Annotated in this window: 51 protein-coding genes, 2 pseudogenes and 1 riboswitch (1 of these 54 only partly in view); of the genes and pseudogenes, 31 read left to right on the forward strand and 22 right to left on the reverse strand. The window is 56.8% G+C overall.

The genetic code is table 11. The features are described from left to right. Positions 1-257: 257 nt before the first annotated feature. From FQB27_RS10115 to FQB27_RS10130, 4 genes are all read right to left on the reverse strand, one after another. Entirely contained in the window at positions 258-899 is a 642-nt protein-coding gene (locus FQB27_RS10115) for an RloB family protein (protein WP_169560934.1), read from the reverse strand. Beyond that, entirely contained in the window at positions 892-2,208 is a 1,317-nt protein-coding gene (locus tag FQB27_RS10120) for an AAA family ATPase (RefSeq protein WP_169560935.1), read from the reverse strand. The genes FQB27_RS10115 and FQB27_RS10120 overlap by 8 nt, the downstream gene beginning before the upstream one ends. 141 nt (positions 2,209-2,349) lie before the next feature. Continuing rightward, on the reverse strand, positions 2,350-2,682 hold the full coding sequence (locus tag FQB27_RS10125) for a hypothetical protein (protein ID WP_169560936.1): 333 nt from the start codon (positions 2,680-2,682) through the stop codon (positions 2,350-2,352). Between the two features lie 305 nt (positions 2,683-2,987). Further along, positions 2,988-3,494 (reverse strand): DUF2938 domain-containing protein, encoded by a 507-nt coding sequence (locus tag FQB27_RS10130; RefSeq protein ID WP_240953478.1) that lies wholly within the window; start codon positions 3,492-3,494, stop codon positions 2,988-2,990. Between the two features lie 134 nt (positions 3,495-3,628). On the opposite strand from FQB27_RS10130, the gene FQB27_RS10135 reads away from it, so the two are divergent. Further along, entirely contained in the window at positions 3,629-4,291 is a 663-nt protein-coding gene (locus tag FQB27_RS10135; protein ID WP_169560938.1) for an ArsR/SmtB family transcription factor, read from the forward strand. Here FQB27_RS10135 and FQB27_RS10140 read toward each other — a convergent pair. The 4 genes and pseudogenes from FQB27_RS10140 to FQB27_RS10150 all read right to left on the reverse strand — a co-directional run bounded on the left by FQB27_RS10140 (position 4,288) and on the right by FQB27_RS10150 (position 7,102). Further along, positions 4,288-4,534 (reverse strand): annotated as a pseudogene (locus tag FQB27_RS10140) (hypothetical protein). The gene FQB27_RS10135 and the pseudogene FQB27_RS10140 sit on opposite strands and share 4 nt — an antisense overlap. Further along, positions 4,519-4,732 (reverse strand): annotated as a pseudogene (locus tag FQB27_RS16945) (transposase); the annotation flags it as partial. The pseudogenes FQB27_RS16945 and FQB27_RS10140, both read right to left, overlap by 16 nt. 597 nt (positions 4,733-5,329) lie before the next feature. Further along, positions 5,330-6,148, reverse strand: coding sequence for a polysaccharide deacetylase family protein (locus tag FQB27_RS10145; protein ID WP_169560940.1), 819 nt, complete (start codon positions 6,146-6,148; stop codon positions 5,330-5,332). A gap of 27 nt (positions 6,149-6,175) precedes the next feature. Next, positions 6,176-7,102 carry a fumarylacetoacetate hydrolase family protein gene (locus FQB27_RS10150; protein ID WP_169560941.1) on the reverse strand — a complete coding sequence of 309 codons (927 nt, stop codon included), beginning with the start codon at positions 7,100-7,102 and terminating at the stop codon, positions 6,176-6,178. Positions 7,103-7,380: 278 nt separating this feature from the next. Here FQB27_RS10150 and FQB27_RS10155 point away from each other — a divergent pair, with 278 nt between their 5' ends. The 7 genes from FQB27_RS10155 (at position 7,381) to FQB27_RS10185 (ending at position 14,699) form a co-directional block, all read left to right on the forward strand. Further along, complete coding sequence (locus FQB27_RS10155; protein WP_169560942.1) at positions 7,381-8,418, forward strand: C4-dicarboxylate TRAP transporter substrate-binding protein; 1,038 nt, start codon at positions 7,381-7,383, stop codon at positions 8,416-8,418. Further along, complete coding sequence (locus FQB27_RS10160; RefSeq protein WP_169560943.1) at positions 8,418-8,975, forward strand: TRAP transporter small permease; 558 nt, start codon at positions 8,418-8,420, stop codon at positions 8,973-8,975. Before FQB27_RS10155 ends, FQB27_RS10160 begins: the two co-directional genes overlap by 1 nt. Positions 8,976-9,009: 34 nt before the next feature. After that, positions 9,010-10,353, forward strand: a complete 1,344-nt coding sequence (locus tag FQB27_RS10165) for a TRAP transporter large permease (RefSeq protein WP_169560944.1) — start codon at positions 9,010-9,012, stop codon at positions 10,351-10,353. 16 nt (positions 10,354-10,369) lie between these two features. Further along, the gene (locus FQB27_RS10170) at positions 10,370-11,365 is read left to right on the forward strand and encodes a phosphotransferase family protein (RefSeq protein ID WP_169560945.1); all 996 of its coding nucleotides are present in this window, start codon (positions 10,370-10,372) and stop codon (positions 11,363-11,365) included. Then, on the forward strand, positions 11,358-12,662 hold the full coding sequence (gene eno, locus FQB27_RS10175; protein ID WP_169560946.1) for a phosphopyruvate hydratase: 1,305 nt from the start codon (positions 11,358-11,360) through the stop codon (positions 12,660-12,662). The genes FQB27_RS10170 and eno overlap by 8 nt, the downstream gene beginning before the upstream one ends. Before the next feature lie 6 nt (positions 12,663-12,668). Further along, positions 12,669-13,607: a 2-hydroxyacid dehydrogenase gene (locus FQB27_RS10180; RefSeq protein WP_169560947.1), complete on the forward strand. Its 939-nt coding sequence runs from the start codon at positions 12,669-12,671 to the stop codon at positions 13,605-13,607. A 66-nt stretch (positions 13,608-13,673) separates the two neighbouring features. Further along, positions 13,674-14,699 carry a LacI family DNA-binding transcriptional regulator gene (locus tag FQB27_RS10185; protein WP_206374542.1) on the forward strand — a complete coding sequence of 342 codons (1,026 nt, stop codon included), beginning with the start codon at positions 13,674-13,676 and terminating at the stop codon, positions 14,697-14,699. Between the two features lie 258 nt (positions 14,700-14,957). Here FQB27_RS10185 and FQB27_RS10190 read toward each other — a convergent pair whose 3' ends face one another. The 4 genes from FQB27_RS10190 to FQB27_RS10205 all read right to left on the reverse strand — a co-directional run bounded on the left by FQB27_RS10190 (position 14,958) and on the right by FQB27_RS10205 (position 21,992). Then, positions 14,958-15,533 carry an HIRAN domain-containing protein gene (locus FQB27_RS10190; protein ID WP_169560948.1) on the reverse strand — a complete coding sequence of 192 codons (576 nt, stop codon included), beginning with the start codon at positions 15,531-15,533 and terminating at the stop codon, positions 14,958-14,960. Positions 15,534-15,985: 452 nt separating this feature from the next. Next, positions 15,986-17,173 (reverse strand): glycosyltransferase family 9 protein, encoded by a 1,188-nt coding sequence (locus FQB27_RS10195; protein WP_169560949.1) that lies wholly within the window; start codon positions 17,171-17,173, stop codon positions 15,986-15,988. Position 17,174: 1 nt separating this feature from the next. Further along, positions 17,175-19,319, reverse strand: coding sequence for a tetratricopeptide repeat-containing sulfotransferase family protein (locus tag FQB27_RS10200; RefSeq protein ID WP_169560950.1), 2,145 nt, complete (start codon positions 19,317-19,319; stop codon positions 17,175-17,177). 177 nt (positions 19,320-19,496) lie between these two features. Next, positions 19,497-21,992 (reverse strand): autotransporter family protein, encoded by a 2,496-nt coding sequence (locus FQB27_RS10205; RefSeq protein ID WP_169560951.1) that lies wholly within the window; start codon positions 21,990-21,992, stop codon positions 19,497-19,499. Positions 21,993-22,464: 472 nt separating this feature from the next. Between FQB27_RS10205 and FQB27_RS10210 the strand changes: the two genes are divergently transcribed. Next, positions 22,465-22,974 carry a host attachment protein gene (locus FQB27_RS10210; RefSeq protein ID WP_169560952.1) on the forward strand — a complete coding sequence of 170 codons (510 nt, stop codon included), beginning with the start codon at positions 22,465-22,467 and terminating at the stop codon, positions 22,972-22,974. 118 nt (positions 22,975-23,092) lie between these two features. Here FQB27_RS10210 and FQB27_RS10215 read toward each other — a convergent pair whose 3' ends face one another. Next, positions 23,093-23,353 carry a hypothetical protein gene (locus FQB27_RS10215; RefSeq protein ID WP_169560953.1) on the reverse strand — a complete coding sequence of 87 codons (261 nt, stop codon included), beginning with the start codon at positions 23,351-23,353 and terminating at the stop codon, positions 23,093-23,095. Here FQB27_RS10215 and FQB27_RS10220 point away from each other — a divergent pair. Continuing rightward, positions 23,336-24,211 carry a TauD/TfdA dioxygenase family protein gene (locus FQB27_RS10220; RefSeq protein WP_169560954.1) on the forward strand — a complete coding sequence of 292 codons (876 nt, stop codon included), beginning with the start codon at positions 23,336-23,338 and terminating at the stop codon, positions 24,209-24,211. The two genes, FQB27_RS10215 and FQB27_RS10220, sit on opposite strands and share 18 nt — an antisense overlap. Before the next feature lie 91 nt (positions 24,212-24,302). Here the strand turns inward: FQB27_RS10220 and FQB27_RS10225 are convergent, their stop codons facing one another. Continuing rightward, a complete protein-coding gene (locus FQB27_RS10225) occupies positions 24,303-25,004 on the reverse strand; it encodes an FCD domain-containing protein (protein WP_169560955.1) in 702 nt (233 codons plus the stop codon). Between the two features lie 150 nt (positions 25,005-25,154). On the opposite strand from FQB27_RS10225, the gene FQB27_RS10230 reads away from it, so the two are divergent. The 17 genes from FQB27_RS10230 (at position 25,155) to FQB27_RS10310 (ending at position 40,273) form a co-directional block, all read left to right on the forward strand. Continuing rightward, the gene (locus FQB27_RS10230; protein ID WP_169560956.1) at positions 25,155-26,270 is read left to right on the forward strand and encodes a cupin domain-containing protein; all 1,116 of its coding nucleotides are present in this window, start codon (positions 25,155-25,157) and stop codon (positions 26,268-26,270) included. Between the two features lie 24 nt (positions 26,271-26,294). Beyond that, positions 26,295-27,215 carry a fumarylacetoacetate hydrolase family protein gene (locus FQB27_RS10235; RefSeq protein ID WP_169560957.1) on the forward strand — a complete coding sequence of 307 codons (921 nt, stop codon included), beginning with the start codon at positions 26,295-26,297 and terminating at the stop codon, positions 27,213-27,215. A gap of 55 nt (positions 27,216-27,270) precedes the next feature. Further along, positions 27,271-28,209: a carbon-nitrogen hydrolase family protein gene (locus tag FQB27_RS10240; RefSeq protein ID WP_169560958.1), complete on the forward strand. Its 939-nt coding sequence runs from the start codon at positions 27,271-27,273 to the stop codon at positions 28,207-28,209. 5 nt (positions 28,210-28,214) lie between these two features. Then, positions 28,215-28,862: a flavin reductase family protein gene (locus FQB27_RS10245; protein WP_169560959.1), complete on the forward strand. Its 648-nt coding sequence runs from the start codon at positions 28,215-28,217 to the stop codon at positions 28,860-28,862. Positions 28,863-28,879: 17 nt separating this feature from the next. After that, positions 28,880-29,854, forward strand: coding sequence for a TRAP transporter substrate-binding protein (locus tag FQB27_RS10250; RefSeq protein WP_169560960.1), 975 nt, complete (start codon positions 28,880-28,882; stop codon positions 29,852-29,854). A 40-nt stretch (positions 29,855-29,894) separates the two neighbouring features. Next, on the forward strand, positions 29,895-30,419 hold the full coding sequence (locus tag FQB27_RS10255; RefSeq protein WP_169560961.1) for a TRAP transporter small permease: 525 nt from the start codon (positions 29,895-29,897) through the stop codon (positions 30,417-30,419). Then, entirely contained in the window at positions 30,416-31,669 is a 1,254-nt protein-coding gene (locus tag FQB27_RS10260) for a TRAP transporter large permease (RefSeq protein WP_169560962.1), read from the forward strand. The genes FQB27_RS10255 and FQB27_RS10260 overlap by 4 nt, the downstream gene beginning before the upstream one ends. 344 nt (positions 31,670-32,013) lie before the next feature. After that, a complete protein-coding gene (locus FQB27_RS10265) occupies positions 32,014-33,060 on the forward strand; it encodes a LacI family DNA-binding transcriptional regulator (protein WP_169560963.1) in 1,047 nt (348 codons plus the stop codon). 14 nt (positions 33,061-33,074) lie between these two features. Beyond that, positions 33,075-34,088, forward strand: a complete 1,014-nt coding sequence (locus tag FQB27_RS10270; RefSeq protein ID WP_169560964.1) for an ABC transporter substrate-binding protein — start codon at positions 33,075-33,077, stop codon at positions 34,086-34,088. 85 nt (positions 34,089-34,173) lie between these two features. Further along, entirely contained in the window at positions 34,174-34,995 is an 822-nt protein-coding gene (locus FQB27_RS10275) for an ABC transporter permease (protein WP_169560965.1), read from the forward strand. 10 nt (positions 34,996-35,005) lie between these two features. Next, on the forward strand, positions 35,006-35,821 hold the full coding sequence (locus FQB27_RS10280) for an ABC transporter permease (protein WP_169561351.1): 816 nt from the start codon (positions 35,006-35,008) through the stop codon (positions 35,819-35,821). Between the two features lie 13 nt (positions 35,822-35,834). Beyond that, entirely contained in the window at positions 35,835-36,863 is a 1,029-nt protein-coding gene (locus FQB27_RS10285; protein WP_169560966.1) for an ABC transporter ATP-binding protein, read from the forward strand. Then, a complete protein-coding gene (locus FQB27_RS10290; protein WP_169560967.1) occupies positions 36,857-37,678 on the forward strand; it encodes a phosphodiesterase in 822 nt (273 codons plus the stop codon). Before FQB27_RS10285 ends, FQB27_RS10290 begins: the two co-directional genes overlap by 7 nt. 163 nt (positions 37,679-37,841) lie before the next feature. Further along, the gene (locus FQB27_RS10295) at positions 37,842-38,531 is read left to right on the forward strand and encodes a MotA/TolQ/ExbB proton channel family protein (RefSeq protein ID WP_169560968.1); all 690 of its coding nucleotides are present in this window, start codon (positions 37,842-37,844) and stop codon (positions 38,529-38,531) included. Further along, positions 38,518-38,940 carry an ExbD/TolR family protein gene (locus FQB27_RS10300; RefSeq protein ID WP_169560969.1) on the forward strand — a complete coding sequence of 141 codons (423 nt, stop codon included), beginning with the start codon at positions 38,518-38,520 and terminating at the stop codon, positions 38,938-38,940. Before FQB27_RS10295 ends, FQB27_RS10300 begins: the two co-directional genes overlap by 14 nt. A 37-nt stretch (positions 38,941-38,977) precedes the next feature. Then, complete coding sequence (locus FQB27_RS10305) at positions 38,978-39,367, forward strand: ExbD/TolR family protein (protein ID WP_169560970.1); 390 nt, start codon at positions 38,978-38,980, stop codon at positions 39,365-39,367. 9 nt (positions 39,368-39,376) lie between these two features. Beyond that, positions 39,377-40,273, forward strand: coding sequence for an energy transducer TonB (locus FQB27_RS10310; protein WP_169560971.1), 897 nt, complete (start codon positions 39,377-39,379; stop codon positions 40,271-40,273). Here the strand turns inward: FQB27_RS10310 and FQB27_RS10315 are convergent. From FQB27_RS10315 to FQB27_RS10330, 4 genes are all read right to left on the reverse strand, one after another. Next, positions 40,242-41,036: an ABC transporter ATP-binding protein gene (locus FQB27_RS10315; RefSeq protein ID WP_169560972.1), complete on the reverse strand. Its 795-nt coding sequence runs from the start codon at positions 41,034-41,036 to the stop codon at positions 40,242-40,244. The two genes, FQB27_RS10310 and FQB27_RS10315, sit on opposite strands and share 32 nt — an antisense overlap. After that, on the reverse strand, positions 41,033-42,049 hold the full coding sequence (locus FQB27_RS10320; RefSeq protein ID WP_169560973.1) for a FecCD family ABC transporter permease: 1,017 nt from the start codon (positions 42,047-42,049) through the stop codon (positions 41,033-41,035). The genes FQB27_RS10315 and FQB27_RS10320 overlap by 4 nt, the downstream gene beginning before the upstream one ends. Next, a complete protein-coding gene (locus FQB27_RS10325; RefSeq protein WP_169560974.1) occupies positions 42,046-42,903 on the reverse strand; it encodes an ABC transporter substrate-binding protein in 858 nt (285 codons plus the stop codon). The genes FQB27_RS10320 and FQB27_RS10325 overlap by 4 nt, the downstream gene beginning before the upstream one ends. A gap of 70 nt (positions 42,904-42,973) precedes the next feature. Beyond that, positions 42,974-44,905 (reverse strand): TonB-dependent receptor plug domain-containing protein, encoded by a 1,932-nt coding sequence (locus FQB27_RS10330; RefSeq protein WP_169560975.1) that lies wholly within the window; start codon positions 44,903-44,905, stop codon positions 42,974-42,976. 179 nt (positions 44,906-45,084) lie between these two features. Continuing rightward, positions 45,085-45,296: riboswitch (cobalamin riboswitch) on the reverse strand. A gap of 337 nt (positions 45,297-45,633) precedes the next feature. Between FQB27_RS10330 and FQB27_RS10335 the strand changes: the two genes are divergently transcribed. Further along, positions 45,634-47,121, forward strand: coding sequence for a DEAD/DEAH box helicase (locus tag FQB27_RS10335; RefSeq protein ID WP_169560976.1), 1,488 nt, complete (start codon positions 45,634-45,636; stop codon positions 47,119-47,121). Between the two features lie 51 nt (positions 47,122-47,172). Beyond that, the gene (locus FQB27_RS10340) at positions 47,173-47,382 is read left to right on the forward strand and encodes a cold-shock protein (protein WP_169560977.1); all 210 of its coding nucleotides are present in this window, start codon (positions 47,173-47,175) and stop codon (positions 47,380-47,382) included. Between the two features lie 102 nt (positions 47,383-47,484). On the opposite strand, the gene FQB27_RS10345 is transcribed toward FQB27_RS10340, so the two are convergent. Further along, positions 47,485-48,390 carry a transporter substrate-binding domain-containing protein gene (locus FQB27_RS10345; protein ID WP_169560978.1) on the reverse strand — a complete coding sequence of 302 codons (906 nt, stop codon included), beginning with the start codon at positions 48,388-48,390 and terminating at the stop codon, positions 47,485-47,487. A gap of 323 nt (positions 48,391-48,713) precedes the next feature. On the opposite strand from FQB27_RS10345, the gene FQB27_RS10350 reads away from it, so the two are divergent. Then, positions 48,714-49,847 carry an efflux RND transporter periplasmic adaptor subunit gene (locus tag FQB27_RS10350; RefSeq protein ID WP_169560979.1) on the forward strand — a complete coding sequence of 378 codons (1,134 nt, stop codon included), beginning with the start codon at positions 48,714-48,716 and terminating at the stop codon, positions 49,845-49,847. Positions 49,848-49,851: 4 nt separating this feature from the next. Further along, positions 49,852-53,043, forward strand: coding sequence for an efflux RND transporter permease subunit (locus FQB27_RS10355; protein ID WP_169560980.1), 3,192 nt, complete (start codon positions 49,852-49,854; stop codon positions 53,041-53,043). A 7-nt stretch (positions 53,044-53,050) separates the two neighbouring features. On the opposite strand, the gene FQB27_RS10360 is transcribed toward FQB27_RS10355, so the two are convergent. The 3 genes from FQB27_RS10360 to FQB27_RS10370 all read right to left on the reverse strand — a co-directional run. Next, entirely contained in the window at positions 53,051-54,307 is a 1,257-nt protein-coding gene (locus FQB27_RS10360) for an SAM-dependent methyltransferase (RefSeq protein ID WP_169560981.1), read from the reverse strand. 111 nt (positions 54,308-54,418) lie between these two features. Next, positions 54,419-55,801 (reverse strand): HlyD family type I secretion periplasmic adaptor subunit, encoded by a 1,383-nt coding sequence (locus tag FQB27_RS10365; protein WP_169560982.1) that lies wholly within the window; start codon positions 55,799-55,801, stop codon positions 54,419-54,421. Continuing rightward, positions 55,798-57,105, reverse strand: the 3' portion of a protein-coding gene (locus FQB27_RS10370) for a peptidase domain-containing ABC transporter (protein ID WP_169560983.1). 822 nt of this gene lie beyond the right edge of the window; the window shows 1,308 of its 2,130 coding nt (coding positions 823-2,130); its start codon lies beyond the right edge, outside the window — the gene reads right to left on this strand; the stop codon is at positions 55,798-55,800. The genes FQB27_RS10365 and FQB27_RS10370 overlap by 4 nt, the downstream gene beginning before the upstream one ends.

A 57,105-nucleotide genomic window follows, 5' to 3' on the forward strand; every position in this document is an offset into this window, starting at 1 on the left:
CTCGTCAGGCTCATAACCTGAAGGTCGTAGGTTCAAATCCTGCCCCCGCAACCAAACAACAACCCATCTAAGTCAATGGCTTAGGTGGGTTTTGTCGTTAACGGAGAAAAGTGTTTCGAAGTGTTTCTGGAAGCATGGTGGAAGCCGGTGAGCCGCTTTAATCTCATTTCACTTGCCTATAAATCAGGCTGTTATAGGGGCGCTCAAATAGGCAGGGCGGAGGAGTTGCAAATTCGCTGTTGTGTACCAGAAGCAGGCTAAGAAAAATTTTTGATTGCCTCTAATAAGGTAGGCATATTCGTATATGGGTTGATGTCAAATGGTTTGCATTTTGCTCCAGCGGTATCTAATCCCGATCTATTTATTTTAAGAGCTCTACTCTGTGCGAGGGGTATCATATCTTTGATTTTTTCAAATAAAATGGCTGAAGCCTTGTCATATTTTTCTCCGCAATGCTGTTCGACTTTGCTAAACAGTGTGCTGTTTTTCTTTAAGTCATCAAAAGAATGGTAGGCTGCTGATGAATCGATGAAATGGAGCAATATCCAGAATTCAAAACACACGTTGTTAAGTGCTATGTTTACGTTATTGCGGCATGCATTATCCCAAGCCTGCATATGTAAATCACGAGAATACCTGTTCGACGACTCTCGATCATAGACCACCCAAAACTCATCGCCATCGATTGATTTATCTGAGTTTTTAAAACTAATTGCAGCTTGAACCAGTTCTACTGGAGTATTCTTCCTGCAATTCATAACTTCAACAGAAGTTTTATTGTCAATCCGAAAATGCCGTATATACCCATTGATATACAGTGGCTCAGTTTTCTCCCCTTCACAAAAAACCCTAAGCTTTTTTTTAATCTGAGGAGCATTTCTTCTTCTATCCCTAGGCATCGTCAATGTTTCTCTTTAGATAACCACTCTTTATAGACATTTGGGTTATGGCTTCTCTGATTTTTACATATGAAAATGAAGGGAGAGCGCCGAAACGGCCATCTTTGTAGAAAGCCTCGAATGGGCTGTTCGGGCGAACCGAGTCCTTGTCGTAAGCGTCAAGGCTGGTGAGTATTGACGATCCATTTTCCTTTTGCACCAACCACAGTTGGTCTCTGCGCAACTTATTAGGGTCCATCAAGTTAGTATCGTGTGTTGTCACAATGATTTGTGCGTCGGTACTGTTTGCTAGCGGATCGTTGAATAATTCAAATATGAGTGAAACAATATTTGTGTGAAGGTGGCCATCGAGTTCATCAATAAAAATAGGTGTTCCGCTCGAAAGTGCCATAAGCAGCATTGGCAAAATTTCAAACAACTTAACTGTTCCGTCTGACATTTCCTCTTTTTCGAATTTAACGAGTTGCCCATTCTGAGCTTCATGCCAGAATTTATACGAAACACTGTTCTGTTCAATAATTACTCTCTTCAGAAAATCAGGCATGTCTGACGGCAAGCGAAGGCCTTCTGGAGAAGATTCTTCGGCTGTAATTTTCTTCACACCTGTATCCGCAAGACAAATCAAATCCGAAACTGTATTAAGGTGACCCTCCTGATCGTAAAAATTACTCAAATGTATATTCACTCCAGCATCAAGTGTAATAATTGATCTAAAGTATCGAACAATCTCACGAATGCTTTTTGGGGCTGATGCGTCGTTTCCTGCTCTCGAGATGTACGTGCTGTTTGGAAAAAAGGGGAAACGGCGATCACCTCCCTTATAACTGCCTCCAAATTTTATGGTTTCCCAAGTATCAAGCTTGTCACGCTTGAAAATCAACGCCCTTTGACGCTTCGGAAATGCGAATAGGCTTTCAGAAACTACGCGCTTATTTGTATAGGATACTGAGTATTCGTACCGAACACCTGAAGGTACGATGAACTCTATTTTAAACTCAATTTCCTTGGTATCAAAATGTGAGGACAGTTTGAAGGGTTCGTATGCCGGTATGCTGTCTTCTTCACTAAGCGATTTTGAGTTGGAAATCAGCCAGCTAAGTGCTTTAAAGGCTTTCAGTAAATTTGACTTCCCTGAAGCATTTGGTCCGTAAATAGCAGCCGACCGAAGAATAGAAAACCTTCCATTTTCAATATCGCTATAATTGCCTTGCAAACGTTTAGGGCCACCCTCAGCATTCATGCTAAATAGCTGCTCGTCTTGGAATGATCGAAAATTTGCAACGCTGAAATCTATAAGCACCTCATCCATCCTTTATTTTGGGCCATATTGTTTAAAATTAAACGAATTTAGCCAAAATTCATGATACATATGTTTATCTACACTGGATAACAATGGCATGCAAGTGAGACGCATAAAGCGACCAGCCGTGAATATTGGGTTAAATAGTCTTTAACCCCTCCGTATCGCCTCAGCAATCCGCAGCCACCTTTCCTCAATCCTCTTCGGATGGCTCTCCGGCGGTAGTGTGGCGCGATTAAGTCTCTTTCCTGTAGCCTTAGGCGGCATAATCAGCGCAGTTTTCTTTCCAGCACGTGCCTTGCTCTCCCAGAAGGTGGTGTGTTCGTCATTAATCAGGTTCGATATTGTTTGCCCGATCTGCGGGCCAAAATCTTCTCGGATTTCTTCATCGCTGAGGCCCAAAGCAGATGCCAAGGATGCGACAATTCCCATGAGTTGTTGGGTGCGAGTTTCGATATGCTGATCAAATAACACTTCTTTCACCTGTCCGGGGAGTAACCCGGAGCGGTACTCTGTGAGGTTCTTTTGCAGGCATTGTTCTGTAGCGCCCCAAAGAGGATGCGGCCTTTGCCGGGTGACATTCGCATCTGGCTCAGATTTAATGAGCCTACTGCCAAGACTCTCAACGCATCAATAGATGAAAATTAAATATCTTCTCGGGGAGCCAATTCAAAAAAGCCCTTGGCCGAGAAATCGCCGAGGGCTTTTTTCCTGTCCGGCCCCTTTCAGACACAAAAAATGGGCGCCCTTTTAGGCGCCCGTCGTCGTTCTTCCTTCTTCCGCCAACCTTAAGCGGCAGACCCGACCGGGATCAGGATGGACACCGCCAGTGTCGCCGCATAAAGCCCGACCCCAAAGGACGTATGCGCCATCAGGCTTCGGACCCGCGCCGTGTTTGGCGCCGGCGTTTTCGATGCAGCAATACCGAAACCAAATCCCGGCTGCATGACAAGGAACGGTGCCGCCACGGTCACAACGCCAAAGGCAATGGCCGGTACCACCGTTGGCTGATAAGACCATTCAACCCCCATCAGGGCCAGCAGGCCCGCCGCAAAGGCAATCCCGATCCCGTAATGGGCGATCCAGCCAATGGCCCGCTCCCCTGCTATGAGTTCAGCGGTGCCGATCCCTGCGTGGAAAAACCGCCCGCGCGGAAAATGGCCAATCCACCGGCCAACCATCGCCCAATCCAGGGACGGGATATGGAATACCTGTTTCAGGAACACTGCCCACATATCCATGATCAGGGTCGCGCCGATGCCGATTGATACCGCCCGCACCCAGAAATCCATCATGTCGTTCAACTACTCTATCCTTTCCAAACAAACCGGGACCGAAACCCTGTGGCCGTCGTCCCGTCTATACACACAAGAAAATAAAATCATTCTATAGATTGATAGAATGATGGAGGAATGATAGGATAGAGTCAATGACGGATACAGAGACACAAATCACCATGTTCACGGAGTTTGCGGACCTTGCGCGAACCCTCGGCAATGCCCATCGCATTACGTTGCTGGATCACATCGCCCAAGGGGAACGGCCGGTTGAGCGGCTCGCGGAACTGTCCGGCCTGACGGTGGGCAACGCGTCGCAGCATCTGCAAACCCTGAAACGCGCCGGATTTGTCAGGACACGGCGGAACGGCAAACAGATCCTCTACAGCCTTGGTGACGGCCCGGTCCTTGCGGTGCTGGCTTCCTTGCGGGACCTTGCCGAATTTAACCATGGACAGATCCGTGCCCTTGTCGCCGACAGCCGCGGACCGGGAAACGACTCGGAAGGAATCTCGCAAGCTGAGCTTACCCTTCGGATGCAGGAGAACAGCGTCACCCTTCTCGATGTCCGCCCGGAAGAGGAATACCGGCAAGGCCACCTTCCCGGCGCCCTCAACATCCCGGCCGAGGAACTGGAACGCCGCCTTTCCGAACTCCCCGCCAATCTGGAAATCATCGCCTATTGCCGGGGCCCCTATTGTGTTCTGTCAGTAGACGCCGTCGCGGCCCTCCGATCCCGCGGCTACACCGCCCGCCGACTGAAAACCGGCTTCACCAACTGGAAAGCCGCCGGACTGCATATTGAACAGGACTAGGCCGTAGACTCATTAAATCTGAGCCAGATGCGAATGGCGGCGAGTTTGACCATGGCGAAATAGGATGAACCTGAGTTTGTCATAGCGGGTCGCGACGCGACGAACGTATTTGATCTTATTGAAAAATCGTTCGACCAGATTGCGTTTTTTGTAAAGGCTGTTGCCGAAGCAGGAATTCCACTTTTTACCTTTCCGGATCGGGCTGTTGGGAGCGGCGCCCTGGTGTTCGATCTGCCGTCTCAGCCAATCGGCATCATAGGCTTTGTCGGCCAGGATCAGGTCGCCACCGCTCACTCAAGCCAAGAGGTCTTTTGCGGCTTTGATGTCGTGCACCTGTCCTTCCGTGATCGCAAGACGGATAGGTCATCCGTTTTTATCCGTTACCGCATGGATTTTGGTGGTCAGTCCTCCCCAGCTTCGCCCCATACATCGATCCGGATGGCTTTTTTTATGCCCAACGCACATCCCAAAAGGTTACGGAAAACGTAAAAGTTTACGCTGGCAGTTAGAAAATCACGGCCGCTTGCCGCAAGAAATAACGAATAACATTAAAAATTACGGGTTTTACGGTCTGAAGAAGAAATAAGGAGTAGCAGGGGAACGTGGGGTGGAGATGGGGGATCCCTTCAAACTGAGGCTGAAGGCGATCGGTGTTTTCTTGATATGCTTTGTGTTTGGGCTGTCCGGCATCTGCATTTTGAAAAGATACGTCATTGGTCGGGGTGTCAGGCTATTCATCACGCCTATGAACGTCTCACAGAGTTGTAGGATGGTAAATGGTGTAGTTGTGAAGAGGCTGGGCCGCGATACGCGAATTGCTGTAGGAGTGATGGTTTGACGCAAGACCGTGAAAGTCTCAGGCAAGATTTTGGATGCCAGGTAGGGTCTTTGAGGTCCGCTTCGCTTTCGTCACTGCGGTTTTGGTTGGTGCCGGGTGCGCCGACTTGCGCTTTGTCTTTTTTGCTACAAAAAACGTATCCAAACAGACGGCTTAGGGGAGGCGCCGCGGCGGTCACTTTTCGGACAGTGAAAGTAGGCTCAATCCGGATGACGGGTTTTTCTGATCCAATGGGCCATATCGCGGCAGGTGGGGGTCCAGATATCGCCGTCTTGCTTGACCACCTCAATCAGCGTTTTGAAAACATCCATCGCCTGTCGGGTGCGGCCCAGAATGAAGGGGTGGAATATGAGGGTGGCGTGGGTGCCTGTGTTCTTCAGGGTGTGGAGGGTCTGGGTCAGTAAATCCCCCCATTGATCAAGGGTGTAGGGCTTTTCCGGGTCTCCAAAGGCTTGGCGTAAGGCGCCAAGGTCGGGGTTGAGCATATAGGCATCAACATGCTGCCAGGCGAAAGGCAGCGTAACAAACCCCCCGGTATTCCGATTGTCGCCCACTTGCCCAAGCGGGGAGGCGTAAGTTAAGCCCAGTTCCTCGCATTCGGATTTCAGGTCAGAGAGATCAATCAATCCCCCCGGCGGGCGAAAGCCGGCCACGTCAATCCCAAGGTCCCGGTAGGCCCGGACGGCTTTTGTCAGGGCTTCCTTTCGGACGGGGATTTCGGTTTTTGACCAGTTTTCGTGCTGCCATCCGTGGACGCCGATCTCGTGTCCCGCCTCCCGGATTGCCTTGATTTCCTGTGGGTGGGCCGTGCAGTTCCATCCTTCGATGAAGTAGGTGATCTTCAGGCCACCGAGGATTTTCAGCACGTCAGGCAGGACCGCGATGGAGGGGTGGGTGCCGTCCTTCGACTGTTCTCTCGGTAAGCCAAGCTGCTCTTCCGCGATCGGGCCAAGATTGTCGAAGGTTATGTTCAGCGCGGCCGCTTTTTGCTCGGGCCCCCATCCATTTGGCTGTCTCATTGTTACTTTCCCCTCAGTGAAAAGCGGTTATTCCGCTGCGTATATCTGGACCCGAAGCTGGCCCAGATTTTCAATCTCAGCCTCGATCACGTCGCCGACATCGGCATAGATGCCGCTTTCAATGCCCGTTCCTGCGGGGGTTCCTGTCAGGAGGAGGTCGCCGGGCTCAAGCGAGATGTTGGCGGTTGCAATCTCAAGCAACTCCCGCACGGACCAGATCATTTTCGAGGTGTTGGAGTCTTGCTCGATCTTGCCGTTACGCCACAGCTTCATGGTCAGGTTCTGGGGATCGTCGATAAAATCAGCCGGCACGAAATAGGGGCCTGCGGGGGCGCTGGAATCAAATGCCTTGCCCATGAACAAATCAGATTTCGCAAAATGCTTCGGGTTGCGTTGAAAATCCCGTGCGGACATATCCAGCGTGGTCATGTATCCCGCGACCATATCCAGATTGCTGGAGATTTTGGAGCCTGCGGGCACCTCTTTTCCGATGACAACGCCCAGTTCGATCTCCCAGTCAAACTGGGTCGACCCGGTCGGGAACCGAACGGTTTTCCCCGGGCCCACAAGCGCCGTTCGTGGGGGCTTCATGAACATGGCGGGGATATTGTCTTCCTTACTGAAACTTGAATAGCCGACAGCCTCGATATGGTCGATGTAGTTGGTGCCTGCGCAAATGATTTTGGGCGGGAACTGAAGCGGGGTTTGGAAGGTCAGGCTGGCGGCTTTCACGCCGACCCCGTGGTTTCCTTTCGCCAGATCGCCCGCAAGGGCAGAGAGGTGTTTGCTGCTGGCCTCCCAATCCTCAAAAAGGGCCATCAGGCCGCCTTGCGCGAGATCAAGGTTTGGTGCGACTTCGGCCAGTTCCCAGATTTTATCCGCAACCATGATCGCCGGGGCCGAGCCGGTCGGTGTCTCGATGGTGCAAAGCGCATAGCGAGTGGACGCATGCATTGGCATATCTCCCTTATTCAATGCTTTCGTTAGCATTATTTTATGAAGTTGGTAGAAATATTGTCAATTAATTTCAATAATTTCGAGGAAATAAAACCCGTTAATCTGGTTTTTGCCGAGATTCAGAGGATTGACATATATTTTTATCTAATGCTAACAATTGCACATAAGGAAAAATAAATGATAGAGGGAGGCTACACATGAAATTGCAAATACTCCGGAAAATTTTCTTTAAAACTCTGTGTGTTACGGCTGGGATTACGAGTGTGGCGGTGTCGATGACAGCGTTCACACCCATTGTTTCTGCAGACCCCATTACCATTCGATATGCCCATTTTGGGGCCAATCGGGGGGGCATGGGCGACAATATGAACTGGTTTAAAAACCAGCTTGAAACCCGCTCGAACGGGGATATCAAGCTGGATATTCATTGGGGTGGGTCGCTGGGGGCGCCTGCCGATGTTCCCCGGGTTGTAGGGGCGGGACTTGCCGATATGGGAACGATTGTCTCGTCTTACACACCGGGTTTGCTGGACCTGTATGAGGTTGGCAACCTGTTGATCGGCCCGTCCAATCTGTGGGTTGCCCAGCAGGCAATATATGAATTGGCGACAACCAATGAGGCGGTCAAAGGCCAGTTTGCCAAAAACAATCTGGAATATGTCGGCAATTTCAATGCCGGTGCCGTGCAAATGATCTGCAAGGACCCCCTGAATTCTCTGGATCAGTTGAAGGATCTGACGATCCGCACCGGAGGGCCTTACACCGATGTCCTGAAGCGCATGGGAGCGACCACGATCGCCATGCCACAGCCAGAGGTATATCAGGCACTGGCAACCGGTCTTGTTCAGTGTAACCAGATCTATCATCTGGCCATCGAGGGGTTCCGTCAGTATGAGGTGGCGAAGCATGTTGTCGAGCTCGATTTTGGACTGGTGATGGCCTATGGCATCATCATGAACAAGGATCTCTGGGGGGATTTGACGGAGGCGCAGCGCAAGCTGATCCGGGAGGTTGCGGATGACTTGAATGCGCGGGTGGTTTCCGATCATCTGGCCCGTGTCGGGGCGGCAAAAGCGAAACTTTCCAGCGATGCAAAAGAGTTTCAGGTTGTGTACGCCGCGCCGCCCGCCGGCATGCTGGACCAGATCAGGAAGCATGGTGCGGACCTTGCGGTTGAATGGATCGCATCCGTGAACAAGAAGGGGCTGCCGGCACAGGAAGTGGCGGATGAATATCAGGCCCTGATCGAGAAATATCAGGCTGATTTCGACAAGAACGGTTATCCCTGGGAAGCCGCTAAAGGGAGCAACTGATGGTTCGCTTCACGCTTGGTGACGGTTCGGCAGGGGTGGGCCCTGTCGAGCGCGTGATGGGCCGTATTGAGTGGGGGTTTCTCCGGTTTTCAATGCTGACAATTGTCGTTCTTCTGGCGCTTATCTGCGTGTCTGTTGTGGGGCGGACCTTTTTCAACCTCCCCATCCCGGATGATGTGGTGCTGGCAGAAAATCTGATGCCGGTGATTGTGGCGCTCCCCTTTGCCTTTGCAACGGCCCGCCGCGGGCATATCGAGGTGGAGGTCTTTACCTCGTGGTTGCCGCAGCATTTCTTCAGGCCGTTAAGTGCGTTTGCCCATTTGCTGGCGGTTCTGATTTTCTCCGGGATTCTGTGGTGTGTGTGGATTGGCGTTCTTAAAGATTGGGAGAGTGGTCAATATTACGAAGGGGAACTGGCACTTCCCGTTTGGCCGGCGAAGCTGGTTTTCGTCGTTGCCCTGGCCCTGTTCTGTCTCAGGCTTTTCTTCAATCTTCTTGAGGATCTTGGCCTGAAAAAGGGGAGCCCCGTCCACCATCCCGCCGAGCCTGTTTCCTAGGCCAAAAAACACCTCCCAGAAAGGTTGAATAAAAATGGAACCGACTACCCTTGCGCTTTTTGTTTTGGTGGGTCTTTTGATCTTGCTGTTCCTGCGCGTGCCGATCGCGTTTGCACTTTGTACGGTGGCACTCATTGGTATGTTTCTTATCTTTGCGTGGCCCGCAGGTCAGCCCTTTAATCCGGCCCGGGCAATGCGTCCGATCCAGGCATTTTTGGGTACGGACCCTTTTACCTTTATCAAGACCTATACCTTTACCATGGTCCCCTTGTTTATTGTGCTGGGGCATGTGGCGCACCGGACCCGGTTCACGACAGATCTCTTTTACGCCATTCGTATTCTTTTGCCGCGCTTGCCCGGCGGATTGGCGATTGCCTCTGTGATCGGTTGCGCAGGCTTCTCCTCCATTTCCGGCTCCAGTATGGCCTGTGCCTCGGCGATGGGGCGGATTGCCGTCCCTGAAATGCTGAAATTCGGGTATAGCAAATCATTGGCAACGGCATCTGTTGCCGCTGGCGGAACGCTGGGATCGCTGATCCCGCCATCCCTTGTTCTGGTCATCTACGGTATTTTCACGGAGCAATCCATCGGCAAGCTGTTTGTAGCCGGGATCATTCCGGGCATTATCAGTGTGCTGGCCTATGTGGTGACCATTTTGCTGTGGATTCGGATCAAGCCGAACGCCGCACCGGATAATCATGTTACCACCACCCGAAAAGAGCAGATGGACGCCATCATCAATCTGTGGCCGATCACGGTCATTGCCATTGTGGTTGTCGGCGGCATTTACAGCGGTTTCCTGACCGCCACGGAATCGGCTGCGGTTGCGGCGGCGGTCGCCATTCTGATCGGCTTTGGGTTGAAGCGCCTGTCATTGGAGGATTTCTTCGAGGCCTTGCAGGAAACAGCCTATCAGTGCGCGATCATTTTCGTCTTGGCCATCGGTGCCAAGTTAATGGTGTCCTTTGTGGGGATCACGAATATCGCCAGTGATCTGGTCATCTGGATAACGGAGCAGAACTTCTCTCCTGCTCTCGTCATGCTGATGATCTGTGTTCTCTATCTTGTCCTGGGTACGTTTCTGGATGCCATCGGTATTCTTCTGCTGACACTTCCGCTGGCGGTGCCGATCATGGAGGCAATGAATTACGACTTGATCTGGTTCGGCATTGTCATTGTCAAACTGATCGAGGTCGGTCTGGTGACCCCGCCCGTTGGTATCAACGTCTTTGTGATTAAATCCGTGGTCGGGGATCGCGTTGATCTGAACCAGATATTCAAGGGGGCGGCGATTTTCATTCTGGCCGATCTGGTCGTTCTTTACCTGATCATCATCTTCCCTGATCTCACACTTCTGCTGCCCCAGTCGATGTTCTAACCAAGGGAGTGGATGGATGAACTTGAACGAACAAGCGCGGCAATTCCTGATCCGCGGTGCCTTGATCTCTGACGAGGCTGATATTCGGGCGGAAAAGCTGACCGGTGGTATCTCGTCCGATATTTGGCGGGTGGATGCTGATGGGCGATCCTTCGTGCTGAAACAGGCATTGCCCGAATTGCGGGTCTCCCAACATTGGGAGGCTCCCTTGTCTCGCAACGACAATGAGGTCAACTGGATCCGTGAAGTCGCGGATATTTGCCCGGCTGCCGTACCCCGGGTGCTCTATTCTGAGCCGGGTGCCAATATGTTTGCCATGGAGTTTCTGGAAGGGGCGACCTGGAAAGAAAAACTTCTGCAAGGGGACGTGGATATAAACTTCGCCTCAGAGGTGGGGGAGGCTTTGGGAAAAATCCATCAGTCCACCGCAAATGTTAAAAGAGTGGCCGCGCAATTTGCCGTGCCTGAAACTTTTGATGCCTTGCGGGTGGAGCCGTATATCAAGGCGACGGCGAAAGCGCATCCGGACGTGGCAGAGCCGTTATTGCGGTTGGCGGAGGAGACGTTATCGGCGGTCCAAGCGCTGGTTCATGGGGATGTCAGCCCCAAGAATATACTGGTGGGTCCGGCAGGGCCTGTTCTGTTGGACGCGGAATGTGCGTGGTATGGGGAACCGGCTTTTGATCTTGCTTTCTGCCTCAATCATTTGCTGCTGAAATGTCTGGTCCGGCGCGACAAATGCGAAGATTATCTTGCGGCATTTGAGGTCCTGCACACGACCTATCTGAAGCAGGTTGATTGGGAACCCGCAGAGACTATCGAGCGGCGCACCGCCCGGCTATTGCCCGCTCTTTTTCTGGCCAGAATAGATGGAAAATCGCCTGTTGAATATGTCACCGCCGAAGATGACAAGGCGCGGGTTCGACAAACGGCACTGCCCTATATTCAGGTTTCACCTACGCACCTCTCGGAGTTCAGGAACTCTTGGGTAAGGAATTTGAAGAATGACTGACACAACAATAATAAATGTTCTGGGGCGCCGCGTCTGGGATTCCCGAGGGCGTCCGACAGTAGAAGTTGACGTTCGCTTGAAATGCGGTGCATTTGGCCGCGCCATTGCCCCGGCCGGGGCGTCCATGGGCAGCGGAGAAGCGGTCGATTTGCGAGACGGGGGGGAGGCTTTCGGTGGTCTGAATGTCGGGCGGGCCGTTGCGGCCGTCAATGAAGAAATCGGGCCAGCGCTTGTTGGTATGGATGCGGACCTTCAGGAAGAGGTTGATCGGGCCATGATTACCCTTGATGGCACGGGAAATCGCGGTCGGCTTGGCGGAAATGCGATTGTCGCAACATCGATGGCTGTCCTGCAGGCGCGGGCCGCAGCAGAAAAAGTCCCTCTTTGGCAGTATTTGGCAGCGGGTCGGGATGTACGGCTGCCGTTACCGGAAATCCAGATCTTTGGCGGCGGTGCCCATGCCGCGCGCCGGGTGGATATTCAGGATTTCATGATCATGTGTCCGGCAGCGGGCTCTTTTGCCGAGGCTCTTGACTGGACCGCCGAGGTATATCGCACTGCCGGTCTTCTGATGAAGAAGCGGGGGAGTTTGCAGGGGGTTGCAGATGAAGGCGGGTATTGGCCCGCCTTTCGAAGCAATGAAGAAGTCCTTGAGGCGCTGGTAAAATCAATTGAGATGGCAGGCTTCAAGCCCGGCGATGAGGTGGGCATATCGCTGGATGTGGCCGCCAGCGAGTTTGGCAAGGCGGGCGTCTATACTTTGGCCCTTGGCAACACATCCTATGACACCGATGAATGGATTTCGATCCTTGGGCAGTGGCTGGATGATTACCCCATCCTGTCCGTTGAGGATCCGCTGGGGGAAGATGATCGGCAAGGGTTTCAAACCTTTACCCGCCTTTATGGGGGGCGGTGCCAGATTATCGGGGATGACTATCTTGTGACCAATGCCGCCCGGGTGAGCGAGGCCGCAAAGGACAAAGCCGTGACGGCGGTGCTGATCAAGCCAAATCAGGCCGGTACGATCACCGAAGCCTTTCAGGCGCTTGCCGCAGCAAGGGAACAGGGGCTTGGCACGATTGTCTCGGCCCGCTCAGGCGAGTCAGAAGATGTGATCATCTCGCATCTTTCCACGGGCTGGGATGCGGGCCAGTTGAAGGTCGGTTCCTTTTCCCGTTCTGAACGGATGGCGAAATGGAATGAGTGTTTGAGGATTGAAGAGGCGCTGGGATCACGGGCCAGATTTGCCGGGCGCGATGGGCTGGCCTTCGCGCCTTGGGATAGGGAGGAGAGTTAGCATCCAATGAAAGCACTGTTACAGTTTTCGGCAAGTGAGCGATTAAAGGCCCGTCTCGCGTCCTTGAGCGGGCTCTACGTTACGGTTGTTGAGGAAAGGGATGAGCTGGGTTTCCGGCGGGCTATAGGCGATACGGATGTCCTGCTTCATGTGCTGGAGCCGGTGACCGCGACAATGATTGCGATGGCACCGAACCTGAAACTGATCCAGAAAATTGGTGTGGGGGTCAACACGATTGATCTGGATGCCGCGAGGGAAGCTGGCGTACAGGTTGCCAACTTGCCCGGAACCAACACGGCTGCCGTTGCCGAACACACCCTTTCGCTGATGCTGGCAACGCTTCGGCGGGTGACGGCGTTTGATCAGGCGACCCGGAAGGGAGCCGGCTGGCAGATCCCTCCCGATCAGGCGGAAGCACTGGGGGAGATTAACAGAAGCCGAATTGGCCTGATCGGTTTTGGGGCTGTCGCAGAAAGGCTGGCCTCCTATCTGAATGCAATGGGGGCCAAGGTCCAGTATTGGAGCCGGTCACTTCGCCCAAACGCAGATGCCGCCGCGGTGTCTTTCGATGAGCTTCTGGAAACCAGTGACATTATCTCTTTGCATATTCCGGCAACGCCCGAGACCGTGGGGCTTTTGGATGCCGCCGCCCTGCAGAGGATGAAGCCGGGGGCGATCCTGATCAATACGGCAAGGGGAAATCTGGTTGATGAAGCGGCTTTGGCGGTGGCCTTGAAGTCCGGCCATATAGGCGGTGCCGGGCTGGACGTTTTTGAAGATGAACCCATGCGTGGGCAAAGCGATCTTGTGGTGTGTCCAAATGTGGTGATGACGCCCCATATTGCGTGGCTAACCCCGGAGACCCTTGACAGAAGCCTGAGGGTGATCGAGCAGAACTGCCAGAGAATTGCCGAGGGCAGGGACGTTTTACACAGAATTTGGTAATTCTCTCATGTGCTAGTATAAAGCACGAATACGTATATTCATACGCTGAAGCGGATAACTGAAAGCATGAAGCAGCCCTATAAATTGGCCACAGCACGGGATGTCGCGGACAAGGCAGAGGTTTCTGTCTCGACCGTTGGGCGGGCGCTTGCCGATGACCCAAGGATCAGTGCAAAGACCAAGTCTCGCGTGAAAGAGGTGGCGACCCAGCTCGGCTATGTTGGAAACCTGTTGGCGCGCCAGATGCGGGGGGCCAAAAGCAACCTTATTGGCCTGATGCTGCCTGATATTCGCAATCATTTCTATGCAACGATCGCAGAAGCCCTTTCTGAATGCTGTAGCTCGAACGGGTATCAACTCGCCCTGTCAATCGCCAATGACCCGGAAACCGAAGCGCGCCATGTGACCGAACTGATCAGTGCAAGAGCCGCTGGTATCGTGATTGTGCCGACGGCCAATCCGAAACGGGAAACGCAGGATCTGCTGAATAATTTTCCCCATGTTCAGTTGTTGCGGCGGATTGAAGCCTATAATTCGGCGTGGTTTGGCATCAATGATGAAGATTGTCTGTGTGAAGGGACCAAGCATCTGCTCAGCCTTGGTCATCGGCGCATTGCCTATATCGGTGGTTCGCGTGAACTGTCGACCGGGAAGGCCCGCTGGAAAGGATTTCGCCGGGCGTTCACCGAAATGGGGATTGAACCGGATCACGCGATAGAGATTTTTGGACCTCCGTCCTCCACCCGGTTTGGCGCCGATGCCATGAATGATCTTCTAAATCGCCCCGAACCCCCAACGGCCCTGATCACGGGGACAATTCGGGTGACGCAGGCAATCCTCGAAATCTTGCATCAGCGCGGAATCTCGGCCCCGGACGATATCTCGATTGTGGGCTTTGGGGATGCACCGGAATTTAAATGGTGGGGGCAGGGGCTGACCACCCTGTGTATGCCGATCGAGGATCTCGCGACGACCTGTGGTCTTTGGTTCTTGTTCCACCTTGACGCCGAGAAACCCACCCATCTGCAGCATTCGTCCCTGGCCCGGGCAACATTGACCATCCGAGGCAGCACCGCCCCCTTGGCAGGGTGAAGAAGGCCTTCGGACTGAACGTCAGAATTCGATGTAGGCGATCTATCCCCGCAGGTGCGGGGGAACCGGTGCCGGATGCGTATGCCAGTTCAAGGATGAGTTTGAAGCTTGCCGAAGCGCTGGGGCGGTTGTATCGGCGCTGAACGCCCATGACAATGACAAGGCTCCGGTCGCTGCCAAAGAGGCACCGGAAACAACATATGGTCTGTGGTCGGCGCGGGCGGTAACCGGTCCTTTTTGAGGGCTGATCATGAGATTTCAACTTTTCCAGTAGGGATCGCGCGCCGCCGGTTCCAGCATAATATACCGGAGGTCCGCGTCATCGACGGTGACAAAGGCCGTCCAGATTTCGGCGGACAGGGGCAGGGGCCCGCGTTTGCGGTCCAGGCGGGCGATTTCCGCCGCCGTGGCCCGATCCACGTATCCCAGATGATATTGGGGTTCAAAATCGGGGCCGCCCATGATCTTGATGGCATTGGGGTCGTGCTCGTTATCCGGTTCGCGCTGGAGGATCAGGCCAAACACTTCGCCGGCGGCCTCCCGCTCCACCGCCATTGTGCAAAAATCACGGGCCTTTTTGCGGCGCCAGTAAGCGCCCGCGACCTTTCGGACGCCGCCGCGCTGCCGCCATTTGCGATCCGGCGGGCGGTGGCGGTGTTGGAATTTATGATCCAGATGAAACAGGGGGCGCACCACGGGAGGCCAACCCAAATCGTTCGGTTCCGGGGGCGGCGCCCAATAGGTGGTGGGCGCCGATTTTTTGGGTGGTGCGGGGCGGGGGGCCAAGGGGCGCGCCCGGTTTTCCTGCCACCAGCGGGCAAGGGCTTTGAACATTGTTTCCGTCTCCCATTTTTGGCGGGGGTGATCCCCGTCCGGGTTGAAAATATCATATTTGATAATCGTAATAAAGGGGCGCTGGATGTGCCGGGGCGGGCCGCATGAGAAAGGTGCCCCCCTGAACCACCGGGAATTTCCTTTGCAAGAGGCAGTGGTTCCGGGTAAGCCCCGCAGGTGTGGGAGAGCCCTTTTTCTTTGCAATTCAACCACTTGAACTAATGTTTTATTGAATTTCTAAACATGGGCTAGTCTAGGTATTTTCTTTTGGCCGATTGTGTAAAGCAGAACCAGCTTCAGAACCGGATAGGTGAAGGTTGAAAGTTAACCCTTACAGGAAAGTTGCAGCGCCCGTGTTCGAAGTCGAGGGGCTTTTTTATCGGTACAACACATCCCTCTCTTAGTGCTGAAAATCGTTAAAAATTACGATTTGAGTAAGGGGCGGCGCAGGACTATTCCGCTGCTTTTCTCTGATACTGGTCGTTCAGGAAAACGGGGAGTGATTTTGCCATGTCGGCGATGACGGCATCCCAGTTGCCGCGCTGGGGTTGGCGGAAGAGGCGCATGTGGGGGTACCAGGGGGTGTCGGGGCGGTTCATCAGCCAGCGCCAGTCCGGGACAAAGGGCAGCATGGTCCAGACCGGGCGGCCCATCGCCCCGGCGAGATGGGCGGGGGAGCTGTCAACGGAGATCAGCATGTCCGACAGGGCCAGAATGGCGGCGGTGTCGTCAAAGTCGCGGATATCCCCAGACAGGTTGACCAGCTTCATGCCGTCCGGGGGCGTTTGGGCCTGTTCTTCTTTCGCGCCCTTTTGAACGGAAAGAAAGGTCGCGTCCCGGTTATGTGCTGCCAGGGGCGCCAGTCGGGACAGGTCCATGGACCGGTTGGCATCATTTGTATGCGTGGGGCGTCCCGCCCAGACAAGGGCGATTTTCGGGCCCCGTATGGAGGCCAGTTTTTTCCGCCATTCTTTCAGGCGCAAAGGGTCGGGGTGAAGGTAGGGAATTTCACCCGGAAGGTCCGTAATCTGAAGCTTCATGGCCATGGGCAGGCTCATCATTTCGCAATGCAGATCAAAAGGACCGGGCAGTTGACCACGGACGATAATCTTGTCAGCCCCGGACAGGCGCTGGGCGAAAGGAAGAAGGTCAGGGGAGATCTGCAGGATAATATGGGCCTGACTGTGCTTCTTGACCCACGGGATCATCCGCATGAATTGCAGGGTATCCCCGAACCCCTGTTCATCGTGAATAAGAAGGGTTTTCCCGGCAATCGGGGCACCGTCCCAACGGGGGACCTGAACCGTGCGTTTCAGATTGGTCGTATGCGGCAGGTCATAGCGGAAGCGGTATTGGCGCCACCCGGAATCAAAGTCCCCCAGCAGCAACAGCGTTTCGGCAAGTTCAAAGCGCAAGACGACATTGTGCGGCAGGTGCTGAACCAGCATTTCCTGAATGACCTTGGCTTCCTCAATCCGGCCCTGCCTGCGAAGGGCATGGGCCAGCAGATGCCAGATATCAAGCGGACCCGTACCAGAGGAGAGGGCCGCCCGGGCCTTGGCTTCTGCCTGTTCAAGCTGATCGGAATCAATGCATTGCCGGATGTCGTTTAGAGCGGCTGACAGGGTTTCCGGGGTCATTTCATTCCTCCGGCACCCCATCGGGATAGAGGGCATTGGTCAGCGGTTGTAGATAGGGGCGGTATTTCTGCCATCGCTTGACGCTGGTGCGGTAAATCGGCTCGCGCACTTGTGCAAAGCTCAAGGTCGATATGGGGCGCTCTGTCTTGTGAAAGTCGAGACAGGCCTCGTCCCAACCAAGCCCCAGAAAATCAAGGAGCTTGCGGGTTTCCCCTTCCTGATCCTCGACCAGTGTCTCATAGTCCACAACGGCCAATCGATCGGCTGGCAACAGGTCATGCCAGTGCTCCATCAGGGCGTTGTAGCCATTGTAAAATGCCCCAAGTTCAGCAAGGTCATAGGAGAATTTCTGGGGCGCGCCAAACAGGCTGGTATAGCAGGACAGGCAGGTATCAACAGGATCACGCCGGCAATGAATGATTTTTGCATTTGGAAACATCAGGTTGATGAGGCCGACATGGAGAAAATTGGCGGGCATTTTATCAACAAGATGGGGCGTGTGCTGCGCCTTGTCCCGAATGACTTGCAGATAGGCGTGGCTTGCCTCCGTCAGTATTTGAGGGGGCAGTTGTGCCATAAAGTCCGGGAAAGAGGCGTTGATTTCGGGTTTTGCCGCGATGTGCTGGACGAGCCCGAGGAGCGTATCAAGCTCTCCGCCGCCATGAACCATCGGGTGAGAGGCAAGGATCTGTTCAACGAGGGTCGTCCCGGACCGGGGCATGCCGACAATAAAGATGGGGGCATCGGAAGGGTTGCCACCGCCTGAGAAGGTTTTCATAAGGTCGGGCGTGAAGGTTTGGGCAATGGATGCCAGCCAGTTGAGGGTTTGATCGGAATCGTAAGACAGGGTCTGGCGTTTTGCCTTGTTGCCGGCGGCAAAATGCTGAAAAGCCTTTTCGGGGTCGCCGCTATCCAGAAACGCCTTGCCCAGCACGAAGTGCAAGGTCATGGCTTCCGTTGGGGTAGGCGCGTCATTCCCCGTCGCCGTCAGCATGGCCGCGATCTTGCCAATCATCGGATCATCGGCGGTAAAGGTGGTGATCTGGCTGTAGGTCAAAAGCGTGTCGGCAAGACGGCCGCCTTGCTGATAGGCCTGTTCGATGAGGGCGCGGGCGCCTTCCCGATCACCGGTTTCCATCAGAAGCACCGCTTTGCCCAGCAGGGCCTGCACAGGATTGGGGTTGGGCCGGGAAAGGGCCTTGTCGTAATGGGCCCTGGCCTCGTCGGTTCTGCCAAGGGATTTCAATATGTCCGCATATACCTGACAGGCTTCGCCGCTTTGAGGGGATTTCTGGAGGGTCTCGCGGGCGGATATTTCGGCCTCGGCGTGACGACCGGTCAGATGCATGATTTTGGCGCGTGTCAGCAAGGTTGCCGGATGCTCCGGTGCGAAGGAGGCAAGGTTGTCCAGCCACATTTGGGCTTGCGCCCCATTTCCCCGTCCAATGGCAATCCCGGCCGCATTGATATAGGCATCCATGTAACGCGGGTTGATCTCAATGGCACGATTGACCGCTTCCAGGGCGGCATCAAAATCACCTGTTTCCTTCAGCAGAAAGGACAGGTTGTTATACGCCTCGGCATATTCCGGGGCGAGTTCCGTGGCTCTGGTATAATGGTTTCTGGCGTCTTCATGACGGCCAAGTCGCATATAGGTATTGGCGATATTATTATGGGTTTTCGGGTTTTGCGGCGCGATCCTGTCAGCGTTCAAGAGGCAGGTAAGGCTTTCATCAAATTTACCGCTTTCCTGCAGGATGATGCCCAGATTGCTCCAGCAGTCCGGTTGGTTCGGGGCCAGTTCCACGGCACGCCTGCCAGCGACCTCGCCGCGCGCCAGGTCGCCTGCTTGCCGGTACATTTCTGCAAGATTGCTGAAAAACATGGCGTCCGCCTGCGGCGATTGACAGGCGTGGCTGACAAACTCAATGGCAAGGACAAGGTTGCCTCGGGTATGTGCCATAAGGCCCATCAGGTGCAGGGTGTGGGGTTGGCTTGGAACGGCCTGCAGGATTTTCTGACACAGATGTTCGGCTTCTGCCAACTGGCCCGCTTGCCAGTGGCCATAGGCAGCATTGATCGCCTGATCAATGGTCATGGTGGTTTGTTGCGGGCCGGAAGGGGAGGGCGTTTTTTTCTTTACCATGGGGACATATTTAACCGGGCTGCTTCTGCAAACAAGAAGAATACGCAAGGTCTGGTGGTATTCTGAACGGGAAAGCACGCGGAATTGCGACAGTGTAAGCGCGCCGTTATGCGAAAAGAGGGGCGATCTGGAGGCGCCTCTTTCCGCATTTTGGTTTTATCCGTTCGGGGGCCGCGCCTAGAATTCCTGACGAATGACAAACATGCCGTTGTGGGATTGGTAATCGCCCCGGAAGTCCGCCGAATATTCCAGACGGAGGGACAGACCTTCATCTGCCATAAGGGTGCTGCCGACGCCGAACCGGGCGCCGCTGCTATCCGGCCGGTCCGCAGAAGACACAAACCCGACCCCACCCATGGACGCAGAAAGCGAGATGGGATCATTGGTGAAATCATGGACAAAGGCGCCCTTGACATCCAGGGTCATCGGACCGAACGAGGTGTCGATCCCCTTCGACAGGCGGGCCCCGATTTCACCCTCCAGTGAATTGAAGCTGTTGCTGTCGATGCGCAGATTGGCGACACCGGCCCCGGTTTCAGTGTAGCCATCACTGGTCACATGGGAAAAGCGCAGCGATCCCATGGGGGTCAGGGTTGTCGAGGCCGCGAGGGGGATGTCATATCCGGCCGCCATTCTGACGCTATAATGTTGGCCGTCATAATCTGCCTTCGCCACCTGATTTGCGAAATTGATGTCTCGATCCTGATCAAACCGGTTATAGGCAGCTCCGGCTTCGCCTTCGACGTACAGCGCCTGGCCATCAGGCCGCCATTTACCATATATGTTGAGGGCATAGGACTGCAGATGGGTGGTCTGACCGCTTGCCGCATCACTGCCGTCGGCTTTGCCGTACAACATGCTGACCGCAACACCGGCGGTGGTGTTTTCTGACAGGTTGGTATCAACACCAACCAGCAGCCCGGCATAATTGGCGTCATAGCCGCCTTCGGTGGCGGACCCGTCCAGTTCGGCGTGGCCGCCCAGAACCTGCCCCCAAATGCCAGAGGAGAGCGCCGCCGATCCGGCTGATGCCCCTCTCAGTGTTCCGTGGTCAAGATGGGCGACCTGACGGTTCTGGACCGCCTGGGTGACCGGCCCGGACAGGGCAAGGGAATTGGTGAAGTTGGACGCCGTTACAGCCGGGGCCAATTGCTGGATTGCACGCGTCTGGGCCTGCGGTGACAGCACGGCAAGATTGGTAAGCAGGCCGTTATAGTCGTTGTTGATTGAGAGCGTATCAAGGGCCTGTCCCAAGGAACCCTGACCGGCCTGCTGCCCTGCCGTTTGCCAGAGAGGCTTCGTCACAGGGGGCGGCGTTACAGGGGGTGTTACGGGCGGCGTGACAGGCGGCGTTACAGGGGGAGGGGACGCGATGGTGATGACAGAGCCATCCCCCGATGTGACGGTATTGTAATTTGCCCCTGAAATGGAAATGGTATCAAAGCCGCCGGTTGTTCCGCCCGCGGCATCAATAATGATGTACTGATCCCCTATTTGAATGGCGCCGGTACTGATTTCAACAACCTTGAGCGTCCCGTCCATGTTGGCCGTTCCGGAAACAACCAACTGGCCATGGTTTGATGAACTGACCCCGATAACCAGTGACCCTGAAGGCGTCTGGACATAATTTCCGGAAATATTCAGGGACTTGTTGACGTAAAGGGTTCCGCTGTTGGTGACGGCCCCAAGCCCGGAATTGGCAACAATATTGTCTTCAAGCAGCATGGAACCGGAGAGAAAGGAAACATTGCCCGCAGTAATTGTCCCTGACGTACCGGGCGCATGCCCTGTCAACGTGCCGATATCCCCGCCCGTGCCCCCGGTAAAGACAATGTCACCGTTTGTGCGAATATTGATATCGCCAGCGATGAGGCCACTATTGGCGATGGTGCTGATGGCACCGTTCTCGACCCGAATAGCCTGAGGGCCACTGATGGTACCGCTGTTGTTTAGGGTGTCGAGGACTGCCGTGTTTCCATACTTGTAAATACCGATGTTGGTGCCGGTGATGGAACCACTATTGGTCAGGCTGTTGACAACACCGTTCAGGCGCAAGCCTGTTTTCCCTGATATCAGGCCGCTGTTATCAAGGGTGCCAATCGTACCATAGGCAAAAACCCCGTAAAAGGAGGTGCCTGAAATTGTTCCTGCGTTGGTCAGGGTGCCGATATGACTGTTGGTCATATAAATGCCGCTCTGACCGCCTGTGATCACCCCCCCGGCGGCGTTGGACAGTGTGCCAATGGAAGCCCCGATGCCCAGGTCGATGCCATACAGATTGGTGCCTGAAATTGTTCCTGAATTTTGAATAAGGTTGATGGCGCCGGAAATAAAGTGAATGCCATATTTTGTCCCGTTGATCAGGCCGGAATTGGTGAGGGTGCCTAGCGTCCCGGTCCCACTATATACCCCTTCGGTCGTGCCTGTGATGGTCCCGTCATTTTTAATAAAATCCGCTGTCGTGCCGTCGGCCACAACGGCCATCATGAGGATGCCGGTTGAGGTGATCGACAGGTGGTCGCCTGTTCCCACGACTAAGGTACTTCCGGTGGCGGGCCCTACAACCGTGGCGGTCGCAGCCTGAACCGATGCCGTTGGCATGAAAGTGGTGAAAAGACTGGCGCTGATGGCAAGCCAGGAAGCATGATTACCAAGGCTTTTGCGAAAATTCATCCTAAACGATCCCTGTCGGTTTCCTTGTGGGTTCAATGCTATCCAGTTCATCACCGGAGAAACCGGGGAAATCGCTGGTTAATTGAGCCGGGACATCCGCCTGAAAAGACCGCAACTCTTTCTAACATCGAGAGTATTTCACGCAGTATAAGAAGCAATTTCATATATTTGTCAATCCAAAAATGATCACTATGTGATTGATTTTGAATGCCGATACCGTGAAACAGGCAAGGTCGCTCGGCATGGTGGAGCGCTGATTATGGGGGGAAGGATTAATTGCAGTTTCTTGATATTTGTCATGTGGGGGCTGAGTGTCTTTTGGTGAAATACCGGGGTTCCGTAATTAATCAAAATAATGTTCGTTCAGAAATTTGCGTGATGTATGAGGGGGAGTTTCAGACCACCATGGAAGGAGGGGGCAGCTTTTGACGCTGTTTTCATGGCATTTCCATTAAAAAATGACGGTGGTTCCATGATGACTTTATCCGGCAGGATTGCAAACGAGGGCTTGAAGCCCTTCATCGAAGCAAAACATGCGGTTGACGGCTACGCCTTGCCAAAGACCTGGGTGGTGGCGACAAACTCTGAACAGGCTCATTTTTTCCGAACAGGAACGCCCCATCTGGAGAAAATAGGAGAGGCCTGTCCGGTGAGTGAGCCCGAGGCCGAGATTACCAATGCCACCGCAGGGCGGATGCCCAACCCGTTTGGCGGCGGCGGGCGGCATCGCTTTGAGGCCCATGACAATGCGATGAGGCATGGCGAGGATGCGTTCATGCTGGCCTTGGCTGATTATTTGAACGAAGCCGTTGAGGCGCAGGCCTTTGATCGCCTGATCCTGATCGCCGCCCCGAAAACGCTGGGCCTGCTGCGCCCGAAACTCAGCAAGGAAGTGAACGCCAGCCTGACCGCCGAACTGGACAAGGACCTTGTGCATCTCAATGAAAGAGAGTTGTCCGACTATCTGGACAAGGCGATGTAGGTGCGATGAAGCACGCCCAACTGATTGGGGGGCGTCCCCCCTCGGGGTTGTTTTGTTCGTCTGGGGATTTTTCTATTTTCCGGTTTGGTAATGTATGTTGCTGAAAACTATCTGATATTCATCGCTCCAAATGATGATTGAGGGTGAAAAGCGATTTGGGGTCACTCCCCGGATCGCTTTTTTTGTTTTCAGGCTGTGGCAGGACCGGGTTTGTCCCTGCAAGCAGCCTTGTCGGAACAGCAAGGCTTGCGGAAAATTCTGGAAAGGCGTTAAATGAGGGGAAGGGAAGAAGAGCGAAGCAAAAAGCCCAATAAAAAAGAAGAACAAGAATAAAAACAAAAAGCAAAAAATGGAGGAAAACATGCAATCCACCGGTCATTTTACGGTTGCACCCCTTGAGAAGTCGTTTGGCGCGGTTGTTACGGATCTTGATCTGCGGGAGTTGGACGAGGCCGCGTTTGATGATCTTTATGCCGCGTGGCTGACCTATGGTCTGCTGATTTTTCCGGGGCAACATCTCAGCAAGGATGAGCAGATGACGTTTGCCCGGCGCTTTGGTGACCTGATTGAGGAATTGAAGGCGGTTCGGATCAGCAATGTGAAGGCAGATGGCAGCCTTCGGGATGCGCCGGATGATGACATGATGAAGATCATCCGCGGCAATATGGAGTGGCATCAGGACAGCACCTATATGCCGGTGCAGGCCAAGGGCGCGGTTTTCAGTGCCGAGGTTGTCCCCGCAACCCAGGGCGATACGGCCTTTGCCGATATGCGCGATGCCTATGATGCGCTGGACGCGGAGACCCGCGAGAAGATCGGCACACTGGCCGCCTACCATTCCCTTGAGCATAGCCAGAAGCGGATGGGCGCAGAGACCAAGCAGGAAAATAGTGAATATATCGGATACGGGATCAATGTGGGCGAGGTGCCGCTGCGCCCGCTGGTCAAGCTGCACCCGGAAACGGGGCGGAAGGCGCTGGCCGTTGGGCGTCACGCCTTCGGTATTCCGGGGCTGTCCGAAGCGGAATCTGATGCGCTGATCGACGAGTTGAACCGGTTTGCCGTCGCAGATGAGCGCCGGACCTATCAGCATCGCTGGACCGCCGGGGATGTGGTGATCTGGGATAATCGCTGTTTGCTGCACCGGGCTTGCGAGTGGGATTTCAGCGAACCGCGTGTGATGTTGCATTCCCGCATTGCCGGTGATCCGGAAACAGAACTGGCGCTGGCGCAGTAAAGGCCGGCTGTCTTGATGGTTGGGGCGGCCCTCCCTGTTCAGGTGGGCCGCCCCGTTTCGCTCCCGTCAGGCCGGGAGCGGGGGAGAAACTTTAACCAGCCGCAAGTTGGTTCTGGTCGGGAAAGATGATCTCGAAATTATTCTCCAGCGTTTCCCCGGTTTTCAGCAGATGCGCCTCGATCAGGGCAGCGGCCCCGTCCGCATCGCGGGAGGTGACGGCATTGGCAAGGCGCGTATGCTCGTCGTTCAGGTTCCGCTTCTTGTTCAGCTTCCGGTCGGTCAGGATGGGGAAGCGATAACGCTCTGTCTCCACATACAGTTTTTCCGCAAAGCTGAGCAGCCATTGTGACTGGCAACTGGCAATGAGGGCCTTGTGAAAGGCGCTGTGTCGCTTTTCAAGAGACAGGATTTCCTCGTTTGTGGCGGGGCGATCCAGTTCATTGAGGCGCTGGGATTGCAGGGACAGGGCATGCAGGGACGACACCACGTCAATTTCCCAGCGGTCATCCCCATATTGAATGGATTTGCGGATGGCATCTGTTTCGATCAGGATACGCGTTTGGATCACATCCCACATTTCCTCAAGCGAGATGGAGGATACCCGAAACCCCCGCGACGAGGCCAGATCCACCAACCGGTCCGCCTGTAACCGGTTCAACGCTTCCCGCAGCGGGGAAAAACCCGCCCCATAGCGAACCTTCAGAGCGTCCATCTTCAGCGGTTGCCCCGGAGGCAGCACGCCGGTCACGATATCGCTTCGGATCAGGTCATAGCAGTGATCTGCCAGTGTCATTGTCATTTTCCTTGATTAATCCCGTGTCAGGATACGGGAGGAACCGGTTTTCGCAAAATGAAAAATTTTCGAAAATCCGTATCGACATCGAAAATGTTATGTTTTATCGTTGAAAAAATTGAACGGAAATCGATGAAACGGGGCTGGGCAATGAAACGAGAAAATCACCGCGAAGATGTGATCGGTCGCGCCAATGTGGAAGATACTCAGGAACTGCTGGACTATTACGACCAGTTGGAAGAGTTCGATACCGGGGCGCTGTGGACCGTCGCCAACAAGATCGAGCCGTGGGAGCCGGCATCCACATCCATTCCCACCCTGTGGCGGTTTCAGGACCTGCGGGAGCATGTGCTCCGCTCTATTGAACTGGTGACGCCGGAGAAAGCCGGTCGCCGGGTTGTCTATCTGAACAACCGGGGGCGGCAGGATGTGGCCGCGGCGGTTGGCTGGATTTATGCCGGCCTGCAGGCCATGAAGCCGGGCGAGTTGGCCTCGGCCCACCGGCATTCGGCCAGCGCCGTCCGTTTCATCATGGAAGGGTCGGGGGCCTTTACCATTGTGGATGGGCACAAGATGACGCTGGGCGCCAATGATTTTGTCCTGACCCCCAACGGCACATGGCATGAACATGGCGTGTCAGAGGATGGGGAAACCTGCATCTGGCAGGATGGACTGGATATTCCCCTGATGAACGCGCTGGAGGCAAATTTCTACGAGGTGCATCCCGACCTCAATCAGGCGGTTGGCTACCCGGTCAATGACATGGTGAGCAAATGGGGCCAGTCCGGCCTGCGTCCCACCAATGAGGGATGGGGGAAGGGCTATTCGCCGCTGTTCAAGTATCGCTGGGATGTGACCTACGAGGCGTTGAACGACTATGCCGCTGTCACCGATGGGTCCCCCTTTGACGGGGTGATGATGGAATATGTCAACCCGGTCACGTCGGGGCCCGTGATGCAGACCATGGGCGCGTCCATGCAGATGCTGCGCCCCGGCGAGAAGACCAAGGCCCACCGCCATACGGGTAGCTATCTCTATCATGTGGCCAAGGGCGAGGGCTATTCTGTGATCAACGGACGCCGGTTCGACTGGCGTAAAAACGATATTTTCTGTGTTCCGTCGTGGGCGTGGCATGAGCATGCCAACAAATCCGCGAGCGAGGACGCCTGTCTGTTCTGTCTGAACGATCTTCCCGTCATGCGCAGCCTGGGTATCTACCGGGAAGAAGCGTTTGGCGACAATGACGGGCACCAGCCCGTCGCATAATCATTTGAGTTTAAGGAGAAAAGTATGAAGCTGGCGACTTATCGCGCCTCGGTGGAAAGCGCTGCGCGTCTGGGTGTCATTGTTGACGACATGATTGTGGATGTGGAGGCTCTGGCGGCCTGTTTCGCAGAGCAGTTGCCCGACAACATGCTTGATATGATTGACGCCGGACCGGCGGCGGTCGCGGCGCTGAAATCCCTTGTGGAGGATTGCGCCGGGCAGTGGCCTGTAAACACCGCATGGCCGGTCCAGAATGTGACGCTGCTGGCGCCCATTCCGCGCCCCCGCAAAAACATCTTCGGCATTGGCCTGAACTATGTGGAGCATGTGGCGGAAAGCGCCAAGTCGCTGGATACCTCCAAGGACCTGCCCGAGAAGCCGGTTGTGTTCTCAAAACCGCCGACCAGCGTTGTCGGACCGGGCGATCCGATCCTGCACGACAAGAACATGACACAGCAACTGGACTGGGAAGTCGAACTGGCCGTGATTATTGGCCGGAAAGCCAGCCGGATTGAAAAGGACGCGGCCATGGACTGTGTCTTTGGTTATTCCGTCATGCTGGATGTCAGTGCCCGCGACAACCGCCGCGCCGGTCAGTGGATCTTCTCCAAGGGGCAGGACAGTTATGCGCCGTTCGGTCCGGTCATTGTCACCGCAGACGAGATCGAGGATCCCCATAACCTGAACCTGTGGCTGACCGTGAACGGAACGGAAAAACAAAACTCCAACACCCGTCACATGCTGTTCAATGTACCGACACTGATTGCCGATATTTCTTCCGGTATTACGCTGGAGCCCGGCGATATCATTGCAACGGGCACCCCCGAAGGGGTTGGCGCCGGACGGGAGCCGCAGGAATTCATGTGGCCCGGCGATGTGATTGAATGCGGCGTCGAGAATATCGGCGTGCTGCGCAATCCGGTCGTTGACAGTTCCCGGAACTGACACCTGCCGTAGCTGACCCTGAACCAATCATCCTGAACAATCCGCGTGGTTTATCATGAATAAAGTTAAAGTCGCTGTCGCCCAGATTTCATCGGTTCCTGACAATTCTGTCGCAACTGCGGAAAAGGCGGCCGCCTATATCGAACATGCTGCAACCAAGGGCGCACGTCTTCTGGTTTTCCCGGAAGCGTTGCTGGGCGGATATCCCAAGGGGGCGTCTTTCGGGGCGCCCATCGGGATGCGAAAGCCGGAGGGGCGGGAAGCCTTTCAGCGGTACTATGATGCCGCCATTGATCTGGACGGGATCGAGGTGGATATCCTTCGGACCGCCGCGGCAGAACATGACATGTTTGTTGTCATGGGCTGTATCGAGCGCGATGGCGGAACCCTGTATTGCACGGTTCTTTATTTCGATGGACAGGATGGCCTTGTCGGCAAACACCGCAAGTTGATGCCGACCGGGGCGGAGCGCCTGATCTGGGGCTTTGGCGACGGGTCAACAATGGAGGCGGTCGAGACGTCCTTTGGGACGGTTGGTGCCGTTATCTGTTGGGAAAACTATATGCCCGCCCTCCGCATGCATATGTATGCGCAAGGCGTGAATTTCTATTGTGCGCCGACGGCGGACGACCGGGATACATGGCTTCCCAGCATGCAGCATATCGCGCTGGAAGGGCGGTGTTTTGTCCTGACCGCCTGCCAGTATATCACGCGCGGGGAATTCGGGGACAAGCACGAATCCGCGCTGGGAGATGATCCGAAAACGGTGATGATGCGGGGCGGCAGTGCCATTGTCGATCCACTGGGAGCTGTTCTGGCCGGGCCGGATTTCTCGGGCGAGAGCCTGCTGGTCGCCGAGGCGGACATGGAGGCCATTCCCCGCGGCAAGTTCGACTTTGATGTGAGCGGGCATTATGCCCGCCCGGATATCTTCGAGTTGCAGGTGGATGATCGGGAAAAGGCGGCGGTTCGCCGCGTGTCCAGAAAGGACTGATCCCCATGCATTTCGATTTTTCCGACCTGGACTCTGTCCAGGCCTACAAGCTGCTGGGGTCCACCGTGACCCCGCGGCCGATCGCCTGGATCACGACCCTGTCCCGGGACAAGGTTGTCAACGCGGCGCCTTATTCCTTTTTCAATGTCATGGGGCACACGCCGCCCACGGTGGCGGTTGGCATCCTGAAGGACCCGGTGAAGGGGTTCAAGGATACCTCTGCCAATATCATGGAGCAGGGGGAGTTTGTGATCAATCTTGTCCCCGAGGCCTTGGCAGAGGCGATGAATATCACCGCCATCGATGCCCCGAAAGAGGTGGGGGAGTTGGACCTTGCGGGCCTGACAACCCTACCGTCCGCGAAGGTGGCCCCGCCGCAGATTGCCCAGTCACCGGTCAGTATTGAATGCGTCAACCTGTCGTCTGTGGTGACAGGGCCGGAGCAGGTCATTGTCATCGGCCGGGTTGTGTCCATGCGCATTGACGACCGGTATGTGGAGAACGCGGAACGGTGTTACGTGGATACGGCCGGGCTTGATCTGGTCGGGCGTCTTCACGGGACGGGATGGTACAGCCGGACGCGGGATCGTTTCCAGATTGAGCGTCCCAAATATGCTGACTGGAAGAATAAAGAAGAAAAACAAACATCATGACCTACAGGAGGGTTCAAATGAAAATGTCAAAAATTGCAGCCATGTTGACAGTGGCAACCGTGGCTTTTACCGGAACAGCACAGGCCGAGGCGCTTAAGCTGCGTCTGGGAACCGGCACTCCGCCAAAGCATGTCTGGTCACAGGCGGCGGAACGTTTCGCGGACAAGATCGCCGAGGCAACCAATGGCGAGATTGAGGTTGCCGTCTTCCCAAGTGCCCAGTTGGGGACGGAAGGCGACCTGCTGCAGCAGATGCAGGTTGGCGTGGTTGACATGGGCGTGATCAGTGCCGCCGCCACAAGCGCGAAGGCCCCCGCATTCCTTGCGTGGTTCTCCCCGTTCAAGACAAGCAGCGTGGAAGACACCATTGCCGCCTCCAAAACCGAGGTTGCCGGGAAAATTCTGGGTGAATTGCAGCCCCTCGGCATCAAGGGCATGGGCTATGTCTTTGCCGGGATGCGTCACATCCTGACAGCCAAGGACCCGGTAACCGGTCTGGACAGTCTGGATAGCAAAAAGATCCGCATCACACCGTTCCCGGGTATGCAGGTCTGGTGGAAAGCCGCCGGTGCGGTTCCGACCCCGGTACAACTGGGTGATACCTATCAGGCCCTGAGCACCGGTCTGCTGGACGGTGTTGATATCGATCTTGACGCGCTGGTTGGTTTCTCCATGCAGCAGGTCGCAGAGCACCTGACCGTGACCAGCCACATGGCGTTCCCGGGCGTTGCCATGGTGACCGAGGCCACATGGGAAAAAATGACACCGGAACAGCAGAAGACGTTCCGCGCTGTTATGGATGAGACCCTTGTCTGGGCCGGTGAGCAGCAGATTGCAGCGGAAGAGCGCAACATGGCCAAGCTGAAAGCGGAAATGACCGTGACAGAAATGCCGAACGCAGCGGAAGCCTTCTCTTCTGCCAACGAGGCGTTCAACAAGGCATTCGGCGATATTCCGCTGGTGGCTGAATTCCAGGCTACCGTTGGAAAGTAATCCGGCGTTTCCCCTGAAAACACCTGCGTAAGGGTTTTACATGGAATTATGTGTTTTGGTTAAAAACGGGGTCGTGGCGTTCAGCCACGGCCTTGCCCGCTTGGAGCTGTGGGTCTGCAAGTTTCTGATTGTGTTTTTTGCAGGCTTGCTTCTGGTCAACGTGTTGCTTCGGTATGTCCTGTCCAGCCCCCTCTATTTCGCAGAGGAACTGGCGGTCTATACCCTGATCTGGATGGCCTTTCTGGCCAGTTCCGTGGCCATGGCCAACCGGCAGATGATTTCCCTGACCTTTATTGCGGATTATTTGTCCGGCCCCGCCCGGACAGCCCTGAATATTCTGGTGGAAGCCCTGATGTGCGCGGTCAGCCTTGTGTTGATGTATGTCAGCTTCCGCTGGGTCAATTCCGGTGCTGTGGCGTTTGAGCAGGCGCTGACGCTTGGCACCCTGAAATGGCCGTTCTATTCCATCATGCCGCTGTTCTTTACCCTGACCAGTTTTCATACCTTTGCAAATGTCCTGTATTTGCTGGGCGGTGACGCCGGCCGGAATGAGGAGACATCATGACAGCCTTTGGTTTTGCAGCCCTGCTTTCGATCGGTATGCCGGTGGCCTTCGTGCTGCTGGCATCGACCTTTATCTTCATGTTCAGCACGGGCAATTTCCGGGTGCTGGACGCGATGCCGCAGATTATCTTCAGCGGACTGGAGATTTTCGACCTTCTGGCAATCCCGCTTTTCATCCTGCTGGGAGAGATCATGAATGCCGGGGGCATCACCCGGCGGCTGATCGGCGCGGCGCAGTTGATGCTGGGGCGTTTGCCCAATTCACTGGCCTATGTGTCGCTGACGGCCAACCTGATGCTGGCCTCGATCATGGGATCGGCCACGGCGCAGATCGCGATCATGAGCCGGGTCATGGTGCCGCAGATGGAAAAGGACGGCTATAGCCGCAGTTTCTCGGCGGCGCTGGTGGCAGGGGCGGGCATGTTGGGTCCGGTGATCCCGCCGTCCATGATCTTCATTATCTTTGGCGTGGTGGCGCAGGCCTCCATCGCGGACATGTTCATTGGCGGCATTCTGCCGGGTACCTTCCTGTTCGTGTTGCTGGTGGTGTATATCTCCATCAAGAATAAAATTCGCATCGCCCCCGAAACCGCCGAAGTGGCAGAGCGTGAGGGCCTTCGGAAAAGCCTGTTTGGGGCCGCGGCCGGAATGTCCATTCCGGTGATCATTGTATGCGGTATTTCCTTCGGCATCGTTACCCCGACCGAGTCGGCAGCGCTGGCAACCGGTGTGGCCATCTTTTTGGGGTTCTGCCTGTACCGGGATTTGAAGATCAGCGATCTTTCGGACATTCTCGGGCGGACAGCCTCCAATTCTGCGCTGGTCCTGTTCCTGATTGCGACGGCCAAGGTTTTCGGCTGGGTGCTGACCTATAATCAGGTGCCGCAGGCCATGGCTGAAGTGCTGCAAAGCCTGACCTCAAGCGCGCCGGTTTTCCTTCTTCTGGTCTTTGCCTTCGCCATTCTGGTCGGGGCGTTTCTGGACGGGATTGCGGCCTTGATCATTCTGGTGCCGATCCTGCTGCCGATCGCGACCGGGGTTTATGGCATTGATCCGATCCATTTCGGGGTGGTGGTCTGCATGACCCTGACCATCGGTCTGCTGACCCCGCCGGTGGGAACCGGGCTCTATATCGCGTCGGCGGTGGCCAACGTTCCTTTCCCGAAACTGGTCCGGGAGATCATTCCCTTCGTCCTGATCACCATGCTGGTGGTGATCGCGACCATCCTGTTCCCGGCACTGGTCATGTGATCCGGGGACCCTCATGCGGACGGCGCCAGTGGGGCAGGCGCCGTCCTCAACCTTCCCCCGCCAAGAGGGATCCTGTCGCAAGACAGGGTCCTTCTTTTGTATGGGGGCCTTGCTTGTGGCTGTCCGGTCTTCGCCATGGAAAGGTTTTCCCAAGCGCGGGGGCAGGGGGCACAGTGCCGCCCTTCTAGAATGCGGCCCATCCGTCAGCAGCAAGGGTGTTTCGTGCCGGGGTTGTGATTTTGGGGGCGGGGGCATCATAAAACTTTAACAATGTAAACGTTTACATTCTGAGAGATGCTTGTATTCTTTAGAAAATAAATTGACGAAACAGGGGGTTTCGGGACGTGCCATCGACGATCAAGGACGTAGCCGCCAGGGCAGGGGTATCGCTGGCAACCGTGTCGCGCTACATCAATGGCACCGGAAAACTGCGGCCCGCAACAGCAGAGCGGGTCAACGCGGCGATTGCCGAATTGGGGTTTCGGCCCAATGCGGTGGGGCGCAGCCTGTCCACCTCTCATACCAAGTCCTTGGGCGTGGTGATTCCGTCCCTGTCAAACCCGGTCTTTTCGGATGCGGTCTCCGGGATCAACGAGGCGGCTCGGGCCGAAGGGTATCGTCTGATGTTTACCTCGACCGAATACAACCGCGCCGAGGAGGTCGAGGCCGTATCCTCCCTGTTGGAATATCGGGTGGATGGCCTGATCCTGACCGTTGCCGATGCCGAGGAGGCCCCCGCCCTCGACCTGCTGGAGGCGGCGGGGGTGCCGTATACATTGCTTTATAACCAGTCCGGGCGTTCGGCCCGGCCCGCCGTGACCATTGACAACGTTGCCGCCGGACGCGAAGTGGCGCAGCATCTGCTGGCGCTGGGGCATCAGCGCCTTGGCATGGTATCGGGCAGTTTCTCCGCCTCTGACCGGGCGATGGCCAGACGCGATGGCTTTACCGCCGAGATTGTTGCGAGAGGGTTTCCCGCGCCGCGGGTTCTTGAGGTTGATTTCGTCAATTCAGAAGTGGAAGAGGCGCTGGTCCTGCTGATGCGTGACCGCGATACCGCGCCGACCGCTCTTTTCTGTTCCAATGATCTTCTTGCCATATCGGTGATCGGTGCGCTGGAGCGTATCGGCCTGAATGTGCCGGAGGATGTTTCCGTTCTCGGGTTCGATGGCATTGCCATTGGAACCCATCTTCATCCCACCCTGACAACGGTTGTTCAGCCGTCTCGGGACATGGGTCAGACAGCAACCCGGCAATTGCTGGCCTGTCTGCAAGGGGGGAGTGATCCAGACACGATGATCCTGCCCTATCGTTTGCAAATAGGGGAGTCAGTAGGGCCCGCCGCCAAGCCAAGCCCTACTGGCCCTTCGGAACTTAACCAAACCAAGTAAAGGAAATACCTGCCATGATTGGAAAGTCCCTAAGAAATGTTGTTCTAGGTCTCTCGCTGTTCGGTGCCGTCGGTGCGACAACCGCAAGTGCCGCTGATGCCATCTGCTATAACTGTCCGCCGCAATGGGCGGATTGGGCAACGCAGCTCAAAATGATCAAGGACAACCTAGGGTATGATATTCCCCATGACAACAAGAATTCCGGCCAGACACTGTCGCAGTTGCTGGCGGAAAAGGAAAGCCCGGTTGCCGATGTGGCCTATTATGGTGTGTCTTTCGGTATTCAGGCCACTGAAAAAGGGGTTGTGTCAGCCTATAAGCCCGCTCATTTCGATGAAATTCCGGAAGGCCTCAAGGACCCGGAAGGGAACTGGTTTACCATTCATTCCGGGACCCTTGGTTTCTTTGTGAATGTGGATGCGCTGGGCGGCAAGCCGGTCCCGTCTTCATGGGCGGACCTGCTGAAGCCTGACTATAAGGGGATGGTCGGTTATCTTGATCCGTCTTCCGCATTTGTCGGATATGCCGGGGCGGTTGCCATCAACCGGGCGATGGGGGGAACCCTCGACGATTTCACACCGGGCATCGACTATTTCAAGAAGCTGGCTGAAAACGACCCGATCGTTCCGAAACAGACAGCCTATGCCCGTGTTCTGTCCGGCGAAATTCCGATCCTGCTGGATTATGACTTCAACGCCTACCGGGCCATGTACAAGGACCAGATCAACGCGGCCTTTGTAATCCCGGCAGAGGGCAGTGTTGTTGTCCCGTACGTGATGAGCCTTGTGAAGAACGGCCCGAACCCGGAAAAGGGTAAGAAAATCCTCGACTTCGTGATGTCCGATACGGGGCAGAAAGTCTGGGCGAATGCGTTCCTGCGTCCGATCCGGGCCTCTGCGCTGTCTGCGGAAGCGGCGGCCAAGTTCCTGCCGGATACAGATTACGCCCGCGCCAAGCCGGTGGATTACGCCAAAATGGCGACCGTCCAGAACGCCTTCAAGGAACGCTACCTGAACGAAGTTCGGTAATTCGTACCTGAAGTCTCATTCACGTTCTCGTTCTCAATCCGGAGGCGGTTTTCATACCGCCTCCGTTTTCCAAGAAGCATCTTTCATGAAGAATAATAACTATCCCAGATTGTTTGTCCTGTTCTTCCCCATGGCGCTTGTCTTTACGGTGTTTTTCATCGTGCCCATGGTGAAGCTGGCCATTGTCGGTGCATCGGGGGAAGATGGCATTCAGGCATATCTCTCCTTGTTGACCACGCCGCGACATTTCGAAAGTATGGTCTCCACCATTCTGTTGTCCCTTGCGGCAACCCTTGCGGCCCTTGTCCTGTCCACGGTTTCCGGCCTGTTCCTTGTGCGCAACCGTTTTCCGGGCCGCGAGGCGCTGATCTCCATCCTGACATTTCCGTTGGCCTTTCCGGGCGTTGTGGTCGGGTTCATGGTGATCATGCTGGCCGGGCGGCAAGGACTGGTTGGTGATATCACATCCTCGCTTGGTATGGATAAGGTGGTGTTCGCCTATTCCTCTTTCGGGCTGTTCATCGGATATCTGTATTTCTCCATTCCCCGTGTGATCCTGACGATCATGGCGGCGGCGGAAAAGCTGGACCTGTCTTTGGAGGAGGCGGCCCGCTGTCTTGGGGCGTCCAACTGGCGCGTGGTCCGGGATGTGATCCTGCCCGCCCTGAAGCCGGGCTTGATTTCATCCGGGGCCATCTGTTTCGCCACGTCCATGGGCGCCTTCGGGACGGCCTTCACGCTGGCCACCAATATCGATGTGCTGCCAATGACGATCTATACGGAATTTACACTGAATGCGAACATCGCCGGGGCGGCAAGCCTGTCCATCGTTCTGGGGGTAATCACCTGGATTGCCCTGTTCATCGCACGCAGCCTGTCCGGCAACACAACGGCAGCGGCGGGATAAGGGGAACATGATGACGAAAAACTGGATTTATCGCTTTCAACTGGCGTTGACCCTGCTGGTCTGCGCTTTTCTTATTGTTCCGGTCATCCTGTCGGTCAGTGCCGGTGTCACGGAAAACTTTTTCAAGGGGCTTTCCAGCGGACTGACCCTGCGCTGGGTGCAGGAGGTTCTGAACCTTTATCTTGAGACAATTTACCTGTCCATGATGATTGCCGTTGCCTGTCTGGCCATTACCCTGATCATCGGGGTTCCCGCCGCCTATGTGCTTGCCCGTCAGGGGGGCTGGTTCGCCCGTCTGGTGGAGGAGGCCATTGTCCTGCCTGTGGCTATTCCGGGGCTGGCCATCGCACTGGCCCTGATCCTGCTTTATGGGGGATATCGGGATTTCCGGGCAAGCTGGCTGTTCATTCTGGTCGGGCATGTCCTCTATACGCTGCCCTTTATGGTGCGGTCGGTTCTGGCCGTGTTGTCCTCCACCAATTTTCAGGAACTGGAAGAAGGGGCCGCCAGCCTTGGGGCGTCGTTCTGGACGCGCTTTCGGACGGTGGTTCTGCCCAATGCCCGTTCGGGGATTGTGGCCGGGTCGCTGATGGTGGTGACGCTGTCTGTCGGGGAATTCAACCTGACCTGGATGCTGCATACACCGATGACGAAAACCCTGCCGGTGGGGCTGGCGGACAGTTACGCGTCCATGCGGCTGGAAGTGGCCAGTGCCTACACCCTTGTCTTCTTTGTAATGATTATTCCGCTTCTGCTGGCCATGCAGTGGGTCTCGCGAGAGCGCAAGAAAACGCGCGCCCCGGCCCCTGAAACCAGCTCTCAATAAAGGTATTCCTGTCATGAGTGTATCGAAAACCGCTGTTTCCCTACAGCAATGCGCCAAAACCTTTGGCGACGACTCAACCGCTCTCTATCCCCTTAATCTTGAAATTTCCGGCGGCGAGACGGTTGTCCTTCTCGGGCCATCCGGCTGCGGGAAAACCACGCTGCTGCGGATCATTGCGGGCTTGGAAAGCCCCGATCAGGGCGGGCGGGTTCTGTTTAACGGGGACGACGTGACCCGCATTCCCATTGAAAAACGAAATGTGGGAATGATTTTCCAGTCCTACGCCCTGTTTCCCAATATGGATGTGTTCGACAACATCGCCTATGGCCTGCGGGTGCGCCGGGAGGATCGCTCCGTGATCAACGACCGGGTCGGCGAGATGCTGGAAATGATGCAGATCAGCGACCTGTCGCACCGCAAGATCGACCAGTTGTCGGGCGGACAGCGGCAGCGTGTCGCCATCGCCCGGGCCATCGCCACACGGCCCCGTGTCCTGCTGCTGGACGAACCGCTGGCAGCGCTGGATGCGTTGCTGCGGGACCGGCTTCGGGTTGAAATCGACAGCCTGCTGCGGACCTTGGGCATTACGGCCGTGTATGTGACCCATGATCAGGCGGAGGCAATGGCCCTTGGCGACCGGATCGTGGTCATGAGCAAGGGACGGATCGCCCAGTCGGGCACCCCGCGGGAAATCTACTATAATCCGACGGACCCGTTCGTTGCAGACTTTATCGGGACGTTGAACCGGGTGTCTGCGGCCTCGGTCAAGGGGTATCAGGGATCGACGCCGGAGCTGTTCTTCCGTCCCGAGGATGCCGAGATTGTCAGCGCCGATAGCGGAAACTATTCCGGGCATGTGAAATCAGCCTTCTTCCTTGGGGATCGGACCCGGCTTGTGATCGCCGGGCATGATCAGGCCGAGGTGGTCGTGGACAGCAAGCACCGGGCCGAGTTTGCTATTGGCACGGAAGTACATCTGCAAATGAATCTGGACCGGCTGATCGACATGTCCGGCTGTGAGGGAGGGCAATCGGCATGCTGATTGCGCAAATCACGGATACCCATATCAAGGCCGCCGGGAAACTTGCCTATCGGCGGGTGGATACAGCCGCCAGCCTTGCGCGGGTGATTGACCATGTGAACGGGTTCACGCCCGCCGTGGATGCGGTGATCCTGTCCGGGGACCTGACCGATGCGGGCCGGCCCGAGGAGTTCGAGCTGCTTCTGCATCATCTGGGGCGGTTGAAAGCTCCGTGGTATGTCATTCCGGGCAACCATGACAAGGCGGACACCTTCCGCAAAGCCTTTGCCGGAACCCGTTACCAGCCGGATGATTTACCCTTCTATCAGTATGTGGTGGATGATCATCCCATTCGGCTGATCGGTCTGGACAGTACGGTGGCGGGGAAACCCCACGGTTTCATGAGCCCGGAAAAGCTGGACTGGCTGGATGCCCGCCTGACAGAGGCCCCGGATCGTCCGACCCTGCTGTTCGTTCATCATCCGCCTTTCGTGGCCGGTATCCGGCATATGGATGTACAGCGGTTGCTGAACGGGGACGAGTTGATGGCGGTTGCCGGGCGTCACAAGCAGGTGCGCCATCTGGCCTGCGGGCATTTGCACCGGGCCTGTGAACAGGTGATCAACGGCATTGGGGTCAGTACAGGCCCCTGCGCCGCCCATGCGGTGACCCTTGATCTTGATCCGGAAGGGGCGCCGGGGTTCAGTCTGGAACCGGCGATGATGCGCCTGTTCTATATTGACGAGGCGGGGCAGGTGCTGACCCACCTGAGCATGATCGGTGATTTCGAGGGGCCGTACCCGTTCTTTGATGCCGAAGGATGCCTGATCGACTGATGTCCTGAAACGGGCTTTCGCCTTTTGAATGAAAACGGAGCGATGCGGATGTGTCGCTCCGTTTTTGTTGCAGGTGGTTTTCTTGGGCCTGATGGTCGGGTATGATGCGCGGGCTGGTCCATAGGGGCCGCTGATCCGCGTTTCGGTCCATGAAAGCAAGAGCATGTTAGAAGCCATTCAATCCCTGTATGACAAAGGCGGCCCCGTTGTCGCGATCCTGCTTGTCCTGTCCGTGATCGGGCTGGCGGCCGCCTTGTACAAGGGGTGGGCATTTTACCGGATGGGGCTGGGGCGTCATGGCCCTGCATACCGGGCCTTGAACGTGTGGCAGCGGTACCCGTCCGCAGAGGCGCTGGACCTGTTGGAACAGGCCCGTGGCCCGGTTGCGGTTTCCCTGCTTCATGCCATGCGCGGGCAGCTTTACAACGCCGATCAGGGCGCCCTTGTCCGGGAGGATATCGACCGGGTGGCCTCAGCCGAGATCGCCGCCGCCCGCCGCGGCATTCGCGTTTTGGAGGTGATCGGGCAGGTGGCACCGCTGCTGGGGCTGTTTGGAACGGTCCTTGGCATGATCGATGCCTTTCAGGCCATGGAAGGGGCCGGGGCCAATGTGGATCCGTCGGTTCTGGCCGCTGGTATCTGGGTCGCCCTGTTGACCACGGCGGTGGGGCTTGCCATTGCCATTCCCGCGTCCATGCTGGCCACGTGGTTCGAGACACTGGTGGACCGCGAAACTGAAATTCTGGAAGGGATGGTCACCTCGGTCCTGACAGGGGAGCTGACAGCGGCGGGACAGGCTGCCCCCCGGAACGATTTGCCCCGGGCCGTGGCGGGTACGCATGCGCGTTCGTAAGCCCGGCAGACGGTACCGGTTTATCGGCCTGACATCGCTGATTGACGTGATCTTTCTGTTGCTGCTGTTTTTCATGCTGACCTCTACCTTTGTGCGCTATTCCGAATTTGACCTGACCGTTGCCGCCCCGGCCCCGGAAGACGGGGGAAGCGGTATGGGCCGTGCCGTCCCGACGGAGGCACAGAATGCCCCGGTCCTGTCTGTTCGGGTGCGGGGCGATGGATGGGTTCATGTCAACGGGCGCTGGATGGAGCTTGCCCGGCTGAGCGGTGTTATTGCCGCCTTTCAGGAGGACGGCGGGGAAGAGGCTGTCCTGATCCCGGAAGGCGCCGTGGCGGTGCAGCAGATGGTAAGCGTTCTTGAGCAGTTGCGGCAAACGTCTCTCAAGACGGTTTCACTGGGGGAATGATATGAAGCTGACCCGCGCCCCCCGTCAAAGGCCTGTCATGGAAAATACTGTGCCCCTGATCAATGTGGTTTTCCTGATCCTGATTTTCTTTCTGGTTGCCGGTGTGGTGGCCCCGCCAACAGCGCGGGAGTTGATTCCGGCGGAAACGTCCGACCTGCCGGTCGTGCCGCCGCAATCGGATGTCGTGCAGATCCTGCCGGACGGAACGGTCCTGTTTCGGGGCGTGACCACTGATCTGGACGGCTTGCTGGCCGGTCCCGGCCCGTGGAACAAGACCGGGGCCGGGGGCACGGCCCTGCAAGGATCGCCGCTTCGGGTTTTGGTGGATCAACGGTTGGAAGCCGCGCGGCTGATTGACATTCTGGAGCGGTTTCGTGCGGCGGGAACAGCGGATATCCGCCTGATGACCGTCAAGGGGCAGGGCTGAGGACGGGGAATGGGAAAGGCGTTTCTGAAAATATCCCTGTTTCTGGTCTTGTCCGTTGCCTTTCACGCGGCTGCGCTGGCCGTCTGGAAAGAGTGGGGCGCCCTGGCCACCGATGGGGGCGCGGGGGCGGCCGGTGGGCCGGTTCTGCAACTGGGGGGCGGACCGTCCCCAAAGGCGGATGAAGGAGAGGCGCACGCCGATATTCGTGCAGCCGTTCCGCAACCAGCTACGCTGCCTGCACAGCCACTTCCGGAGAAGGCACCCCCGGTTGCCCCGGTTGACCCCGCGCCTGAAACAGACAGGACAGAATCAGAAAAGACATCGCCAGTCCCCCTGCCAAAGGCCAGACCTGAAAATAAGCCTGCGGCCATTTCGGCGCAGCCGGTTACCCCGCCCCAGACAGAGCAGAACAATCCTGTCGAGGCAGTAAAAACCGAGGTGGATGCGTCCCCCGAAAAGGCGAACTCGAATGAGAACTCGAACGAGAACTCGAATGCAGAGGCGAACGCCGAAGCGAATACGAACGCAGTCGGAAACGCGCCCAATCCATCCGTTGAGGATACCGCCTCCGCCCTGTCGGGAGCGGGGGGAAGTCAGGTATCATCCGATGGATTGCAGGCCGCGGATCGGTATCGGGACAGGGTTCGTGCCCGCCTGATTGCCAATAAATACTATCCCCGTCTGGCGCAGCGCCGCCGGATGGAGGGGGTTGTCCATCTGTCCTTCTCGGTGCTGCCGGATGGCAGGGTCCGGGATGTGGTGATCGAGCAATCCTCCGGCTATCCGGCGCTGGATCAGGCGGCCCTCAGGATGGTGGAAAAATCCGTACCGTTTGAGCCTTTTCCGGCCAGCATGTCCGGGGATCAGATGGCCTTCAGGTTTCCCGTGGTGTACGAGATGAACTGATATCCACCGCGATCACCGCCGCCGTGCGCGAGGTGGTGACCCATTCGGTTTCCACCCCATACACCTGTCGCAGGGTTTCTGCCTGCAGGACGGTTTCGGGGGGTCCGTCTGCGGTCATCCTGCCGTGATCCAGCAGCAAAAGGCGATCACACCACGCCGCGGCCAGCGTCAGGTCATGCAGGGACAGGATAACGGTTTTGCCCTCATCCACCAGTGAACGGAAGGTTTTCATCAGGCCGATCTGGTGCGCCGGGTCCAGCCCGTTGGTGGGCTCGTCAGCCAGAACCAGTGCCGGGGACTGGGCCAGAAGACGGGCCAGCAGGACGCGGGCCTGTTCCCCGCCGGATAACTGGTTGAACGGCCGATTGGCAAACTCAAGCACATCCATCTTGCCCATGGCATCGTCGGTGGCCTGCCGGTCTTCGGTGCTGGCCCGTCCGGCCCAACCGCGATAGGGCAGGCGGCCCAGCAGAACAACATCGCGGCAGGCAAGGTCCCAGTGAACAACCCTTTCCTGCGGCATATAGGCAATGGACCGGGCTTTCTCAGGGGCGGGAATGGCGCGGTGATCCTGCCCGCGGAACTGGACGTCGCCGCCATGATCCAGCACCCCTGCAAGGGTTTTCAGAAGTGTCGATTTGCCTGCGCCATTGGGGCCAATCAGGCCGATTAGCTGTGGCCGGTCCACGGCAAAGGAAACAGCGTCCAGAACCTGTTTTCGTCCCAGCGAGGCGGTCAGGGATGTGCAGGAAAGCAAGGTCATACGGCGCGCCTTTTCAGGGAATAGAGAAGCCACAGGAAGAACGGGGCACCGACCATTGCCGTCATGACCCCCAGTTTCAGGTCCTTGCCCGGCAGGATGACCCGGACCAGAATGTCGGTTGTCATCAGGAAGATGGCCCCGCCAAGGGCGCTGGCCGGTAACAGATGGCTTGGCCGGTTGCCGACAAGGGGCCGCAGCACATGGGGCACCACCAACCCGACAAAGCCGATGGCGCCGCTGACGGCGGTTGCCGCGCCGACCCCGATGGCGGTTCCGAAAATGGCCAGAGTCCGGGTGCGTTTCAGGTTGATCCCGAGGCTGGTCGCAACGTCATGCCCAAGGCTGAGTGCATCCAGTGCCCGCGCTGTGGCAAAAAGAAGAACACCGCCTGCCATGATAAAGGGCAGGGACAGGAACACATGATCCATGCTGCGATCCGTGAGGGAGCCCATCATCCAGAAAACGATTTCAAGGGCGGCAAACGGATCGGACGAGAGGTTCAGCGCAAGCGATGTCAGCGCCCCGGCAAGCGAGGTCAGCGCCACCCCGGCCAGAATGATGGTCAGGATGTCAAAGCTGCGCCCGACCAGAAGAATGATCAGCGACACCGCCAGCGTGGCGGTGGTCAGGGCCGCAACCGGCAGGGCAAAGATATGCAGGGCCGCCAGCCCGGAATAAAGCGCAATCACCGCACCAAGGGAGGCCGACGCACTGATCCCGAGCAGCCCGGGGTCCGCCAGCGGGTTCCGCAGCAGGCCTTGCAGTACCGCCCCGGACAGGCCCAGAATGGCCCCTACGGCAGCCCCCAATATGGCCCGCGGAAAGCGGATTTCCTGCAGCACAAGGGTTAGAAGGTTGGTGTCGTCCCCGCCAAGGGCCTGCCACCCTTCAAGGGGCGAGATGGATACAGGCCCGATCAGCAGGGAGGCTCCGAAAACCAGAACCGCAAGAACGCCAAGGCCGCCGAGAAACGGGCCATAGGGTAGGGCGGAAGGGGACGTGTCGTGTTTCATGAAGAAGGCTTGCCCGTTGCGTCGATCAGGTGGTGGATGGCAGTGGCGGTGAAGGGGGCACCGCAGACCCAGTAACGACTGGGAACGTTCAGGTGCCGGTCTTCCGTAAACCATTTTTGCAAGGCCGGGTGACGGATGACGGCGGTGGCACGGGAGACGTCATTGGCATAATGATCCCATGTCAGCAGGTAATCGGGGTTTTGGGCCAGCAGGCTTTCCAGCGGTATTTTGATGGAACCGGTCCGGCCCTGTTCGGTGCCAAGATGCCGAAAGCCGGCGGCCTCGACAAGGGCGCTTTCCAGACTGTCGCCGCCCGTCGAATACCCGTTGGCGGCATAGGAGCCAATGACTGCGCCGGAACGGTTGGCGTTATCCCGGGCAGACCGGACAGAGGCATCAAAGGCCGCAACCACTTTTTCGGCCTGTTCCTGCCGATGCAGGATGGTTCCCATTTTGCGGATATTCTCGCGGATGGAGGGGAAATCCCGGGCCGGTTCAAACGTCACCACATTCATCCCCAGTCGTTTCAGAAGATGCACGGTGGATGGCGCGGAATAGCGGCCAACGGTCACCAGATCGGGTTGCAGACGGAAGATTTCCTCTGCGGTGCCGCGATTGGCGGGAAACCGCCGGGCCTCGCGGACCAGAACCGAGGATATTTTCTGGTGGGACAGGAAGGATACCGAAGCGATTTGCTCTGGCCGGGCAATCAGAACGGCAAGCTGATCTGTACACAGGTTCATGGACACCACCCGCTTGGGGGCGTTTGTCCTGTCATGATCCTGCGCCTGTCCCGGTCCGGCGGACAGAAGGGCGGCCGCTGCGGCCAGTCCCAAGATCAGTGTGCGTTTCACTCGGATGTATCCTCCGCGCTGGTGTGTGTGCCGGGCGCCGCATCGCAGCGCCCGGACGGGTATCGGTCTATCAGAAGGTCGCCTTGACGCCGACAAAGGCCGTCAGGCCCTGTCCGTTAAAGCTGTAGATTTCCTGATACTGGTCATCAAGCATGTTCTCGATCCGCCCGTAAAGCAGAACATCATCCGTGACCTTGTAGTCGGCACCAACGGTAACGAGCACATAATCATCCAGCGTGACCCGTGTTCTTGGGGTGCTGCCGACAAATTCGAGATCCTGCATTTCGCCGTTATAGGCCACATCCGTAAAGATGGAGGCCCGGTTCTCAAGGAAGGAATAAGTCGCCCCGAAGGAGCCGGAATGGCGGGGGCGACGGACTTCCTCGGCCCCGTTTGGCTCTTTCGAGTTCAGGTAGGTATAGGCCGCCCGCAGGTGCAGGTTGTCGGTGACCTGAGCAGAGGCGGCAATTTCGACCCCCCGGCGCTTGCTGGTGCCATCCAGATTGATCGGCGAGGACAGGCCCGTCATGAAGTCATACTGGGACTGGATTTCATCGGTCAGCCGTTCCTGGAAATAGGTTACGTCAACGACCAGATCGTCGTTGAGGAATTTTTGTTCCACACCCAGATCCCAACCGAAATTCTCTTCCGGTTTGAGGGAGGGGTTGCCGATAAAGGTGGACGGATCAAAACCGAACTGTTCCAGAAAGGTCGGGTTGGTCACACCGGTGCCGACAGAGGAATGAAACCGGGTGCCGGTGCCCGGAACCACATAGGCACCGCTCAGGCTGTAGGTGACCGCATCGTCAAAGCTGTCATTATGGTCAAAGCGGACGGCACCGGTAACGAACAGGTTTTCAAAGAATTCCCCGCGATATTCGGTCACGAAGCCGTACAGGGTGCGGCTTTGCGACGGGATCTGGGACGGGGTCAGCGGAAAGATATTCTTGAAGGTTTCCCGTTCCCACTCGACCGATCCGGTCAGGCTGTGCCGGGCGCTGGCCACATCGGGGGTATCAAAGGACAGGGTCGCCTGATAGGCACCGTGATAGCGGGTCCCTTCATTGCCGGACAGGCCGTAAAGGTCCTGACTTCTCCGCCGGGTCGAGGTGCCCTCAAAACGGAGGCTGTGCACAAAGGCATCATCAAAATGTGACGATGTCAGCCCGACAGAGCCGAAGAAATCACGGGTGCGCGTATCCGCATCCGTATCGATGGCCAACCCGTTGGTAGGGGTTGCCGGCCATGCGAAATCCTGATCGTCCGTGTCGGATGTGCGGCGCACATGTCGCAGGCTGCCATCCAGTTGCACGGTGGGGGTCAGGTCCACACTGCCGCGGGCGTTCAGGGTCAGGTTCCGGTCGCCATCCTCTTCAGAGCCGAAGGACGAGGTGTTGAAACCGTCGGTCCGCCGGAACGCACCGGAAACCGCATAATCATACCGGTTGCCGCCGCCCCGGACGCCCACATTGGTCATCAGGGTGCGGTCTGTACCCACTTCCGTATTCACATGGGTTTCAAAGCTGTTTCTTTTGCCGCCCTTGGTGATGATATTGATGACACCTGCCGTGGCGTTGGACCCCCAAAGGGCGCTTTGCGGACCCCGGATCACCTCGATACGCTCAATATCTGCGGCCTGCATGCTGCCGAAATCGAACTCGCCCTGTGTGGGTTCGGATACCTCGATCCCGTCAATCAGGACAAGGACATGGTTCCCTTCGGACCCGCGCAGGCGGACCTGAACCGGGCCGCCAAAGGCACCGTTGCGGGAAACGGACACACCGGGAATGCGGCGCAGGGCATCGGAAACATACCGGGTCTGGGTTTGTTCAAGGTCTTCTGCCGTCAGGACCGTATAGGCGCGGCCGACCTTTTCGGCCTCAATCGGGGTCCGACTGGCGGAAACGACGATGGAATCGGACAGGGGCGTATCGGCCAGCGCAGGCGAGACGATCAACCAGGCCATTCCGGCCAATCCTGTCGTGCGGAGTAATTTCTTCATTTAGACACCTGTTCTTTGTGACGGGGACGGGGGGTGCCCGCCGCGTCGTATGGTTTTGTTGGCGTGTCTGTCGTGTCAGGAAGGTTCCGGCCATAGGGCGCGGGCCTGACAGACGTCATGCCAACTGGTTTTGGTGTCACCTAAACGGAAAGCCGCACCCTGACACACCCCGTATCAAGGTCGGGTGACGAAGAGTGGCAGGTCTCCTGGCTTACGGGTCGTCACAGGGCATTCGCCTTCCCAGTCGTTCATGGACGGCTAGTGGCTTTCTGGAATGCCTGTTCTCCGTTTACAGTTGCGGGGGCAGCCGCGGCTTGGCGCGCATCTCATGCGCAGGCACCGCGTTCCCTTTTCATCCGTTACAAACGGAACCACTACTGGCCGCGATACTACCCTGAAAATCAATGCCGTCAATAGGGTGTTTCCCTTGACTGCAGCGGGATTGCAGTGGTTTTGCCCCACCAAAAATTTTAGGGGGGTGGAATAATTGTCTTGCTATTGGCAGCAAAAGATGGTTATTACCCTTTACTCGTCTGCGCGTGGAAAAGTGAAAACACTGGCAGCAGACCGGACTTCCTCGCGATGGGCTCGGGTAACCGCCCCGCGGAAGGGTGCTTAAAAGGCACGCGAACCACGGTAGCTGATCTGCGCAGGCTCCCGGAATAAAACAAGCCACTGTCCGCAGCCCGGATGGCGCGATGAAGACAGCGGCCGACGAAAGACTTTACTTGAAACAGTTTGATGACCTCGGTCTTGCCGAGTCTCTCCTTCAGGCCCTGACGGCCGAAGGATACACCACTCCCACCCCGATCCAGTTAAAAGTGATCCCCGCCATGCTGGCAGGGAAGGATGTTATTGGTATTGCCCAAACGGGCACCGGGAAAACCGCATCCTTTGTTCTACCCATCCTGCAACGGATTGACGAACAGAAGATCAAGCCTGTGGCGAAAAGTTGCACCGGGCTGATTGTCACCCCCACACGAGAGCTTGCCTCACAGATTGCGGACAATATCCGCAAATATAGCCGTCATCAGCGGGTTTCTGTTGCTGTTGTCGTCGGTGGCGTCAAGCCGGGACCGCAAATCCGGGATTTGGCCCGGGGCGTTGATATTCTGGTGGCAACACCGGGACGTCTGCTTGATCACATGAATACCGGGGCTGTGCGCCTCGACAAAACCACCTGTATTGTTCTGGATGAGGCAGACCAGATGCTGGATCTGGGCTTCCTGCCCGGTATCCGCAAGCTCATGGGCAAGCTGCCTGCTGAACGGCAGACCGTGCTGATGTCGGCAACCATGCCGACCCAGATTCGTAAGCTGGGCAAGGATTTCCAGTCAAACCCTGAAGAAATTTCTGTGGCCCCGGTCTCGCGGCCCATCGAACGGATCGAACAGAGCGTCATTCTGGTTGATCGTTCTGACAAACGGCGGGTTCTGACCGATATTCTTTCTGGTTCAGAGGTGGCACGGGCCATTGTCTTCACCCGGACAAAGCGGGGCGCGGACAAGGTCAGCCAGCATCTTGAGAAAGCGGGCCTTGTCTCGGCAGCTATTCATGGCAACAAAAGCCAGAACCAGCGCAACCGGGCACTGGACGGTTTCCGGTCCGGCGATACCCCCATTCTTGTGGCGACGGATATTGCCGCCCGCGGGATCGACATTGATGATGTGTCCCATGTGGTGAATTTCGACCTGCCCAATGTGGCGGAATCCTATGTTCACCGGATTGGGCGGACTGCTCGTGCGGGCCGAACCGGTATTGCTGTATCCCTGTGCGATGTGGAAGAACAGAGCCTGCTTCGTGATATCGAGAAGTTGACAGGCAACACGCTGCCGCGTTCCGGCGGATTTTCCGATCAGCCCGCTGCAGCGGACAAGCCTACCCCCGGTTCACGGCGCGGCCCGAAAAAGGGTGCGTCAACAGGTGAGGAAAGCGGTGGCAAGCCCGCCGAGGGGAAAGCCCCTCAGCGTAAATCCAGGCCCAAGCCGAAAGCCAAAACCGGCAAGCCTGCCAACAATGGACAGCGGGCCGACGGTCGTAAAGTTGCTGGCGATGCGCCTCGGAACGGATCCAAAGGCCCGTCTAAGACAGCAGCAAAGAATAATGGTGGCAACCGGAAACGGCAGCCCCGCAAGGCAAGTTCCGACACTTCGAAGGATGGCCTTGTCAGAATGCTCGGGGGGGCTGGACGCACCCCTGTGCGCTCCGGTGCCTGAAGTATCGGAGCATTAAGATTTCTCAACCCATGACTAGCTAAAGGAAATATCATGAGTCAAGGTACAGTGAAATGGTTCAACGGAACCAAAGGATATGGTTTTATCAGCCCGGAAGAAGGCGGCCAGGATGTATTCGTACACATCAGTGCTGTTGAGCGTTCTGGTCTCGGCCAGCTCGACGAAGGTCAGAAAGTCAGCTACGACCTGGAAGTTGATTCCGCTCGTGGCAAATCATCTGCGGTAAACCTGAAAGCCCTCTAAGGCATTTCAGCAAAGCCAAGAAGAAAGCGCCTTTCCATTCGGAGAGGCGCTTTTTTTTGTGTCTGTTCTGCGAGGGGAGGGGATGGACTAAAATCGCAGCCGTCAATTCAGGGCTGCCCCTTGTGAAGACAGGGCTTCATAGTGACGTGCCGCCTCCGGCTCCAACCACTCAAGATAATAGGACTTGAAGAGCGGGTAGGGATTGGTATCCCGGATGATCTTGTTGACCGCTTCAATGACTTTCAGCCCGTTCGGGTTTTTGGTGCATCCGACATGCCCCTTGATCAGTTCATTCATACCCTTGATGGGGAAATATCGTATCCCGTCCGGGCGCTGCTTGTTCAGGGACCGGAAATGGCTGATTTCCGATGGGAAGGCGATGACATAGTCAATCCGGCCAACGTCCAGCAGGTTGATCGCCAATTGTGAATGGCGCAGTTGCGCAATATGCGGCACCGTCCCGACGCTTTGCAGGGCCTCGTCCACGGCCTTGCCATAGGATCGCCCAAGGGTCACACTGCCCCTGCGTTGCCGGTCCTGTACCAGACTGTGCATGTCAATTTTGCCATCGGTCAGGTGGGGGGTGAATTTCCAGTCGTCGCCGGGGCGATAGGCCAGCATGTTGGGCAGCACAACATAGATGGGGTCGCTGAAGGCGATATACTGCTCCCGTTCCGGGGTTTTGAGCATGGTGGGATTGCAGGCCAGGTCTGATGTGCGGATCAGGGCTTCGCTGCGCCGATAGCTGGTCCCCCGATAAAAGGCATGATTGAAACCGGTCAGGTGATCGCTGAGATAGGTCAGGTTGCGATCACCGAACCCCTGCAGGTTGGCGGTGTCTGGTGTCGTTTCCGACGGGGCGAAATGCACGGGCGGGAAATGCCCGACAAACCAGTTGATGGTGGTTCCATCGTTATGCGGGTTCGCGGTGGCCAGTGCGGGCAACAGGGACAGGACAGGTGCGGTCAGGCTTGTGATGACCGCCGCCGGGCGGATTGCCCGAGGCAATGTCCGGGGACTGAATGCCTTGCGAAATAGGGAAGATGAGAACCTGTTCATGCCGGAATATACGCTACTTTATGGAAAGTGAAATAACAGCCGCGGCCAGTAATACAAACAGTTTACGTATGCTGTTTGCGGTTGTCCAGTCGCCATGAGGGGCAGGCGGGTCTTGTGGGAGGTGCTCTGAAAATGATACCGTTACATGTGTTTGCAGAAAAACTTGTCCATAAAGGTGCATGCGCCATCTTTTGAATGACATAATAGATTGACTATACTGCCCGTCCGTCGCGTTCCTTCATCTTCCGCCAACTACAAAAGAGACCATCGGTATGCTGACCACAACCAAAAGCCTTTCTGCCGTTCTCTCCCTCCTGACCCTGTTGCCGCTTTTGGCCGCCTGCGATGAAGATCAGCCAGCCGCCCCGATGCAGGCGCCAACACCCACGGTTGTTGCTGTTCCGGTGACCACCAAGGAAGTGCGGGAGGAAGGCAGTTTCGTTGGCCGGGTGGAAGCGGTGGAAACCTTTCAGGTGCGCGCCCGAGTGCAGGGCTTTGTTGAGGAAAAGAAGTTTGAGGATGGGGCCTTCATTCAGAAGGGCGACCCGTTATTCCTGATAGAGCCGGCCCCTTTCCGAAACGAAATCGATCGCATCAAGGCCGAGATTGAAGGCGCGAAAGCGGTTCAGCGGGAAGCGGAACTGGCGCTGGAGCGGGGGCGGGAGCTTCTGAAAAAGGGGAATGTGAGCCGGGCCCGGTTTGATGAAACCGAAGCCACCGCCGCCAAGGCAGAGGCCGATCTGATGCGGCTGGATGCGAACCTGCGGCAGGCGGAATTGCAACTGTCCTACACGGAGATCAGTTCCCCGATCAGTGGCCGCATTGGCCGGTCCGCCATTTCGGTTGGTAACCTTGTCACCCCGTCCAGCGGCGTCCTTGCGGAAGTGGTCAGCATGGACCCTGTCTATGCCACCATCGCCATCAGCGAACGCCAGTTGATCGATTTCCGCCGTTCCGGGGTGGGGCAGGACAATAACGATGCGATTGCGCGGCTTCGGCTGTCTGATGGCAGTGACTATGCCCATCCCGGCACCGTTGATTTTGTCGATAACAAGGTGGACCCGTCCACGGATACCATCACCATCCGGGCGGTTTTCCCGAACCCGGACTTCATCCTCTTTCCCAACGAATTTGTGACCATGAGCGTGGCCCGCAATGAAACGGCGCGGGCGCTGGTGGTATCGCAGGCGGCCATTCAGGAAAACCTGTCCGGGCGATTTGTGCTGATCGTGGATGAAAACAGCCGCATCAAGGTCCGGACCGTCGAATTGGGCGCCGAGATTGGCGACGGGTTTGTGGTCAATAGCGGCCTTGAGGAAGGCGACATGGTCGTGGTGGAAGGCTTGCAGAAGGTGCAGCCCGATCAGGAAGTGAAAGTCCTGTCCGCAACTGATAACCGGGAGTAGGGATATGCTGTCCGGTTTCTTCGTCTCCCGACCCAAATTCGCCTTCGTCATTTCCATCCTGATCACCATCGCAGGCCTGATCGCCCTGAAAGTCCTGCCGGTTGAGCAGTTCCCGGAAATCACCCCGCCTGTGGTGCAGGTATCCACCAGCTATCCCGGTGCCAATTCCGCCGTTTTGCAGGACACGGTTGCGGCCGTGATCGAGCGCGAGGTCAACGGCGTGGACAACATGATCTATATGTCCTCGACCAGTGACGACAATGGTGGGTACAGCCTGACAATCAGTTTTGAAATCGGCTCGGACCCGGATTTGAACACGGTCAATGTGCAGAACCGGGTGGTGCAGGCCATGGCCGCCCTGCCGGAAGAGGTGAAGCGTCAGGGCGTGGTCACGCGCAAGCAATCCACCAACATGTTGCTGACGGTGAACCTGATCTCTCCGGGCAAGACCTATGATCGGCTGTTCCTGTCCAATTATGCGGCGATCAACGTTCAGGATCCCCTGAAACGCATTCAGGGGGTCGGCAATGTGACCCAGTTCGGACAGCTTGATTATGGCATGCGCATGTGGCTGGACCCGAACCGGTTGGCCAGTTTTAATCTGACCGCGACGGATGTCAGCAACGCCATCCGGTCCCAGAATATCCAGGCATCGGCGGGCCAGCTTGGGGCGCCGCCTTTCGACGGGGTGCAGCAGCGCCAATTCACCCTGAAGGCGCAAGGCCGCCTGAATACGGTTGAGGAATTCGAGAAAATCATCATTCGCGCCAACCCGGACGGATCGACCGTTCGCATTCGCGATGTGGCCCGCACGGAAATCGCCGCCCAGTATTTTTCTGCGACCGCGCTGGTCAATGATGCGGAACCGACAGCCATGATCGGTGTGTATCAGTCGCCGGGCTCCAACGCGCTGGAGACGGCGGATCGGGTCTATGCGGAACTGGATCGTCTGGCGGAACGCTTTCCCAACGATGTCGAATATAAGGTGCTGTACGATACCACCAAATATGTGCGGGTTTCCATCCGCGAGGTGGTGATCACCCTGTTCGAGGCTTTGGCCCTGGTGATTGCCGTGACCTATCTGTTCCTTGGCGACTGGCGGGCCACCATCATTCCGTCCATTGCCATTCCCGTGTCCCTGATCGGGACCTTTGCGGTTCTGCTGGCGCTTGGCATGACCATCAACACGATCACGCTGTTCGCGCTTATTCTGGCGATTGGCGTGGTGGTGGATGATGCCATTGTGGTGGTCGAGAATACCCAGCGTCTGATCGACGAGGAAGGCCTGTCCCCGCCCGATGCCACCCGCAAGGCCATGAAGCAGGTCACCGGTCCGGTGATTGCCACCACGCTGGTTTTGCTGGCGGTGTTTGTTCCCACCGGTTTTCTGCCGGGGATCACCGGACAGCTTTACCTGCAGTTCGCGGTGACCATCTCGGTGGCGGTGCTGATTTCCAGTATCAACGCCCTGACGCTCAGCCCGGCACTCTGTTCCATCTTCCTGCGCCGACAGACCGGCCAGCCAAGGGGCGTGGCCGGGCTTTTCTTACGGTTGGTGGATCGCACGCGGGACGGCTATGGCCGGCTTGTGGCCTTTCTGGCCCGTAAGGTGCTGGTCACCGGTCTTGTGACGGTCTTTGTGATCGCCGCCGGATATAACCTGATGAAGACGCTGCCCTTGGGCTTTGTCCCGGACGAGGATCAAGGCGCCTTCATGATGGATATCCAGCTTCCGGCGGGGGCGTCCCTCAACCGGACGGAAGAGACCATGGAGGCCGTCCGCCAGATCGTTGCGGAGACACCGGGCGTCAAGGATGTCCTTTATGTCAGTGGGTTCAGCCTGCTGGCCGGGGCCAGTTCCAACGGTGGCTTCGCCATCGGTGTGCTGGAGGATTGGGAGGACCGGACAAGCCCGGAAACCAGTATTCCCCATATCCTTCGGTCGGTAAACGCCCGTCTTGCCGCCATCGGGTCGGCGACGGCGGTGGCCTTCAACGTGCCGCCCATTCCGGGGCTGGGCAGTACCGGCGGCTTCGAAATGGAACTGCAGGATCTGGCCGGACGATCCCCGCAGCAATTGCAGCAGGTCCTTGGCGGGCTTCTGTTCGCGGCCAATCAGGATGCGGCGCTTCGCAATGTGTTCAGTCGTTACAACGCCAATTCCCCGCAGTTATTTGTGGATGTGGACCGGGATAAGGCCAAGGCGCTGGGGGTCGAGATTTCCGAGATTTTCATGACCCTGCAGGCCAATCTTGGTTCGTTATATGTTAATGATTTCAATATGTTCGGGCGTGTTTATCGTGTGATGATTCAGGCGGAGGGGAAAGACCGTAACGAAATCAGCGATATTGAAAAACTGTATGTCCGGTCGGCGCGCGGGGAAATGGTTCCGATCAGTTCCCTGGTCCGGGTCACCCCGGATGTGGGGCCGTCTTCCGTCCGCCGGTATAACCTGTTCACCTCTGCCAGTGTCAGCGGGGTTCCGGCACCGGGGTCCAGCAGCGGCGAGGCCATCGCAGCCATGCAGAAGGTCGCGGCGGAAACCCTGCCGGACGGCTATGGCATCGACTGGACCGGCACGTCCTATCAGGAATTGAAGTCCGGTGGCCAGACCGCCATTGTCTTCGTGCTGGCCCTTGTGTTCGTCTATCTGTTTCTGGTCGCCCAGTATGAAAGCTGGACCATTCCGGCATCGGTGATCCTGTCCATTTCAGTGGCGGTGGTTGGCGCGCTTCTGGGGGCGCTGGCGGTGGGTATGCCGCTCAATATCTATGCCCAGATCGGGCTGGTCCTGTTGATCGGTCTGGCCAGCAAGAACGCCATCCTGATTGTGGAGTTTGCCAAGGAACTCCGGGAAAGCGGACAATCGGTGTTCGATGCCACGGTTGAGGCGGCACGGCTTCGTTTCCGCGCGGTCATGATGACGGCCTTTTCCTTCATTCTGGGGGTTTTCCCGTTGGTGGTGGCCAGCGGGGCCGGCGCGGCCGGACGGCAGTCATTGGGGCTGATCGTTTTTACCGGCATGATCGCGGCGGCAACCATCGGCGTTGTGCTGATCCCGATCCTCTATTACCTGTTCCAGACCTTGCGGGAAAAGGTCAAGGGCCAAGGCAAGGACGAGAGCAAGGACGGAGGGAACGCCGTGCTGGAGACCGAGGCCGAGGCTGCACCAGCCCCGGCTTCAAAGGCGGACTAGACCGGACCTAGACAGCGGTTTCGATGGAATTGCTGTCGGTCATGTCCGGGGCGGGTTGCTGCATATAGTCGCGGGTATAGGGCAGGGCGTCCACATGCCGCGACAATTGCATCTGAAACACCATCATGCTGTCAAAGCGGAAACTCATCTCGCTGGCCGCCAGATAGAATTCCCACATGCGGCAGAACCGCTCGTCATACAGCGCTTTTGCCTCCTGCCAGCGGGCGACAAAGCGGTGCCGCCATTCTTTCAGGGTCCGGGCATAGTGAACCCGCAGGATTTCAATATCCGTTGCCCATAGCTCTGATTTCTCAACAGAGGTCAGAACTTCCGACAGGGCCGGGATATAGCCGCCGGGAAAGATATATTTATGGATGAACGGGCTGGTGATGCCGGGCGGCGACATGCGCCCGATGGAATGGATCAGGGCCACCCCGTCCGGTTTCAGAAGCGATCTTACCCCGCCAAAAAATTCGCGGAAATGGGGCGCGCCCACATGCTCGAACATGCCAACTGAAACGATCCGGTCGAATTCCCCTGTCAACTTGCGGTAGTCCATCAGTTCAAACCGCACCTGATTGGATAGCCCCATGGCATTGGCCCGCTGCCGGGCCACGGCCAGTTGTTCCTCTGACAGGGTGATCCCCAGCACTTCAACCCCGTAATGGCGGGCCAGATAGAGGGCCATGCCCCCCCAGCCACAGCCAATATCCAGAACCCGGTGGCCCTGTTGCAGATGAAGTTTGCCAGCAATATGTTGCTTTTTCTGAAGCTGCGCCTGCTCAAGGCTGTCATTCGGGCTTTCGAAATAGGCGCAGGAATATTGCATGTCCTCGTCCAGAAACAATTGGTACAGGTCGCGGGACAGGTCATAGTGATGGGCCACATTCTGCCGGGAAATCCGGGAATTGTTGAACTGGTTGATATGTTTCAGAAATTTTCCGATCATTCGCGCCAGTCCCGTTTCGGGAACGGCGGTCCCGTCCCGCAGGCGGGCATTGATGCCCAAAATTTCGAACAGGCCCCACAGGTCCCCTTCCTCAAAGACAAGGGTGCCGTCCATATAGGCTTCGCCAAAGGCGGGGTCCGGGTTCAGGGCAATCTTGCGGCGCAACTGTTTCGTGGAAAGGCGGATGGTAACGGGGCGAAGGCCTTGTGCCATGTCATGGGACAGGTCCCCGTAGACATCCTTTCGTCCCCCCGGTGACAGAACCGTCAGTTGTCCCACCTGCACCAGTGATTTCAAAATTCGATCCAACAACATACCCAACCCCCGTTTTAACAAAAGTTGACGTTTGAATTTTCCTTTTCAACCAAGTGTAACAGAAAAATCTAACATACGGGAGTGTTGAGTCTTTTAAGGGGTGCGGCGGGATTATCGCTCCCGGAAAGACTGGGCCAATGTGGTGTGAATGGGCTTCAGAAGATATTCCAGCAGGGTCTTCTTGCCGGAATTGATATCGGCGGTGGCGGTCATGCCGGGCAGGATCATATTTTCCTCCGGTACGGTCCCCACATGGGCCTGTGACAGGGCCACCTTGCCCTTGTAGAAGGTTTCCCCTTCGGCATCCTGAAAGGTGGTCGCCGACACATGGGTCAGTTGCCCCTTGACCGACCCATAGCGGGAGAAATTATAAGTGGTGAATTTGACCGTCGCGTCCTGTCCCGCCCGCACAAAGCCGATATCCTTTGGCCGGATGCGAACTTCCAGAACCAGACTCTGATCAATGGGAACAACCGACAGGATCGGGTTTCCGGGCTTGATAACGGTGCCGATGGAATGCACGTCCAGCCCCTGAATGATCCCCTTGACAGGCGAGGCAATATCGCGCCGGGTGATCTTGGATCGGTGCTTGGCGATTTCCTCTTCAACGCGGACCAGTTCCGCGTGGGCATCGGCCATTTCAGACAAGGCCTCCCGCCGGGTACGACCGTCCAGTTCCAGCAGGCGGCTTTGCGCTTCTGCAATGGCTTGCTGAACGGATTTCCGGCTTAAGGTCAACCCTTCCAGATCGCCCAGTTCTTTCAGATACTGCCGTTCCGCATCCAGATATTCATACCGGCTGAGCGTCTTGTTTTTCAGCAACCCGCCGCGGATTTCAAGCTGTTCGCGCAAAGGGACAATCTGGCGCTCCAGAATGGCCGTCTGGTCCTGTATCCGGTCCAGTTCAGCCAGACGCTGGTCCAACTGGGATTGCAGGACATTGCGCTGGTTGTCCAGATCAAGACGCTGGATTTTCAGAAGGTTTTTCTGTTCCTCCCGCAGATGGGGGAATGGATCTGTTTCCGCCACAGGCAGAATATCGCCGCCCTCGACAAAGGCGTTCAGGCGCTGGGTCTTCAGGGTCAGGATGGCCCGCTCGGTCAGCAGCTTGTTCAGTTCCGTTTCCAGATCCGTGGGGTCCAGTCTGAGCAGGACCTGTCCGGCGCTAACAATGTCGCCTTCCTTGATGGAAATGTCCGAAATGGTGCCGCCGTCGATATGTTGAAGGGTTTGGACGGTGCCCGACGGGATAACCTCGCCGGAGGCAACGGCCACCTCGTCGAATTCCGCGAACTGGGCCCAGATCAGGAACAGCACCACAATGGCAAAGCATGCCACCACCGCAGCCCGCAGCAACGGGGCAGGGGCCTGTTCTTCCAGCATGATCGACTGGCCAAGCCGCAGGCTGACCGGCTTGCCCGTGTCAGACGGGGGGCGGGGGGCTGTTCTGTCGTCACCGCCAAGAGGGATGTTTTTCCGGTTTTCAGACATCATGCACCTTTGTAAATAAGCGGAATGACAGACGCGCCGGGACCAATGGTCTGGATTGTGCCCTTGTTCATCAGGACAACCCGGTCAGCGGCCCGCATATGGCTGGGGCGATGGGTGATCATCAGGATGGTGGCCTTGCCCCGCATTTTCTCGATGGCGGCAAGAAAGGCGCGATCGCCTTCTTCATCCAGCGTGTTGCCGGGTTCGTCGAAAATCATGATCTTGGCATCGGTCAGGAACGTCCGGGCCATGTTCAGGCGTTGCTGGAAACCGGCGGGCAACTGGCGAAGCGCCTGATCCCCGATCCGGGTGTCCAGCTTGTCCGGCAACTGATCAATATCTGCGGTCAGGTTTGCAAGATCGCATACCTCGCGGATTTGCTCTTCGCTGGCGACACTGTTGGCCAGCAACAGGTTCTGGCGGATCGTGCCGTGGAACAGTTCCGTATATTGCGGCATATAGCCGATGGCTTTCCGAAGATCGAGGGGGTCAATCTGCCGGATATCCACATCATCAATGCTGATGCGGCCGATCTGCGGCTGGTACAGGCCTGCCAGCAGCTTGGCGACGGTGGACTTGCCGGAACTGTTGGCACCGGCAAAGGCCACCACTTCACCGGGCCGGATTTCGAAATTCAGGCCCATGACGGCCGGGTCCTGATCGGGGGAGTATCGGAAACTCACCCGCGAGAAACGGATATGCCCCTGAAAGGATTTCAGCATGGAGGACGCATAGGGGTTATGCTCGCTCGGCAGGGTGAAAAGCTGGTTCAGCCGTTTGACGCTGATACCGATCTGGTTGAGCCGGGTCAGGGCAAGGAACAGGGTCTGGATGGGTGCCAGCAGTCGCCAGACAAGCGCCATGCAGGCCACCAGTGCTCCGACGGTCATCTGGTTATCCAGCACTTGCAGGATGCCAAAGGTCAGGGTCATCACGCCCGCGGCGATCATGATCACATGGGCAAAGGTTTGCGTTCCGGCGGCAATCATGTTGTTGCGCATACCGGACAGGGCCTGCCCGGCGGAAATATCCCGGTACCGGTCCAGCCAGATTTCCTCGGCCCCCAGTTGCTTGATCGTCCGCATGTTGTTGAAACATTCGGTGATAAAGCTGCCCTTGCTGGCCGTGCTTGCCAGATCATCGGTGGTATATTCGCGAATGCGCGGCAGGATCAGGAAGGCCGTCACCCCATACAGAACCAGCATTCCCGCCGGCACAAGGGCCAACGGCCCGCCGATGATCCAGATGGCCAACAGGAAGATGAAAATGAACGGCAGTTCCAGAAAGGCAAGGGCCATGGGACCGGA

The organism is Sneathiella chinensis, from assembly GCF_012720115.1.
GTDB classification, from domain to species: Bacteria; Pseudomonadota; Alphaproteobacteria; order Sneathiellales; family Sneathiellaceae; genus Sneathiella; species Sneathiella chinensis.

What these genes read in the sequence shown, in the direction of transcription:
- FQB27_RS10115 (WP_169560934.1), bottom strand. Translation starts at nt 899, where the DNA reads ATGCCTAGGGATAGAAGAAGAAATGCTCCTCAGATTAAAAAAAAGCTT.
- FQB27_RS10120 (WP_169560935.1), bottom strand. Translation starts at nt 2,208, where the DNA reads ATGGATGAGGTGCTTATAGATTTCAGCGTTGCAAATTTTCGATCATTC.
- FQB27_RS10130 (WP_240953478.1), bottom strand. Translation starts at nt 3,494, where the DNA reads ATGATGGATTTCTGGGTGCGGGCGGTATCAATCGGCATCGGCGCGACC.
- FQB27_RS10135 (WP_169560938.1), top strand. Translation starts at nt 3,629, where the DNA reads ATGACGGATACAGAGACACAAATCACCATGTTCACGGAGTTTGCGGAC.
- FQB27_RS10145 (WP_169560940.1), bottom strand. Translation starts at nt 6,148, where the DNA reads ATGAGACAGCCAAATGGATGGGGGCCCGAGCAAAAAGCGGCCGCGCTG.
- FQB27_RS10150 (WP_169560941.1), bottom strand. Translation starts at nt 7,102, where the DNA reads ATGCATGCGTCCACTCGCTATGCGCTTTGCACCATCGAGACACCGACC.
- FQB27_RS10155 (WP_169560942.1), top strand. Translation starts at nt 7,381, where the DNA reads ATGACAGCGTTCACACCCATTGTTTCTGCAGACCCCATTACCATTCGA.
- FQB27_RS10160 (WP_169560943.1), top strand. Translation starts at nt 8,418, where the DNA reads ATGGTTCGCTTCACGCTTGGTGACGGTTCGGCAGGGGTGGGCCCTGTC.
- FQB27_RS10165 (WP_169560944.1), top strand. Translation starts at nt 9,010, where the DNA reads ATGGAACCGACTACCCTTGCGCTTTTTGTTTTGGTGGGTCTTTTGATC.
- FQB27_RS10170 (WP_169560945.1), top strand. Translation starts at nt 10,370, where the DNA reads ATGAACTTGAACGAACAAGCGCGGCAATTCCTGATCCGCGGTGCCTTG.
- eno (WP_169560946.1), top strand. Translation starts at nt 11,358, where the DNA reads ATGACTGACACAACAATAATAAATGTTCTGGGGCGCCGCGTCTGGGAT.
- FQB27_RS10180 (WP_169560947.1), top strand. Translation starts at nt 12,669, where the DNA reads ATGAAAGCACTGTTACAGTTTTCGGCAAGTGAGCGATTAAAGGCCCGT.
- FQB27_RS10185 (WP_206374542.1), top strand. Translation starts at nt 13,674, where the DNA reads ATGAAGCAGCCCTATAAATTGGCCACAGCACGGGATGTCGCGGACAAG.
- FQB27_RS10190 (WP_169560948.1), bottom strand. Translation starts at nt 15,533, where the DNA reads ATGTTCAAAGCCCTTGCCCGCTGGTGGCAGGAAAACCGGGCGCGCCCC.
- FQB27_RS10195 (WP_169560949.1), bottom strand. Translation starts at nt 17,173, where the DNA reads ATGACCCCGGAAACCCTGTCAGCCGCTCTAAACGACATCCGGCAATGC.
- FQB27_RS10200 (WP_169560950.1), bottom strand. Translation starts at nt 19,319, where the DNA reads ATGGTAAAGAAAAAAACGCCCTCCCCTTCCGGCCCGCAACAAACCACC.
- FQB27_RS10205 (WP_169560951.1), bottom strand. Translation starts at nt 21,992, where the DNA reads ATGAATTTTCGCAAAAGCCTTGGTAATCATGCTTCCTGGCTTGCCATC.
- FQB27_RS10210 (WP_169560952.1), top strand. Translation starts at nt 22,465, where the DNA reads ATGATGACTTTATCCGGCAGGATTGCAAACGAGGGCTTGAAGCCCTTC.
- FQB27_RS10220 (WP_169560954.1), top strand. Translation starts at nt 23,336, where the DNA reads ATGCAATCCACCGGTCATTTTACGGTTGCACCCCTTGAGAAGTCGTTT.
- FQB27_RS10215 (WP_169560953.1), bottom strand. Translation starts at nt 23,353, where the DNA reads ATGACCGGTGGATTGCATGTTTTCCTCCATTTTTTGCTTTTTGTTTTT.
- FQB27_RS10225 (WP_169560955.1), bottom strand. Translation starts at nt 25,004, where the DNA reads ATGACACTGGCAGATCACTGCTATGACCTGATCCGAAGCGATATCGTG.
- FQB27_RS10230 (WP_169560956.1), top strand. Translation starts at nt 25,155, where the DNA reads ATGAAACGAGAAAATCACCGCGAAGATGTGATCGGTCGCGCCAATGTG.
- FQB27_RS10235 (WP_169560957.1), top strand. Translation starts at nt 26,295, where the DNA reads ATGAAGCTGGCGACTTATCGCGCCTCGGTGGAAAGCGCTGCGCGTCTG.
- FQB27_RS10240 (WP_169560958.1), top strand. Translation starts at nt 27,271, where the DNA reads ATGAATAAAGTTAAAGTCGCTGTCGCCCAGATTTCATCGGTTCCTGAC.
- FQB27_RS10245 (WP_169560959.1), top strand. Translation starts at nt 28,215, where the DNA reads ATGCATTTCGATTTTTCCGACCTGGACTCTGTCCAGGCCTACAAGCTG.
- FQB27_RS10250 (WP_169560960.1), top strand. Translation starts at nt 28,880, where the DNA reads ATGAAAATGTCAAAAATTGCAGCCATGTTGACAGTGGCAACCGTGGCT.
- FQB27_RS10255 (WP_169560961.1), top strand. Translation starts at nt 29,895, where the DNA reads ATGGAATTATGTGTTTTGGTTAAAAACGGGGTCGTGGCGTTCAGCCAC.
- FQB27_RS10260 (WP_169560962.1), top strand. Translation starts at nt 30,416, where the DNA reads ATGACAGCCTTTGGTTTTGCAGCCCTGCTTTCGATCGGTATGCCGGTG.
- FQB27_RS10270 (WP_169560964.1), top strand. Translation starts at nt 33,075, where the DNA reads ATGATTGGAAAGTCCCTAAGAAATGTTGTTCTAGGTCTCTCGCTGTTC.
- FQB27_RS10275 (WP_169560965.1), top strand. Translation starts at nt 34,174, where the DNA reads ATGAAGAATAATAACTATCCCAGATTGTTTGTCCTGTTCTTCCCCATG.
- FQB27_RS10280 (WP_169561351.1), top strand. Translation starts at nt 35,006, where the DNA reads ATGACGAAAAACTGGATTTATCGCTTTCAACTGGCGTTGACCCTGCTG.
- FQB27_RS10285 (WP_169560966.1), top strand. Translation starts at nt 35,835, where the DNA reads ATGAGTGTATCGAAAACCGCTGTTTCCCTACAGCAATGCGCCAAAACC.
- FQB27_RS10290 (WP_169560967.1), top strand. Translation starts at nt 36,857, where the DNA reads ATGCTGATTGCGCAAATCACGGATACCCATATCAAGGCCGCCGGGAAA.
- FQB27_RS10295 (WP_169560968.1), top strand. Translation starts at nt 37,842, where the DNA reads ATGTTAGAAGCCATTCAATCCCTGTATGACAAAGGCGGCCCCGTTGTC.
- FQB27_RS10300 (WP_169560969.1), top strand. Translation starts at nt 38,518, where the DNA reads ATGCGCGTTCGTAAGCCCGGCAGACGGTACCGGTTTATCGGCCTGACA.
- FQB27_RS10305 (WP_169560970.1), top strand. Translation starts at nt 38,978, where the DNA reads ATGGAAAATACTGTGCCCCTGATCAATGTGGTTTTCCTGATCCTGATT.
- FQB27_RS10310 (WP_169560971.1), top strand. Translation starts at nt 39,377, where the DNA reads ATGGGAAAGGCGTTTCTGAAAATATCCCTGTTTCTGGTCTTGTCCGTT.
- FQB27_RS10315 (WP_169560972.1), bottom strand. Translation starts at nt 41,036, where the DNA reads ATGACCTTGCTTTCCTGCACATCCCTGACCGCCTCGCTGGGACGAAAA.
- FQB27_RS10320 (WP_169560973.1), bottom strand. Translation starts at nt 42,049, where the DNA reads ATGAAACACGACACGTCCCCTTCCGCCCTACCCTATGGCCCGTTTCTC.
- FQB27_RS10330 (WP_169560975.1), bottom strand. Translation starts at nt 44,905, where the DNA reads ATGAAGAAATTACTCCGCACGACAGGATTGGCCGGAATGGCCTGGTTG.
- FQB27_RS10340 (WP_169560977.1), top strand. Translation starts at nt 47,173, where the DNA reads ATGAGTCAAGGTACAGTGAAATGGTTCAACGGAACCAAAGGATATGGT.
- FQB27_RS10350 (WP_169560979.1), top strand. Translation starts at nt 48,714, where the DNA reads ATGCTGACCACAACCAAAAGCCTTTCTGCCGTTCTCTCCCTCCTGACC.
- FQB27_RS10355 (WP_169560980.1), top strand. Translation starts at nt 49,852, where the DNA reads ATGCTGTCCGGTTTCTTCGTCTCCCGACCCAAATTCGCCTTCGTCATT.
- FQB27_RS10360 (WP_169560981.1), bottom strand. Translation starts at nt 54,307, where the DNA reads ATGTTGTTGGATCGAATTTTGAAATCACTGGTGCAGGTGGGACAACTG.
- FQB27_RS10365 (WP_169560982.1), bottom strand. Translation starts at nt 55,801, where the DNA reads ATGATGTCTGAAAACCGGAAAAACATCCCTCTTGGCGGTGACGACAGA.